The 57,671-nt window shown below is 31.3% G+C and carries 57 protein-coding genes, 2 tRNA genes and 1 pseudogene (1 of these 60 running past the window's edge); 46 read left to right on the top strand and 14 right to left on the bottom strand.

Features of this window, described 5'->3' with window-relative positions; all coding sequences use genetic code 11:
- The 32 genes from ACHRV0_RS19725 to ACHRV0_RS19570 all read left to right on the top strand — a co-directional run.
- Positions 1–685, top strand: partial view of a glycosyltransferase gene (locus ACHRV0_RS19725; RefSeq protein WP_395442183.1) — the 3' portion only. Its footprint begins 479 nt before the window's first position; only the last 685 of its 1,164 coding nucleotides appear in the window; the start codon falls outside the window, past its left edge; the stop codon is at positions 683–685.
- A 2-nt stretch (positions 686–687) separates the two neighbouring features.
- Positions 688–1,311: a CatB-related O-acetyltransferase gene (locus ACHRV0_RS19720; RefSeq protein WP_281922720.1), complete on the top strand. Its 624-nt coding sequence runs from the start codon at positions 688–690 to the stop codon at positions 1,309–1,311.
- 5 nt (positions 1,312–1,316) lie between these two features.
- Positions 1,317–2,462, top strand: a complete 1,146-nt coding sequence (locus tag ACHRV0_RS19715) for an N-acetyl sugar amidotransferase (protein WP_395442182.1) — start codon at positions 1,317–1,319, stop codon at positions 2,460–2,462.
- Positions 2,459–3,073 carry an imidazole glycerol phosphate synthase subunit HisH gene (hisH, locus tag ACHRV0_RS19710; protein ID WP_395442181.1) on the top strand — a complete coding sequence of 205 codons (615 nt, stop codon included), beginning with the start codon at positions 2,459–2,461 and terminating at the stop codon, positions 3,071–3,073. The genes ACHRV0_RS19715 and hisH overlap by 4 nt, the downstream gene beginning before the upstream one ends.
- A gap of 2 nt (positions 3,074–3,075) precedes the next feature.
- Positions 3,076–3,846, top strand: a complete 771-nt coding sequence (locus tag ACHRV0_RS19705) for an AglZ/HisF2 family acetamidino modification protein (RefSeq protein WP_281922716.1) — start codon at positions 3,076–3,078, stop codon at positions 3,844–3,846.
- Entirely contained in the window at positions 3,846–4,880 is a 1,035-nt protein-coding gene (locus ACHRV0_RS19700) for a polysaccharide biosynthesis protein (RefSeq protein ID WP_395442180.1), read from the top strand. The genes ACHRV0_RS19705 and ACHRV0_RS19700 overlap by 1 nt, the downstream gene beginning before the upstream one ends.
- 7 nt (positions 4,881–4,887) lie before the next feature.
- Positions 4,888–5,304 carry a WxcM-like domain-containing protein gene (locus ACHRV0_RS19695; protein ID WP_395442179.1) on the top strand — a complete coding sequence of 139 codons (417 nt, stop codon included), beginning with the start codon at positions 4,888–4,890 and terminating at the stop codon, positions 5,302–5,304.
- 9 nt (positions 5,305–5,313) lie between these two features.
- On the top strand, positions 5,314–6,432 hold the full coding sequence (locus ACHRV0_RS19690; RefSeq protein ID WP_395442178.1) for an NAD-dependent epimerase/dehydratase family protein: 1,119 nt from the start codon (positions 5,314–5,316) through the stop codon (positions 6,430–6,432).
- 32 nt (positions 6,433–6,464) lie between these two features.
- Positions 6,465–7,604, top strand: coding sequence for a non-hydrolyzing UDP-N-acetylglucosamine 2-epimerase (gene wecB / locus ACHRV0_RS19685; protein ID WP_395442177.1), 1,140 nt, complete (start codon positions 6,465–6,467; stop codon positions 7,602–7,604).
- 12 nt (positions 7,605–7,616) lie between these two features.
- A complete protein-coding gene (locus ACHRV0_RS19680; RefSeq protein WP_281922711.1) occupies positions 7,617–8,822 on the top strand; it encodes a glycosyltransferase family 4 protein in 1,206 nt (401 codons plus the stop codon).
- Positions 8,815–9,420, top strand: a complete 606-nt coding sequence (locus ACHRV0_RS19675) for a sugar transferase (protein ID WP_395442176.1) — start codon at positions 8,815–8,817, stop codon at positions 9,418–9,420. Before ACHRV0_RS19680 ends, ACHRV0_RS19675 begins: the two co-directional genes overlap by 8 nt.
- Entirely contained in the window at positions 9,374–10,027 is a 654-nt protein-coding gene (locus ACHRV0_RS19670; RefSeq protein WP_281922708.1) for an acetyltransferase, read from the top strand. The genes ACHRV0_RS19675 and ACHRV0_RS19670 overlap by 47 nt, the downstream gene beginning before the upstream one ends.
- On the top strand, positions 10,020–11,168 hold the full coding sequence (locus ACHRV0_RS19665; protein WP_395442175.1) for a DegT/DnrJ/EryC1/StrS family aminotransferase: 1,149 nt from the start codon (positions 10,020–10,022) through the stop codon (positions 11,166–11,168). Before ACHRV0_RS19670 ends, ACHRV0_RS19665 begins: the two co-directional genes overlap by 8 nt.
- 11 nt (positions 11,169–11,179) lie before the next feature.
- Positions 11,180–11,728: a dTDP-4-dehydrorhamnose 3,5-epimerase gene (gene rfbC / locus ACHRV0_RS19660; RefSeq protein ID WP_395442174.1), complete on the top strand. Its 549-nt coding sequence runs from the start codon at positions 11,180–11,182 to the stop codon at positions 11,726–11,728.
- Positions 11,728–12,573, top strand: coding sequence for a dTDP-4-dehydrorhamnose reductase (gene rfbD, locus ACHRV0_RS19655; protein WP_395442173.1), 846 nt, complete (start codon positions 11,728–11,730; stop codon positions 12,571–12,573). The genes rfbC and rfbD overlap by 1 nt, the downstream gene beginning before the upstream one ends.
- Before the next feature lie 62 nt (positions 12,574–12,635).
- Complete coding sequence (gene rfbA / locus ACHRV0_RS19650) at positions 12,636–13,520, top strand: glucose-1-phosphate thymidylyltransferase RfbA (protein WP_395442172.1); 885 nt, start codon at positions 12,636–12,638, stop codon at positions 13,518–13,520.
- An 83-nt stretch (positions 13,521–13,603) separates the two neighbouring features.
- Positions 13,604–15,571, top strand: a complete 1,968-nt coding sequence (locus ACHRV0_RS19645; RefSeq protein WP_395415346.1) for a polysaccharide biosynthesis protein — start codon at positions 13,604–13,606, stop codon at positions 15,569–15,571.
- A gap of 94 nt (positions 15,572–15,665) precedes the next feature.
- Complete coding sequence (locus ACHRV0_RS19640) at positions 15,666–16,532, top strand: ABC transporter permease (RefSeq protein WP_395442171.1); 867 nt, start codon at positions 15,666–15,668, stop codon at positions 16,530–16,532.
- 39 nt (positions 16,533–16,571) lie between these two features.
- On the top strand, positions 16,572–17,864 hold the full coding sequence (locus ACHRV0_RS19635) for an ABC transporter ATP-binding protein (protein WP_395442170.1): 1,293 nt from the start codon (positions 16,572–16,574) through the stop codon (positions 17,862–17,864).
- Positions 17,857–18,720 carry a hypothetical protein gene (locus ACHRV0_RS19630; RefSeq protein WP_395442169.1) on the top strand — a complete coding sequence of 288 codons (864 nt, stop codon included), beginning with the start codon at positions 17,857–17,859 and terminating at the stop codon, positions 18,718–18,720. The genes ACHRV0_RS19635 and ACHRV0_RS19630 overlap by 8 nt, the downstream gene beginning before the upstream one ends.
- Positions 18,721–19,641, top strand: a complete 921-nt coding sequence (locus ACHRV0_RS19625; protein ID WP_395442168.1) for a glycosyltransferase family 2 protein — start codon at positions 18,721–18,723, stop codon at positions 19,639–19,641.
- The gene (locus tag ACHRV0_RS19620; RefSeq protein WP_395442167.1) at positions 19,631–20,632 is read left to right on the top strand and encodes a glycosyltransferase family 2 protein; all 1,002 of its coding nucleotides are present in this window, start codon (positions 19,631–19,633) and stop codon (positions 20,630–20,632) included. Before ACHRV0_RS19625 ends, ACHRV0_RS19620 begins: the two co-directional genes overlap by 11 nt.
- A gap of 53 nt (positions 20,633–20,685) precedes the next feature.
- Positions 20,686–21,777 carry a glycosyltransferase family 4 protein gene (locus tag ACHRV0_RS19615; protein ID WP_395442165.1) on the top strand — a complete coding sequence of 364 codons (1,092 nt, stop codon included), beginning with the start codon at positions 20,686–20,688 and terminating at the stop codon, positions 21,775–21,777.
- A gap of 1 nt (position 21,778) precedes the next feature.
- The gene (locus ACHRV0_RS19610; protein ID WP_395442164.1) at positions 21,779–22,438 is read left to right on the top strand and encodes a cytidylyltransferase domain-containing protein; all 660 of its coding nucleotides are present in this window, start codon (positions 21,779–21,781) and stop codon (positions 22,436–22,438) included.
- A gap of 153 nt (positions 22,439–22,591) precedes the next feature.
- Positions 22,592–24,025 carry an MBOAT family O-acyltransferase gene (locus tag ACHRV0_RS19605; RefSeq protein ID WP_395442163.1) on the top strand — a complete coding sequence of 478 codons (1,434 nt, stop codon included), beginning with the start codon at positions 22,592–22,594 and terminating at the stop codon, positions 24,023–24,025.
- Positions 24,025–24,906: a hypothetical protein gene (locus ACHRV0_RS19600; RefSeq protein ID WP_395442162.1), complete on the top strand. Its 882-nt coding sequence runs from the start codon at positions 24,025–24,027 to the stop codon at positions 24,904–24,906. Before ACHRV0_RS19605 ends, ACHRV0_RS19600 begins: the two co-directional genes overlap by 1 nt.
- A gap of 8 nt (positions 24,907–24,914) precedes the next feature.
- Positions 24,915–26,294: a CDP-glycerol glycerophosphotransferase family protein gene (locus ACHRV0_RS19595; RefSeq protein ID WP_395442161.1), complete on the top strand. Its 1,380-nt coding sequence runs from the start codon at positions 24,915–24,917 to the stop codon at positions 26,292–26,294.
- Between the two features lies 1 nt (position 26,295).
- Entirely contained in the window at positions 26,296–27,441 is a 1,146-nt protein-coding gene (locus ACHRV0_RS19590; RefSeq protein WP_395442160.1) for a glycosyltransferase family 4 protein, read from the top strand.
- A 45-nt stretch (positions 27,442–27,486) separates the two neighbouring features.
- Positions 27,487–28,602: a glycosyltransferase gene (locus tag ACHRV0_RS19585; protein ID WP_395442159.1), complete on the top strand. Its 1,116-nt coding sequence runs from the start codon at positions 27,487–27,489 to the stop codon at positions 28,600–28,602.
- Positions 28,599–29,669, top strand: coding sequence for a glycosyltransferase (locus ACHRV0_RS19580; RefSeq protein WP_395442158.1), 1,071 nt, complete (start codon positions 28,599–28,601; stop codon positions 29,667–29,669). The genes ACHRV0_RS19585 and ACHRV0_RS19580 overlap by 4 nt, the downstream gene beginning before the upstream one ends.
- A gap of 4 nt (positions 29,670–29,673) precedes the next feature.
- Positions 29,674–31,011, top strand: a complete 1,338-nt coding sequence (locus ACHRV0_RS19575; RefSeq protein ID WP_395442156.1) for an O-antigen ligase family protein — start codon at positions 29,674–29,676, stop codon at positions 31,009–31,011.
- A 65-nt stretch (positions 31,012–31,076) separates the two neighbouring features.
- Entirely contained in the window at positions 31,077–32,471 is a 1,395-nt protein-coding gene (locus ACHRV0_RS19570; RefSeq protein WP_395442155.1) for an exopolysaccharide biosynthesis polyprenyl glycosylphosphotransferase, read from the top strand.
- Here the strand turns inward: ACHRV0_RS19570 and ACHRV0_RS19565 are convergent, their stop codons facing one another.
- Together ACHRV0_RS19565 and ACHRV0_RS19560 are read right to left on the bottom strand one after the other, a co-directional pair.
- On the bottom strand, positions 32,472–33,608 hold the full coding sequence (locus ACHRV0_RS19565) for a DUF4105 domain-containing protein (RefSeq protein ID WP_395442154.1): 1,137 nt from the start codon (positions 33,606–33,608) through the stop codon (positions 32,472–32,474).
- Positions 33,609–33,644: 36 nt separating this feature from the next.
- Positions 33,645–34,628 (bottom strand): PorV/PorQ family protein, encoded by a 984-nt coding sequence (locus ACHRV0_RS19560; protein ID WP_395442262.1) that lies wholly within the window; start codon positions 34,626–34,628, stop codon positions 33,645–33,647.
- Positions 34,629–34,903: 275 nt separating this feature from the next.
- Between ACHRV0_RS19560 and ACHRV0_RS19555 the strand changes: the two genes are divergently transcribed.
- Both ACHRV0_RS19555 and ACHRV0_RS19550 read left to right on the top strand, forming a co-directional pair.
- Positions 34,904–35,620, top strand: coding sequence for a CDP-alcohol phosphatidyltransferase family protein (locus ACHRV0_RS19555; RefSeq protein ID WP_395442153.1), 717 nt, complete (start codon positions 34,904–34,906; stop codon positions 35,618–35,620).
- A 10-nt stretch (positions 35,621–35,630) separates the two neighbouring features.
- Entirely contained in the window at positions 35,631–36,488 is an 858-nt protein-coding gene (locus tag ACHRV0_RS19550; RefSeq protein WP_129024670.1) for a glycoside hydrolase family 25 protein, read from the top strand.
- A gap of 146 nt (positions 36,489–36,634) precedes the next feature.
- Here the strand turns inward: ACHRV0_RS19550 and lptB are convergent, their stop codons facing one another.
- From lptB to ACHRV0_RS19530, 4 genes are all read right to left on the bottom strand, one after another.
- Positions 36,635–37,375, bottom strand: coding sequence for an LPS export ABC transporter ATP-binding protein (gene lptB, locus ACHRV0_RS19545; RefSeq protein WP_129024669.1), 741 nt, complete (start codon positions 37,373–37,375; stop codon positions 36,635–36,637).
- A gap of 87 nt (positions 37,376–37,462) precedes the next feature.
- The gene (locus ACHRV0_RS19540) at positions 37,463–37,816 is read right to left on the bottom strand and encodes a carboxymuconolactone decarboxylase family protein (protein ID WP_089055264.1); all 354 of its coding nucleotides are present in this window, start codon (positions 37,814–37,816) and stop codon (positions 37,463–37,465) included.
- Positions 37,809–38,624: a twin-arginine translocase subunit TatC gene (tatC, locus tag ACHRV0_RS19535; protein WP_129024668.1), complete on the bottom strand. Its 816-nt coding sequence runs from the start codon at positions 38,622–38,624 to the stop codon at positions 37,809–37,811. The genes ACHRV0_RS19540 and tatC overlap by 8 nt, the downstream gene beginning before the upstream one ends.
- Positions 38,624–39,589, bottom strand: coding sequence for an SIS domain-containing protein (locus ACHRV0_RS19530; RefSeq protein ID WP_395442152.1), 966 nt, complete (start codon positions 39,587–39,589; stop codon positions 38,624–38,626). Before ACHRV0_RS19530 ends, tatC begins: the two co-directional genes overlap by 1 nt.
- An 88-nt stretch (positions 39,590–39,677) precedes the next feature.
- Between ACHRV0_RS19530 and recQ the strand changes: the two genes are divergently transcribed.
- The gene (recQ, locus tag ACHRV0_RS19525) at positions 39,678–41,873 is read left to right on the top strand and encodes a DNA helicase RecQ (protein ID WP_129024667.1); all 2,196 of its coding nucleotides are present in this window, start codon (positions 39,678–39,680) and stop codon (positions 41,871–41,873) included.
- Positions 41,874–41,957: 84 nt separating this feature from the next.
- On the opposite strand, the gene gwsS is transcribed toward recQ, so the two are convergent.
- The 5 genes from gwsS to ACHRV0_RS19500 all read right to left on the bottom strand — a co-directional run bounded on the left by gwsS (position 41,958) and on the right by ACHRV0_RS19500 (position 46,861).
- A complete protein-coding gene (gwsS, locus tag ACHRV0_RS19520; protein ID WP_395442151.1) occupies positions 41,958–43,037 on the bottom strand; it encodes a grasp-with-spasm system SPASM domain peptide maturase in 1,080 nt (359 codons plus the stop codon).
- Between the two features lie 158 nt (positions 43,038–43,195).
- On the bottom strand, positions 43,196–44,125 hold the full coding sequence (locus tag ACHRV0_RS19515) for a hypothetical protein (RefSeq protein ID WP_395442150.1): 930 nt from the start codon (positions 44,123–44,125) through the stop codon (positions 43,196–43,198).
- Between the two features lie 9 nt (positions 44,126–44,134).
- Complete coding sequence (locus ACHRV0_RS19510) at positions 44,135–45,832, bottom strand: hypothetical protein (RefSeq protein WP_395442149.1); 1,698 nt, start codon at positions 45,830–45,832, stop codon at positions 44,135–44,137.
- Positions 45,833–46,009: 177 nt separating this feature from the next.
- Positions 46,010–46,243, bottom strand: coding sequence for a hypothetical protein (locus ACHRV0_RS19505; protein ID WP_395442148.1), 234 nt, complete (start codon positions 46,241–46,243; stop codon positions 46,010–46,012).
- A gap of 378 nt (positions 46,244–46,621) precedes the next feature.
- The gene (locus tag ACHRV0_RS19500) at positions 46,622–46,861 is read right to left on the bottom strand and encodes a hypothetical protein (protein WP_395442147.1); all 240 of its coding nucleotides are present in this window, start codon (positions 46,859–46,861) and stop codon (positions 46,622–46,624) included.
- Positions 46,862–47,174: 313 nt separating this feature from the next.
- Here ACHRV0_RS19500 and ACHRV0_RS19495 point away from each other — a divergent pair, with 313 nt between their 5' ends.
- Both ACHRV0_RS19495 and ACHRV0_RS19490 read left to right on the top strand, forming a co-directional pair.
- On the top strand, positions 47,175–48,734 hold the full coding sequence (locus tag ACHRV0_RS19495) for an NAD(P)/FAD-dependent oxidoreductase (protein ID WP_129024665.1): 1,560 nt from the start codon (positions 47,175–47,177) through the stop codon (positions 48,732–48,734).
- Between the two features lie 162 nt (positions 48,735–48,896).
- The gene (locus ACHRV0_RS19490; protein WP_395442146.1) at positions 48,897–49,976 is read left to right on the top strand and encodes a hypothetical protein; all 1,080 of its coding nucleotides are present in this window, start codon (positions 48,897–48,899) and stop codon (positions 49,974–49,976) included.
- A 65-nt stretch (positions 49,977–50,041) separates the two neighbouring features.
- Here ACHRV0_RS19490 and ACHRV0_RS19485 read toward each other — a convergent pair whose 3' ends face one another.
- Positions 50,042–50,998 carry a quinone oxidoreductase family protein gene (locus ACHRV0_RS19485; protein ID WP_395442145.1) on the bottom strand — a complete coding sequence of 319 codons (957 nt, stop codon included), beginning with the start codon at positions 50,996–50,998 and terminating at the stop codon, positions 50,042–50,044.
- A gap of 487 nt (positions 50,999–51,485) precedes the next feature.
- Here ACHRV0_RS19485 and ACHRV0_RS19480 point away from each other — a divergent pair, with 487 nt between their 5' ends.
- Positions 51,486–51,923 (top strand): META domain-containing protein, encoded by a 438-nt coding sequence (locus ACHRV0_RS19480; RefSeq protein WP_395442144.1) that lies wholly within the window; start codon positions 51,486–51,488, stop codon positions 51,921–51,923.
- A 48-nt stretch (positions 51,924–51,971) separates the two neighbouring features.
- Here the strand turns inward: ACHRV0_RS19480 and msrA are convergent, their stop codons facing one another.
- Together msrA and msrB are read right to left on the bottom strand one after the other, a co-directional pair.
- Entirely contained in the window at positions 51,972–52,580 is a 609-nt protein-coding gene (msrA, locus tag ACHRV0_RS19475; RefSeq protein WP_395442143.1) for a peptide-methionine (S)-S-oxide reductase MsrA, read from the bottom strand.
- A gap of 8 nt (positions 52,581–52,588) precedes the next feature.
- Positions 52,589–53,146, bottom strand: a complete 558-nt coding sequence (gene msrB / locus ACHRV0_RS19470; RefSeq protein WP_395442141.1) for a peptide-methionine (R)-S-oxide reductase MsrB — start codon at positions 53,144–53,146, stop codon at positions 52,589–52,591.
- A gap of 300 nt (positions 53,147–53,446) precedes the next feature.
- Here msrB and idi point away from each other — a divergent pair, with 300 nt between their 5' ends.
- The 8 genes and pseudogenes from idi to ACHRV0_RS19430 form a co-directional block, all read left to right on the top strand.
- Entirely contained in the window at positions 53,447–53,974 is a 528-nt protein-coding gene (gene idi, locus ACHRV0_RS19465) for an isopentenyl-diphosphate Delta-isomerase (protein WP_089055254.1), read from the top strand.
- Between the two features lie 20 nt (positions 53,975–53,994).
- Entirely contained in the window at positions 53,995–54,405 is a 411-nt protein-coding gene (locus ACHRV0_RS19460) for a 6-carboxytetrahydropterin synthase (RefSeq protein ID WP_129026224.1), read from the top strand.
- A gap of 3 nt (positions 54,406–54,408) precedes the next feature.
- On the top strand, positions 54,409–54,867 hold the full coding sequence (locus tag ACHRV0_RS19455; RefSeq protein WP_395442140.1) for a peroxiredoxin: 459 nt from the start codon (positions 54,409–54,411) through the stop codon (positions 54,865–54,867).
- 54 nt (positions 54,868–54,921) lie between these two features.
- Entirely contained in the window at positions 54,922–55,890 is a 969-nt protein-coding gene (locus ACHRV0_RS19450) for a type I phosphomannose isomerase catalytic subunit (protein ID WP_395442139.1), read from the top strand.
- A 57-nt stretch (positions 55,891–55,947) separates the two neighbouring features.
- Entirely contained in the window at positions 55,948–56,214 is a 267-nt protein-coding gene (locus ACHRV0_RS19445) for a hypothetical protein (protein WP_068843886.1), read from the top strand.
- 76 nt (positions 56,215–56,290) lie between these two features.
- A tRNA-Thr gene (locus tag ACHRV0_RS19440) sits at positions 56,291–56,364 on the top strand.
- A 107-nt stretch (positions 56,365–56,471) separates the two neighbouring features.
- A tRNA-Thr gene (locus ACHRV0_RS19435) sits at positions 56,472–56,548 on the top strand.
- 125 nt (positions 56,549–56,673) lie between these two features.
- Positions 56,674–57,090, top strand: a pseudogene (locus ACHRV0_RS19430) (DUF4294 domain-containing protein); the annotation flags it as partial.
- Between the last annotated feature and the right edge of the window lie 581 nt (positions 57,091–57,671).

The raw sequence follows: 57,671 nt of genomic DNA, 5'->3' as shown, positions 1-57,671 counted from the left end.
TTATGTACAGAAATTCTATGGTACAACCCCTTTGAGATCTGATTTTTTGAGAGATGTCTATAATATTAACTCAAAAAAAATAGAACTTTTAGTGATGGGGATTGATGATGATTTGATTAAAAATAAGGATAGAGTTTTATTGAAAAAAAACTATGCTGAAAAGCTTAATTTTAAAGAATCTGATTTTGTGATAGTAACGGGAGGTAAGATAGACTTAAAAAAAAATGTTCACTTATTGATGAAAGCAGTTAGTAATTTAAATAAAGTAAATGTAAAACTTGTAATTTTTGGGATAGTAACGACAGAAATGAAAAATGACTTTGATAGTTTATTTAACTCAGATTGCATGATTTATTCTGGATGGCAAAATTCAAATGGAATTGTTGATCATTTAATGTTTGCAGACTTGGTAGTTTTCCCAGGGACACATTCTGTTTTGTGGGAACAAGCCGTTGGGGTTGGAACACCATCAGTGTTTAAATATTGGCAAGGAATGACACATGTTGATGTTGGTGGCAATTGTGAGTTTTTGTATAAAGATGATGTAAATGAAATTGAAAATGTTTTAGATAATATTTTAGAAAGCTACGATAAATATAATGTAATGGCAAAACAGGCATTAGAAAAAGGATTGAGATATTTTTCTTACAGTGATATTTCCAAAAGAGCAATTAAAAGTTATTAGAAATGTTTAGAAAACTAGAATATATATTGTCAAAAGTTATTAAAAAACTTCATCTTAGAGCAATAACTAATAGTAATTTACATAAAACGTCAATAGTTTATGCTGGAAGTCAATTAGTAAATGTTGACATTGGTAAATATTGTGATATTGGATATGATAATACACTCATAAATGTTAAAATAGGATCATTTTGTGCTTTTGGAAAGAATATAGTGATAGGAGGAGCAAGTCATAGTATGGATTGGGTTTCAATTTCTACTGTTTTTAATTCAAATAAAGATGATCTAAAAAAAAAATTTTCAAGACATAGTTTTCCTCTTGACTCAATGACCAAGGTAGGAAATGATGTTTGGATTGGAGATAATGTAATGATAAAAGCAGGTGTTACAATTAATAATGGGGTGGTTATCGGAATGGGTAGTATAGTAACAAAAGATATTCCACCTTATGAAATTTGGGCAGGAAACCCTGCTAAATTTATCAAAAAAAGATTTAATGAAAATGAAATTAATGAATTAGAAAAAATGCAATGGTGGGATTGGGATGATAAAAAAATAGAAGAACATGCGTCATTTTTTAATAACCTTTCGGCACTAATAAACAAAGTCAAATTAGATACTATTTAAATTAAATGAAAAACAATAGAACTTATCAAATCTGTACCAAAACTATAATGGATACAACAGATCCAAATATTATATTTAATGAAAAAGGAGAAAGTGACTACTATGTAAATTTTATTAACAAAATTCTTCCCAGCTGGAAGACTGGAGATGAAGGCATGGCAGAATTACTAAAAACTGCTGAAAAAATTAAAAAAGATGGAAAAAATCGTGATTTTGATTGTATAATAGGACTAAGTGGAGGGTTAGATAGCTCTTATGTAGCCTATGTAGCTAAAGAAATTATGGGTTTGCGACCTCTGTTGTTTCATGTCGATGCAGGCTGGAATACTGATAAAGCAGTTGGTAACATCGAAAAACTATGTAATGGTCTTGGTTTAGATTTATATACTGATGTTATCAACTGGGAAGAAATGAAAGATCTTCAGGTTGCGTTTCTTAAATCACAAATTGCAGATCAGGATTTACCTCAGGATTATGCCTTTTTTTCTGGGCTTTATAAATTTGCTAAGAAAAATAAAATTAAATATGTTTTGACAGGTGGAAATTTTTCGACAGAATGTTGTAGAGAACCTGAAGAATGGGGGGGATTTCCAGGGATTGACACTATGTTAGTGAAAGATATTCATTCAAAATTTGGTAAGCGTCCACTTAAAACTTTTCCGCTTGTAGATATTTTAAGTTATAAACTCTATTACCGTTATGTTTTAGGAATGCAAGTTTTTAAACCCTTAAATTTAGTTCCATATATTAAGAGTGATGTTGAAAAACTATTGATTGAAAAATTTGGATGGGAACCATTTCAACATAAACATCACGAATCAAGATTTACTCGTTTTTATGAAGATTATTGGTTGCCAAGAAAATTTGGTTTTCAAAAAAGAAGAGCTCATTTCTCAAGTTTAATTCTTACAGGACAAATGACAAGAGAAGAAGCTTTAGATCGAGTTTCAAGACCCGAGTTAAGTGAAGACTTTTTACAAAAAGAGTTTGAATATGTTGCAGATAAATTAGATTTGACTACTCAACAGTTAAAAGAAATTTTTGAAGGAGAGAATAAAACTTTTCATGATTATAAAAATAAAATAAAATTAATTGGTTTTGGAGCAAAAATGATGCAGAAACTTGGATTAGAAAAGAGATTATTCAGATGATAACAATTGTTGATTATGGTGTGGGAAATATTAATGCTTTTGTAAATGTTTATAAAAGAGTTAATGTACCAACTAAGATTGCCAAAGTAGCTGCAGATTTAGAAAATGTTCAAAAAATAATTCTACCAGGAGTTGGTCATTTTGATCATGCTATGTCAGAATTGATAAAATCTGGTATGCGTGAAAAATTAGATGAATTGGTAATGGGAAAAAAAATACCGGTTATTGGTATTTGTGTGGGAATGCAAATGATGGGTAATTCAAGTGATGAAGGTAAATTGGCAGGGCTAGGATGGATTGATGCCTCGATTAGAAAATTTGATGAGACAAAAATTAAGCAAGTTACAAGATTACCACATATGGGATGGAATGATGTGAGTCCAATAATTTCGAATCCATTATTTGACGGATTAGAAAAAGATGCTTTGTTTTATTTTTTACATTCTTATTATTTTGAGTGTAATAATAAGAATGATGTCTTGGCAACCTCAGATTATGGTGGAGAATTTGCTTGTGCAGCGCATCATGAAAATGTTTATGGAATTCAATTTCACCCAGAAAAAAGCCATCATTATGGTGAAACCTTACTACATAATTTTGCAAAACTCTAAACATGCTTAGACCTAGAATAATTCCAAGCCTTTTGGTTCATGAAAATGGATTAGTGAAAACTATAAATTTTAAGAATCCTAAATATGTTGGAGATCCGATTAATGCAGTCAAAATTTTTAATGAAAAAGCAGTTGATGAGCTAGCTGTTTTTGATATTGATGCAACAGTATTGGGCAAAGAACCTAATTATAGTCTTATTGAGAGATTAGCTAGTCAATCTATGATGCCTTTATGTTATGGAGGCGGTGTAAAAACAGTAGAACAAGCGCAACGAATATTTAGCCTTGGCATCGAAAAAATAGCATTAAGTTCGGCAGTATTGCAAAATCCAAATTTAATTACTGAGATATCTGATCGTGTAGGGGCACAAAGCGTCATTGTAGTGTTAGATGTTAAAAAGAAGTTATTAGGTGGTTATGAAGTATACACGCATAACGGGAAAAAAAGTACAGGAATTAATCCTGTTAAATTTGCAGAAGAGGCTCAGAAATTGGGAGCAGGCGAAATCGTAATCAATTCTATTGATAGAGATGGACAAATGAAAGGATATGATCTAGATTTAATAGATAAAGTAAGAGAAAAAATAACACTGCCTATGACAGTTTTAGGTGGTGCAGGTTCTTTGAATGACATTGAAAAAATTATTGATAAACATGGTGTTATTGGAGTAGCTGCAGGAAGTTTATTCGTTTTTAAAGGACCTTATAAAGCTGTCTTGATTAATTATCCAACTCAAATCGAAAAAAATAAGATTTTCAAAATAAATCAATAATGAAAATACAAAATAAAATTCTTCTTATAACAGGAGGAACAGGCTCTTTTGGGCATGCAGTATTAAATCGTTTTTTACATACGGATCATTTTAAAGAAATCAGGATTTTTTCTCGTGATGAGAAAAAACAAGATGATATGCGTAATCAATTGAAAAATGATAAGTTAAAATTTTATATTGGCGATGTTCGTGACTATAGTAGTGTAGAACGTGCAATGAGAGGTGTAGATTATGTATTTCACGCTGCAGCATTAAAGCAGGTTCCGTCTTGTGAGTTTTTTCCGTTAGAAGCAACAAAAACAAATGTTTTTGGAACGCAAAATGTTATCGATGCAGCAGGGGTCAACAAAGTGAAAAAAGTAATTTGCTTAAGTACTGATAAAGCGGCATATCCAATAAATGCTATGGGGATTTCCAAAGCACTGATGGAGAAAGTAGCGGTAGCGGCTTCTAGAAATTTAACGGATACTACAGTTTGCTTAACAAGATATGGAAATGTAATGGCTTCAAGAGGGTCAGTAATTCCTTTGTTTTTAAAACAAATAAAAGAGAATAATCCAATTACTATTACAGACCCAAATATGACACGTTTTTTGATGTCATTAGATGAAGCTGTAGAATTAGTTTTGTTTGCTTTTGAAAATGGTAATCCAGGGGATTTATTCGTAAATAAAGCACCAGCAGGGACGATTGGAGATCTAGCTCAAGCATTAAAGGAGCTCTGTAATGCGGATAATGAGGTGAAAACTATAGGAACACGTCACGGCGAAAAATTGTATGAAACTTTATGTACTCGTGAAGAGATGGTAAAAGCGGAAGATATGGGAGATTTTTATCGTATTCCAGCGGATAATCGTGATCTAAATTATGCACAGTATTTTTCTGAAGGGGAAGAAGATATTTCTTTAATTGAGGATTACCATTCGCATAATACCGAACAACAGGGAGTTGAAGGAATGAAAAAACTGCTGTCAACTTTGCCATTAATCAGAAAAGAAGTTTTCGGAGAAGATGTTGCTCAAATGCCAGGGTAAATAAAAAATGGAACTAAAATTAATTAATGGAAATTGTCATTCTGACCCACGAGGAACATTATTATATAATAATGATTTTGATGCTTCTATGGTCAAAAGGATTTATATTATAGAAAATGAGAGCCCAGAATTTATTAGAGGTTGGCAAGGACATCAGATAGAACAAAGATGGTTTTCTGTTGTCAGTGGAAAATTTAAAATCCAACTAATTAAAATCAACAACTGGGAAAAGCCATCGCTAAATTTGGAGGTTTTTACATATTTAATTGATTCTGAAAAATTAAATGTACTTCATATTCCGCAAGGATATGTAAGCAGTATTCAATCTTTAGAATTAAATTCTAAATTACTCGTAATGGCGGATTATTTACTAGGAGAAATTAAAGACGAATATCGATACGATATTGATTATTTTAAAATTTAAAATCAAATAATGTTAAAAGTTGGTATTACTGGGCAGGCAGGATTTGTTGGAACACATTTATATAATACAATTGGTCTTTTCCCAGAAGAGTTTACACGAATTGAGTTTCAAAAGGAATATTTTGATGATAACAATAAATTGAACGCATTTGTTGCAGAATGTGATGCTATAATACATTTGGCAGCAATGAATCGTCATAGTGATCCTCAAGTGATTTATGACACTAATCTAGGATTAGTTCAGAAACTAGTTCAATCACTTAAAGCAACAAATAGTAAATCTCATGTACTTTTTTCTTCATCAACACAAGAGGAAAGGGATAATCTTTACGGTAAATCTAAAAAAGAAGGCAGAGAATTAATGATCGATTGGTCAAATAACTCAGAAGGACAATTTACAGGAATGATTATTCCAAATGTTTTTGGACCTTTTGGTCAGCCAAATTACAACTCTGTGGTTGCTACTTTTTGCTATAAACTTTCGCACAATGATAAACCAGTTATTGATATCGATGGCGATCTAAAATTGATCTATGTTGGAGAATTAGTAAATGCAATTATTTCAGAAATCCGAAGCAAGAAAGGGAAGGCGGAAATTTTAGTACAGCATACCTCAGAATGTAAGGTATCACAAATTTTAGCTCTGTTAGAAAAATACAAATCAGAATATCAAGATAAAGGGATTATTCCAAGTATAGAAACTTTATTTGAGTTGAATCTATTCAATACATTTCGTTGCTACATGGATATTAAAAACCATTTCCCTGTAAAATTTGTTGAGCATACAGATCCTAGAGGGTCATTCGTAGAAATTATTCGATTAGGAGTTGGCGGACAAGTTTCATTTTCAACTACGGTGCCCGGTATTACTCGAGGGAATCATTATCATACCAGAAAAATTGAAAGGTTCGCTGTTATTAAAGGAAAAGCACTAATTCAATTACGTAGAATTGGTACAGATGAAGTTTTAGATTTTTATCTCGACGGGAATGAACCATCATATGTAGATATGCCAATTTGGTATACTCATAATATTAAAAATATAGGAGAAGAAGTATTATATACCAATTTTTGGATTAATGAATTTTATGATCCAAATGATCCTGATACTTATTTTGAAAACGTATAATTAAAAGAAATAATATCCTAGATATATAGATAATGAAATCAAGATTAAAAGTGATGACTGTGGTCGGTACGAGACCAGAAATTATTAGGCTTTCAAGAGTTATGGCAGCTTTAGATAGTTCAGATGCAATTGAACATATAATTGTTCACACAGGTCAAAATTATGATTACGAACTAAATCAAATATTTTTTGATGATTTAGGAATACGTAAACCTGATTTTTTTCTTAATGCTGCAGGAGCAACAGCAACAGAGACTGTAGGCCAAATACTTATAAAAATTGATCCTTTATTAGAAACAGAAAACCCTGATGCTTTTTTAGTTTTAGGAGATACAAATAGCTGTCTTTGTGCAATTCCAGCAAAAAAAAGACATATTCCGATTTTTCACATGGAAGCTGGAAATCGTTGTTTTGATCAGCGAGTTCCCGAAGAAACAAATAGAAAAATTGTTGACCATGTTTCTGATGTTAACTTGACTTATAGTGATATCGCTAGAGAATATTTATTGAGAGAAGGTTTGCCTGCAGATCGCATTATCAAAACAGGTTCTCCAATGTTTGAAGTCTTAAACCACTATTTGCCATCAATAGAATCTTCTGATGTTCTAGAAAGATTAGGCCTGAAAAATGGAGAGTTTTTTGTTGTCTCGTCACATAGGGAAGAAAATATCAATAGTGAGAAAAATTTTCAAGGCTTAATGGATAGTCTGAATCTTATTGCTGAAAAATACAATTTTCCAATTATTGTAAGTACACATCCTCGTACTAGAAATATGATTGAGAAAAAAAATATTCAAATGCATAAAAACGTACAATTTTTAAAGCCATTAGGCTTTAATGATTATAACGCTTTGCAAATGAAATCTTTTGCTGTCTTATCAGATTCAGGAACTATTTCAGAAGAGTCTTCAGTGTTAAATTTTAGAGCTCTTAATATTAGGGATGCTCACGAAAGACCTGAAGCAATGGAAGAAACTTCTGTAATGATGGTTGGTCTAAGTCCGGAAAGAATCATGCAAGGATTAGTACAATTGCAATATCAGAAAACTGGAAAAGAAAGAAATTTCAGGCCAGTTGCTGATTATTCAATGCCGAATGTTTCTGAAAAAATGGTTCGTATAATTTTAAGTTATACTGACTATGTGAAGCGAGTTGTTTGGAGTGAAATATAGCAAACAATTCATATGAAAGTACTTTTTTTAACGATGGTAAAAATTAATTCCTTTTCAGATAGAGGAATTTATAACGACCTTCTTCGTAAATTTTATCAAGAAGGCCACGAGATTTTTGCTGTATGTCCTGTTGAACGAAGAGAAAGAAGAAAAACATTTGTAAAAAAAGAAGTTGAAGGAACGATTTTAAATGTGCAAACATTTAATCTTCAAAAAACAAATATTGTAGAAAAAGGGATGGGTGTTTTAGCAATTGAATACCAATTTCTTAAAGCAATAAAAAAATATTTTTTCGATATAAAGTTTGATTTAATCATTTATTCTACTCCTCCCATTACTTTTTCAAAAGTTATTAATTTTATAAAGCAACGTGATAAAGCTTATTCCTATTTATTGTTGAAGGATATTTTTCCTCAGAATGCAGTTGACATGAAAATGCTTAAAGAGAACGGAGTCTTACATAATATTTTTTTGAAAAAAGAAAAAAAACTATATAAGCTTTCAGACATGATAGGATGCATGTCCGAAGCTAATAGAGAATATATTTTGGATCATAATCCAAGTGTTGGATTTGAAAAAGTAGAAGTTAACCCGAACTCTATAGAACCTTTTGTCTTTTTTCAAAATGAAGCTGACAAAACAAAAATAAAGATTAAGTATAATTTACCTATTGGGAAAAAAATATTTGTTTATGGTGGTAATCTCGGAAAGCCACAAGGAATAGATTTTTTACTGAAGACAATTCAATCTAACACAAATCAAGATGCTTTTTTTTTAATTGTTGGTACAGGTACAGAATACAATAGAATTAAAGATTGGTTTTTGAGATTAAATCCAGATAATGCATTGTTATTAAATGGCTTACCTAAAGCGGATTATGATTTGTTATTGAATGCCTGTGATGTTGGAATGATTTTTTTACATAAAGATTTCACTATTCCTAATTTTCCTTCAAGGTTACTTTCGTATTTAGAGATGAAGATGCCTATTATTTCAGCTACTGATGAAAGTACAGATATTGGTACAGTTATAGAAAAAAACAACTGCGGTTTTTCAGTTATTTCTGGAGATATTTTAGCCATGAATCAGGCTATTGAAAAAATGCTAATAGATGAAAAGCATTTCAATAATATGAAGGAAAACGCATGGAATTTGCTGAAAAATGAATATACAGTTGATAAGTCATATCATTTAATAAAACAAAAAATAGATGTATAGTTTTTTTTTTAAACGTATTATTGATATTGTAATATCATTTTTTGTTTTACTTGCTATTTTTTCCTTGATCTTAATTATTACATTATTTCTGACCATTGCAAATAATGGAAAGCCTTTTTTTGTTCAAAAGCGACCAGGTAAAAATGGAAAAATATTTAAAATAATCAAATTTAAAACCATGAATGATAAAAAGGATGTTCATGGGGAGCTATTACCAGATGCTGAAAGATTAACTAAGGTAGGCAAATTTGTACGAACAACTTCATTAGATGAAATTCCTCAATTATTAAATGTTTTAAAAGGTGATATGAGTCTTATAGGACCACGTCCGTTATTACCGGAATATCTACCTTTATATAATGAATTTCAAAAGCAACGACATAATGTTAAGCCCGGAATTACTGGATGGGCACAGGTGAATGGGAGAAATGCAATTTCATGGCCTCAAAAATTTGAATATGATGTTTGGTACGTCAACAATATTTCATGTATTTTAGATTTTAAAATACTGATAAAAACATTTCAAAAAGTAATTAAAAGCGAAGGAATTAATGCAGCAAATGTTGCCACAACAGAAAAATTTAATGGAGAATGCTAAATATTTATATGGAGCGAGTGGTCATTGTAAGGTGATTATTGAAGCATTAAAAAGTAATAACATAACTGTTAATGCTGTTTTTGATGATCAGCCAAAAACGGAAATAATAAATAATATTCCGATTCTTAATTCATTGCAATTATTAAAATTGAAGGCAGGTAAAATAGTTGTTTCAATAGGTAATAATCAGATTCGTAAAGTTATAGTTTCAAAAATAGAAAACTCTTTTTTTACAGTATTACATTCTAAAGCCATAATCTCGGAAAATTCAAAAATTGGAGAGGGAACAGTTATTATGGCAGGTGTAATAGTCAATTCAGATGCACAAATAGGTAAACATTGCATAATTAACACAGCGGCTATAGTAGAACATGATTGTAAAGTTGATGATTTTGTTCATATTTCTCCTAATTCAACATTAGCAGGGAATGTTTTTGTTGGAGAAGGAACTCATATTGGTATTGGGGCATGTGTAATTCAAGGTGTTAAAATTGGTAAATGGGTAACTGTGGGTGCCGGAGCAGTAATACTTAAAGATATTCCTGATTATGCAGTAGTTGTCGGAAACCCGGGAAAAATTATTAAATACAATAAAGTAAATGAATAAATCAAAAATATGGTTGTCATCTCCACATATGGGAGGTACGGAACAAAAGTATGTGCAAGAAGCTTTTGATACAAATTGGGTAGCTCCATTAGGGCCTAATGTAAATGGTTTTGAGAAAGATTTAGAACAGTATTTAAATGAAGAAATATATGTTGGCGCTTTAAGCTCTGGCACAGCCGCTATTCATTTAGGATTAATTTTGTTAGGAGTTAAATCTGGCGATGAGGTACTTTGTCAAAGTATGACATTTTCGGCTTCAGCAAATCCGATAATGTATCAAGGCGCTACACCAGTTTTTATAGATAGCGAGCTAGATACATGGAATTTGTGTCCGATAGCTTTAGAAAAAGCTATTGTTGATAGAATTTCTAAAGGTAAAAAACCAAAAGTAATTATTGCTGTAGATCTATATGGAATGCCATATAAAATTGAGGAAGTGCAGGCTATTTCAGAAAAATATGAAATCCCTATTTTAGAAGATAGTGCAGAAGCATTAGGAAGTCATTATAAAAATAAAAAATGTGGAACTTTTGGTGAAATTGGTGTCCTTTCTTTTAATGGAAATAAAATTATCACAACTTCTGGAGGAGGTGCTATTGTAACAAGAAATAAAAACACTAAAGAAAAAGCAGTTTTCCTTTCTACTCAAGCAAGAGATAATGCTCCACACTATCAACATAGTGAAGTTGGTTACAATTATAGAATGAGTAATATTTGCGCAGGAATTGGCAGAGGGCAAATGGAAGTTTTAGATGATCATGTTAAGTTTAGAAGAAACATGCATGATTTTTATGTAGATTATTTTAGAAATGTTGATAGTATAACAGTTTTAACAGAACCAAATGATAACTATTTTTCAAATCATTGGTTATCCGCAATTATTATTGATTCTAAGAAAAACGGAGGTAAGACCAGAGAAAATTTAAGATTAGCTTTTGAAGTAGAAAATATAGAAAGCAGACCACTTTGGAAACCAATGCATTTGCAGCCAGTTTTTAATGAATATCCGTATTATGGTTCTAAAGTAGCTGAAGAGTTATTTGAAAATGGATTATGTTTGCCATCAGGATCAAATTTGACCAACGAAGATCAAGATAGAATTAAAAATGTATTAGATGTCTTTTTTAAGGCAAATAGTTAATAAGGAAAAGTGTGAAAATTGAAAAAACATCTATAAAAGATTTATTAATTATTGAGCCAATTGTTTTTGGAGATGATAGAGGTTATTTTTTTGAATCTTATAGCAAAACAAAATTTGCAGATTTGGGAATTGATATTGAATTTGTACAAGACAACCAATCATTTTCAAAAAAAGGAACTTTAAGAGGTTTACATTATCAGAATCCTCCTTTTGCACAGACAAAATTAATCCGCGTTTTAGAAGGTGAAATTATTGATGTTGTGGTTGATTTAAGAAAAGATTCTTCAACTTACGGAAAATCATTTAACGTTTTACTATCGGCAGAGAATAAAAAACAGCTCTTAGTTCCTCAAGGTTTTGCACATGGATTTTCAGTTATCAGCGAAACAGCATCAATAATGTATAAATGTGATCAGTTTTATAATAAAGATGCCGAAGGCGGAATTAAATATGATGATCCATCATTAAATATTGATTGGGGTATCAGTTTAGATGAAGCGATAGTTTCCGAAAAAGATCAAATTCTTCCTTTTATTGAAAATTGTAGTAGCTTATTTTAATGAAAAAAATTCTTGTAACTGGAGCAACAGGACAATTAGGGTCTGAACTTTTGGTTTTATCTCCATCGTATTCTCAATATGAATGGATGTTTGCTGATCGTATAAAAGCGACATTGGATGATTTAGATTTATTGGAATCACAATTAGCAGCAATTAAACCAGATATAATATTTAATTGCGGGGCTTATACTGCTGTTGATAAAGCTGAATCAGAAAAGGAATTAGCATTTAAGGTCAATCATTTAGCGGTAGAATTAATTGCTAAATATACTGCGAAAAATAATATTAAATTAATTTATATTTCGACAGATTACGTTTTTGATGGTTTGTCTTCAATTGCTTTAGATGAAGAGGCGGCAACAAATCCCATAAATGTTTATGGAGAAAGCAAACTGGCAGGTGAGAAGGCCTGCTTAAAAGAAAATCCCGAATCGATTATTATTAGAACTTCTTGGGTTTACAGTAAATTTGGAAACAATTTTGTAAAAACGATGCAACGATTAATGCAAGAAAAAGAGGAGATTAATGTTGTAAATGATCAGATTGGTTCTCCAACATATGCGGCAGATTTAGCAAAAGTAATGATTGATATAATTGAATCTACCGAGTGGATTCCTGGAATCTATAATTACTCTAATGAAGGCGAAATTAGCTGGTACGAATTCGCATTAAGTATTAAAGAGCTTGGGGGTTACAAATGCAAAATTGAGGGGATTCCTTCTTCATCTTACCTTACTCCAGCAAAACGCCCGAGTTTTTCATTATTAAATAAGACAAAAATAAAGGCAGTCTATAATTTAGAAGTCCCAAATTACAAAGATAGTCTAAAGAAAATGTTTGTTTAAAAAGGATATTATATTTTGTATTCGATTTTGAACCAAGATTTTGAAATCTAAAATCAAATTTTATGAAAGGAATTATATTGGCTGGAGGTTCTGGAACAAGATTGCACCCATTGACATTAGCAGTTAGTAAACAGCTAATGCCAGTTTACGATAAGCCAATGATATATTATCCATTGTCAACTTTGATGATGGCTGGAATAAATGAAATTTTAATTATATCAACACCCCATGATCTTCCTCATTTTAAAAAACTTTTAGGAGACGGAAGTTCAATTGGTTGCAAATTTAGTTATGCGGATCAGCCAGATCCAAATGGATTAGCTCAAGCTTTTGTAATTGGAGAAGAATTTATTGGTCATGATGATGTAGCGTTGATATTGGGAGATAATATTTTTTTCGGATCAAATATGCAAGAACTTTTAAAGTCAAATACAAAACCAAATGGAGGAGTTGTTTTTGCTTACCATGTTTCAGATCCTGAAAGATATGGAGTGATTGAATTTGATCAAAGCTTTAACGCAATTTCGATAGAAGAAAAACCTAAAGAACCAAAATCAAATTATGCCGTACCAGGATTGTATTTTTATGATAACTCAGTTGTAGAAATTGCTAAAAATATTAAGCCTAGCGCTCGTGGAGAATACGAAATTACCGACGTAAATAAAGTTTATCTTGAAAAAGGAAAGCTAAAAGTTGGTATCTTGAGCAGAGGTACAGCTTGGCTAGATACAGGAACATTTAATAGTTTAATGCAGGCTGGACAATTTGTTCAGGTTCTTGAAGAAAGACAAGGTTTAAAAGTGGGGTGCATTGAGGAAATTGCTTGGCGACAGGGGTTTATTGATGATGCTCAGCTTGAGGAATTAGCATTACCGTTATTAAAATCTGGGTATGGGGCCTATTTAATAGAATTTTTAAAACAAAAGAAAAAAGGAGTTAAAGTTTAATTTATTATAGAAATAAATTTTTAAACCCTTTAATTTGTATTTTTGTAAGATATACAAAGTTTACAGAACGAAATCAGACCAAATTGGAGACAGATCAACCAACCAAAATAGCCTCTATATTGTACAATTCTTTTTCACCAAGGAATTTAAGAGCAAATATTAATAGCCTTAGTTATTTGCCGCGCTGGATTATTATTGCCATTGATATAATGGTACTAATTTTTTCTTTCACCTTTACCTATATGCTTTTTGAGGGAACGGGATTAGGGTATATTATTACATCACATCAATCATATTTTGTTGCTAGTTTACTAGTCGTAAATATATTTTTCTTTTGGTTGTTCAGAACCTATTCGGGGATTATTAGGCATTCCTCTTTTATTGATGCGATAAAACTGTTGTTTTCTCAAATGTCAGTTTTAGTATTCTTTTTATTTTTCAATTTAGTTTTTGAATTGTATACAGGACATAAGGCCTTTTTGAATACTGCTCTTTTTATCAATTTGGTTTTATCATTTTGCAGTTTGTTTTTGTACCGAGTAATTGTAAAACAAACTTTTGAAATGTACTTTTCAGAAAAGACAAATTCTAAACTTATTCGAACAGTAATTTATGGTACAGATGCAAATGCCATCTCTGTTGCCAATGCTTTGAAGTTTGAAACTCCTTCTAGATTTAAAATAGTAGGTTTCGTTGATAAAAATAATCAGAATGCATCTAAACGAATGTTAGATCTTCCGATTTTAATATTACGTAAAAAATTACCTGCATTAATGCGTTCTGTAGCTGCAGAAGGTGTAATTATTGCAGATAAAAGTTTGTCTAAAGAAGAGCAGTTAATAATTGTTGATCAATGTTTGGAGTTTAATTATCGAGTATATACTGTACCCTTAATTTCGGATTGGGAAAATCAAAAAGAGATTTCTCAAAAAGTAAAAAATATTCAGATTGAAGATTTGCTGGAACGAAAACCAATTGTTCTCGATAGTAAATCAATTTCTAAGCAATTAAAAGACAAAACGATTCTTATTACAGGAGCTGCTGGTTCAATAGGTAGTGAGATTGTGAGACAAGTTCTAGGTTTTAATCCAAAGGCTGTAATTGTTTTGGATCATGCTGAAACGCCGCTTCATAACTTATGCTTGGAGACATTAGCAATGAATTCTGAGACAAAAATAATTGCCGTAATTGCCGATGTAAAAAGTAAAAAAGCATTAGAGAAGGTATTTAAAAATCATAATCCACATGTTGTTTTTCATGCGGCAGCATACAAACATGTGCCGTTAATGGAAGATAATCCTTCGCAAGCTATTTTAACTAACATAAAAGGGACTAAGAATCTTGCTGATTTATCATGTAAATATCATGTCAAAAAATTTGTCATGGTATCAACTGATAAGGCGGTTAATCCTAGTAACGTTATGGGAGCAAGTAAACGTATTGCAGAGAAATACGTACAGTCTTTATTCTTAAAAAATCAAAGTGAAAATATTCCAGGAGTAACAAAGTTTATTACTACGCGTTTTGGTAATGTTTTAGGTTCTAATGGATCTGTAGTGCCGCTGTTTACCAAACAAATTGCTGAAGGTGGTCCGGTTACAATTACACATCAAGATATTATTAGATATTTCATGACCATTCCAGAGGCTTGTCAGTTAGTATTAGAAGCTGGAGCGATGGGGAACGGCGGAGAAATTTATATTTTTGATATGGGAAAACCTGTCAAAATTATTGATTTAGCTAGAAAAATGATCAAGCTTGCAGGTTTTATCCCTGATAAAGAAATTAAAATTAAAATAGTTGGTTTAAGACCAGGCGAAAAATTATACGAAGAGTTATTGAATGATACTTCTAAAACGCTGCCAACTTATCATAATAAAATTATGATAGCTCAAGAAATACAAGATGAGTATGAAAACTTACATATTGATATCGATGAGTTAATTGGAATTGCTGATTTTTATGACAATGACGATATTGTCGCTAAGATGAAAAAGATTGTTCCTGAATTTAAGAGTATGAATTCAACTTTTGAAGTTTTGGATAAATAATATGGATAAACTATAGGATGTTATCTACAAATATAATTTGTAAGAAAAAAGGTGCTTTTTTAGCGCCTTTTTCCATTGTTAAATATTTCTGAAAATGGACAGCAAAAATGGGGAAGAGGATTGGTTGTTTGTTATAAAACCAAAGAGCAAATTTCTATCGTTAAATCTTAAAGAAATATACCAATATAGAGATCTATTATTTTTGTTTGTAAAAAGAGATCTAATAACAACTTATAAACAAACCGTTTTGGGGCCGCTGTGGTATTTGATACAACCATTATTTACTTCAATTATTTTTACTATTATTTTTAACAATGTCGTAGGAATCAACACGGGTTCTTTACCGCCTTTTTTATTTAATTTGGCAGGAATTACGGTTTGGAATTATTTTACAGCTTGCTTGAATGGAACTTCTGATACTTTTAAAGTGAATGCCAATGTTTTTGGAAAAGTTTATTTTCCAAGAATTATTACTCCATTATCAATTGTGATTTCGAACTTAATTAAATTCGGGATCCAATTTTTAATTTTTATTGTATTTTATATATTCTATTATTTAAAAGGCGCGAATCTAATTTTAAATGGTTTTGCCCTATTTTTTCCTTTTTTAATTATCACTATGGGGATTTTAGGGCTCGGATTAGGGATGCTTATTTCTTCAATGGTTACTAAGTATCGAGATCTTAGTTATTTGGTAAGTTTCGCAATCCAATTATTAATGTTCCTATCGGCTGTAATGTACCCAATGGCATTAGTAAAAAACAAACTGCCAGAATATGGATGGATTGTTGAATATAATCCGTTGGCTTATATAATCGAAACTTCAAGATACATTCTTTTAAATGTGGGTGAAGTTTCTGCTTTAGGATTAGTTTATACCGTTTCTGTTTCGATCATTATTTTTTTTATTGGTCTTTTAACTTTTAATAAAACCGAGAAAAGTTTTATAGATACAGTTTAAAAAGAATTTGATCATTTATATATCTAGTTTATTCTAAAGTTGAAAGACATTATTTTAAAGGTCGAGAATATTTCTAAACAATATCGTTTAGGGCAAGTTGGTACCGGAACCATAAGCCATGATTTAAATCGTTGGTGGCACAAGATAAGAGGCAAGGAGGATCCTTATTTAAAAATAGGAGAGACAAATGATCGTTCTATTAAAGGAACTTCAGATTATGTGTGGCCCTTACAAAATATAAATTTTGAAGTTAAGCGCGGTGAAGTTTTAGCAATTATTGGTAAAAATGGCGCAGGAAAATCTACACTTCTTAAAATATTATCAAAAGTTACAGCTCCAACTACCGGCAGTATAAAATCTCGAGGACGTATTGCTTCATTACTAGAAGTTGGTACCGGATTTAATGGAGAATTGACGGGAAGGGAAAACATTTTTTTAAATGGAGCAATTCTTGGAATGACCAAAAAAGAGATCATTTCAAAACTTGACGAGATTATTGAGTTCTCAGGCTGCGAACGTTATATTGATACTCCCGTAAAAAGATATAGTTCAGGAATGAATGTTCGTTTGGCATTTGCTGTTGCAGCCTTTTTAGAGCCTGAAATTTTGGTTATTGATGAGGTATTAGCAGTTGGTGATGCAGAATTTCAAAAGAAAGCAATCGGTAAGATGAAAGATATTGCAAAAGGTGAAGGAAGAACAGTCTTATTTGTTAGTCACAATATGGCTGCTGTAAAGAGTTTATGTACGAGAGGAATTGTTTTGGAACACGGAAAGGTTATTTTTGAAGGTGAAATTAGCGAAAGCATAGATTTTTATTCTAAAATAACAACAGAAGAACTCTTGTCAGAGCGTATTCATAAATCTCATTTGAATAGAATAGAATTTAATTATTTTAAAATCACAAATAATAGTATTCCTGTCTTGCAAGGTCAGATTATTGAATTGGGGGATAAATTAGAATTTGAAATTAACTTTAAGGTTTTAGATCGTGTTACAGATTTATCTATTGCGATGGATGTTTTAAATGCAAATCAAGAGTTAGTAGCTCATATTACAAATGAAGATGATGGTTTGCTGTTTCAGAAGTTAGAAAAAGGGCAGGAAATTACAATTTGCGTTAATACAGATCACTTGTTATTTATTCCTGGTTTTTATACTATTAATCTCTGGATTGGAACTGGCCAAGTTGATACTTTTTATACGATCAAAAACTTAGCGGGATTTTATTTAGAACAAAGCAATTTCACAAAAAGGACAAAACCGTTGCCTAAACATTCGAAAATGTATTTACCCACAAAGTGGAACTCAAAAGTTACAGGGAATGATTAGTGTGAGTTATTTGGTATCTTATGATTATGATCTATTGCTTATCTCTATTAAACAATTGTATGATGATGTCGATAAAATTGTTTTAGCAATAGACAGTGAAAGTAAAACATGGAGTGGAAATACATTTAAAATACCCGATTCTTTTTTTGATGAAGTTAAAATTTTGGATAAGAAGGATAAAATTCAATTCTATTTTGATCAATTTTACTTGCCAGATTTGACTCCGACGGAATGCGAATCAAGAGAACGAAATATGGTATTGAAGAAATTAGGGAAAGGTTGGAAAATTCAGTTGGATGTTGATGAGTACATTTATGATTTTAAAAAGATTACAAAATATTTAAAAAAGTATTGGTATCTGAATTTGTTTCCTAAACTTACACCAATTTGTTTTCAAGGAAAGCTAATTACTTTATTTCGAGAATTGCCAAATGGTTATTTGTATATTGATAATAAAGAGAAATTTCCGTTTATAACAAATCAGACCGTAAATACGCATACAAGAAGTAATAACAAAATCAAAAATCATTTTTCGAACATTAAAATAATTCATCAATCTTGGGCTAGAAGTGAAGAACAAATTTATTTTAAGATTAAAAATTGGGGACATAGAGATGATTTTGATACAGAAAAATATTTTCAGTTTTGGAAACATTTAGATAGTTCGAACTACAAAGAATTTCAAAATATTCACCCTATAGTACCAGAAGTATGGAATGTGTTAGAATTTATGCCGTCAAATTCGATTGATGATTTTATAGCAAAATTTGAAATTAATAATGTTCAAGTTCCACAATCATTATCAAATAAAATGATTTTTAAAGCTGGCGTAAAACGACTAATAAGGCTTAAGTAAATGCTGGCTATTATAATTCCTTTTTACAAATTAGCTTATTTTGAAGAAATAATTCAATCACTAGCTAATCAATCAGATCAACGATTTAAGGTTTATATTGGAGACGACGCAAGTCCTGAGTGTCCAAAAAAAATAATAGAAAAATATCAGGATAAGTTTGATGTTAACTATTATCGGTTTAATGAAAATTTGGGAAGTAAGTCATTAGCAAAACAGTGGCAGCGTTGTATTGATTTGTCGAAGAGCGAAAAATGGATTATGATTTTGGGCGATGACGATGTTCTGGGAAGTAATGTTGTTGCGGAGTTTTATAAAACAATACCAATAATTGATAAAGAGGAAATAAAGGTAGTTAGGTATTCTTCACAATTAATCAATGATAAAAACGAAAACATATCCACTGCCTATACTCATCCTAGAATAGAAAAATCGACAACTTTTTTAATAAAGAAAGTTAGAAGTCAAACTCGAAGTTCATTAAGCGAGTACATTTTCAATAAAGAAAAGGTATTACAAGTTGGTTTTAAAGATTACCCATTGGGCTGGTACAGTGATGATATGGCAGTCTTAGAATTTTCAGATTTTAATACTATTTACACCATCAACGAAGCTATAGTTTTTGTGAGATTTTCTCTTTTAAGTATTTCAGGTGATTTAACGGTGTCAAGAGAAAAAAATAAAGCAAAGTTTTTATTTTATTATTCTCTATTGTCAGGTAATTTTTTTTCAAAAGATCAAGTACAGATTTTATTTCCCAAACTATTTCAGACTTATTTAAGCGATAAAAAACAAGTTATGTATTTTCTAAGAATAACATGGTTGTGCATAAAATCAAGCGAAATTCTAGGTTACATTGGTTTTCTAAAATCAATTTTACACACTTTTAGTAAAAGAACTAAAGAGAGTTTTAATGTCAAATAAATTAGTCTCAATAATTATTCCCACTTATAATAGAGCCGATCTACTAGGAGAGACATTAAATAGTGTAGCAAAACAAATTTATACAAACTGGGAATGCCTTATTATTGATGATGGAAGTACTGATGAAACAGCTAGTTTGATTGCTGGCTACATAGATAAAGATAAGCGTTTTCAATATCATCAAAGACCAATAGATCGAATAAAAGGCGCAAATGCTTGTAGGAACTTTGGTTTCGAGTTATCTAAGGGGGTATACATAAAATGGTTTGACAGCGATGATATTATGAGTTCTGATTTTCTCGAAAAACAAGTTGCTGTTTTAGAAAAAAATAAGGAATTAGGATTTTGTGCAGCGTTTTCGAAAATATTTACAAAATCAATCCACGATGCAAGTGAGGATTTTATCCCTCAAATGATTTACGACACAAATGCCTTGTTTCATTTTATACTAGGAGAACTTTATTTTTTGACTCCATCTTCACTTTGGAGAAGAGAAGTACTAAATAATAAAGAACTCTATGATGAGACTTTGTCAAATGCTCAGGAAACTGATTTTAACTTTAGAAGATTGACCGAAAATGTGAGGTTTTGCTATATTGAAGACGTATTGTTTTTTGTGCGAAGAGGACATAAAAGTATCGACTCCGAAGCATCAACTAATCCAATCAGTTTACAATCACAATTTTATTATTTTCAAAAAGTTTATAAAGTTTTAAATTCCAATGAATGTAATATAGAAGAAGATAAAATCAAAAAGCTTAAGAAATATATAATATACAGGAAATTGCATTTTTTCTACGAGATAAGATTGCTGTTAAAATGTAATAAAAGTATAAGAAATTTTAAATCCATTTTAGAAAACTTAAAGGATGTAAATCTTAACTATTATGATGCAGTAAGACTTTATGTTGGAATTACGACAATTATTTTAACCAAAAAAGGTTTTCGTTTAATACATCTGAAAAGATTTGATATTAGAATTAAAGACTAAATAATTATATAATGTAGTGCAAAAATGTTGAAACGATTAATGAGAAAAGTTTAATGGCAAAAGTGATTTTACTTTCACAAGTTCCGCTGCCTTTTTCAAAGATTGGAAGTTGGACAACCCTATATAATAATTACTTGGAGAAAAACAATGAAATAGATTATATAGTTTGCCCTAAGCCAGAAGATTTGTTTAAGGGAGTAAAATATAGTTTTGTACAAGCAACATTTTGGAGCAGTATTCAAAACAAAGTTTTCAAGAAGAAAAAAAATGAATGCTTAAAAGCGCTAAACAAGATAATAGTTCCAAATGAAAATTACATAATTCAAATTGTTGATAATTACGGAATGGCTAAACCTCTTAAAGAGTATCTTGTTTCAAAAGGAGTTTCAAAGAATTGTTGCATTCAGTTCTTTTATCATGGTTTCTCCCCGTATGCTCAGCCAAATTCACAATCAAATTTTTATGAATTGATAAATGAATTGGTTGTATTAACACATGATAGTTATAAACTGCATAAAGAAACAATTACTACTCTTCCTAGTCATTTCTCGATACTTTATAACGGCATCGATACTAATAAATTTAAAAGAGTTTCAGTTTCAAGAAAACAAGAGTTAAAGAAAATACTTGAATTTGATGATAAAAAAGTCTTTGTATGGTGTTCTCAAGATAGACCAAAAAAAGGATTACATATTATTTTAGAAGCATGGAAAAAGATATATAATTTAGAAAAGAATATTGTATTAATAGTTATTGGATGCGAATCTGAAAACGACATGGATGGAGTGAAATTCTTGGGTAAAATTCCAAATCATGATCTTCCAGAATATTATCAAGCGTCAGATTGTTATCTTTTTCCAACGTTATGCCAAGAAGGTTTTGGGTTAAGTTTAATTGAGGCTTTGCACTGTGGCAATTATTGTATTGCCTCTGCAATGGGAGGTGTTCCAGAAGTTTTGCAATATGGAAAGCTGGGAAGACTTATCCAAAATCCTGATTTTGTTTTAGAATGGGTTGATGCCATAAATGATTTTTTAAATGGAAAATTTGAGTTTCCTGAATTTTCTTCAGAATTGTATTCTTCAGAAAAATGGAATGTTAGTATGAATGAACTTATAGCAAATGCTAGAAAAAGAATGCAATAAAATGAAAACAATTGCTATAATTCCAGCACGAGGAGGTTCTAAAAGGCTGTATCAAAAAAATATAAAATTAATTGACGGTATTCCTTTACTGGTGCATAGTATTTTGTACGCACAAGCCAACAGTGAAATAATTGATGAAATTTATGTTTCGACTAATGATGCTGAAACAAAAAAGATTGCATTACAATTTGGAGCAAAAGTTATAGACAGACCAGAATCATTATCGGGAGATTTAGAACCAACCATAACTGCATTGAAACATGTTTTGCAGACAATAAATATTGAGGTTGAAAATGTTATTCTACTGCAGCCTACTAATCCTTTAAGACCAGAAAATTTATTGAAAGATGCTTTTAGTATATATGAAAGAGAGAGACATGATAGTTTATTTACGGTTACAGAGAATGACAAAAAGTTTGGAAAAATAGTAGATAATAAATTTATTCCGTTTAATTACAAAATCGGACAAAGGAGCCAAGATTTGGAGCCTCTTTTTTTTGAAAATGGATTGCTGTATATCATAAAAGCAAAATTAATTTTTGAAGATATAATTATTTCAAAAGATGCATTGCCATTCGAAGTAAACCATACGTTTGCAATTGTTGATATTGATACACAAGAGGATTTTGATTATGCTGAATATTTATTTAAAAAGATATAATTAATTTAAGGCTCTGAGAATCCTTATATAGAAATAGTGCTGAATTATTTCTTAGTTGTCGGCAGAAATCGGATATTTGTCCGCTCAATCATCAAAAACAATTTAGAGATATTTAAATTATGTTTCTTAACTAATTTCCACTTTTAAGCAATTATGTTTTTCAACTCCATAGCTTTTGCTGTTTTTTTACCAATAGTATTTTTATTGTATTGGTTTGTTTTTAACAAAAACAAAAGCACTCAAAATTTTGTATTAATTGTATCTAGTTATTATTTCTATTCCTGTTGGGATTGGAGATTTTTATTCTTATTAGTTTTTTCAACCTTCTTAGATTATTATACAGGAATTCAAATTGAGAAAGGGAAATCTGAAAAAAGCAGAAAATTTTGGTTTTGGTTAAGTATTATTGTTAATCTTGGATTTCTCGGAATCTTTAAATACTATAACTTTTTTGCCTCTTCTTTTGCAGATTTGTTAAGCACAGCAGGATTTAAAGCAAGCCCTATTTTATTAAACGTGATACTTCCAGTCGGGATTTCGTTTTACACTTTTCATGGACTGTCTTATGTGATAGATATTTATTATAAACGAATTAAAGCCGAATACAATTTTGTAGATTATTCCTTGTTTGTCAGTTACTTTCCTTTGCTGGTTGCCGGTCCAATTGAGAGAGCTACACATTTGCTTCCGCAAGTAAAAGTAAAACGCGAATTTAATTTTCAAACTGCAAAAGATGGAGTTTGTCAAATTATTTGGGGATTAGTCAAAAAAGTAGTTATTGCCGATACTTGCGCAACTTATGCTAATGCCATTTTTGATAATTATTCAACGATGAACTCTTTTTCATTGATATTGGGAGCCGTCTATTTTGCATTTCAAATTTACGGAGATTTCTCAGGTTACTCAGATATAGCTTTAGGGGTTTCAAAATTGTTTGGAATCGATTTGTTGCGAAACTTCAATTACCCTTATTTTTCTAGAGATATTGCCGAGTTTTGGAGAAGATGGCACATATCGCTTTCATCATGGTTTCGAGATTATTTATATATCCCATTAGGAGGAAGTAAAGGTGGACTTTGGATGAAAATTAGAAATACGTTTATAATTTTTATTGTCAGCGGTTTTTGGCATGGAGCAAATTGGACTTATATAGCTTGGGGATTCATAAATGCTGTTTATTTTTTACCGCTGCTTCTGGCAAAAAGTAACAGAAACAACATAGATACAATAGTTTTAAAAAGAGATTTAGACTCCGTAAAAGTAATTCTAAGTATTTTATCTACATTTATAATTACATGTGTTGCTTGGGTATTTTTTAGAGCAAGAACAATATCAGATGCTTTGCTGTATCTGAAAAGATTAGTTTTAAATCAAGATTTTAGTTTTCAATATTTAGATAACGAAAGATACAATTACGAATTAATACTCTTAGTAGTATTGTTTGTTGCAGTAGAATGGAATAGCCGTGCTAAGATCGAACCGCTTTCAGGACGAAATAGTATGCTTAAAATTGCATTGGCTATTACAGCAATACTTGCTTTTGGGACTTTCTCTGACTATAAAGAATTTATATATTTTCAATTTTAATGAAACGTTTTTTAACCTATACCGCTAAAATTATTCTAATAACAACTCTAATTGCAGTTGTTTTGGATGGACTTTATACAGCAGTTTTTTTTCAATCAAAAAATCGCGGAAAAATTGAAACAGTTGTCAATTCTAAACCTCAAAACTATGATGTAGTTATTCTAGGTTCTTCAAGAGCAAACAATCATTTTGTTTCGAAAATGTTTGAAGACAAAGGACTGAAAACGTTTAACTATGGTATGAGTGGCGGACATTTATTTGAAGCTTCATTAATGCTGAAATTAATGATTGAAAGGAAATACAAAATTAAAAATATTATTCTCGAAGCCGATTTAAACTTGTCGAACGACAAAGAATCGGATGGTGTTTCGGCAAAGTTTTTACCTTACATTCATAATTCAGAAGTAATAAAAGAGCAATTTAAATCTCAAGAAAATTTTAATGAACTCTATTATATTCCATTTTATAGATTCATAAAGTTTGATAGCAAAATTGGTTTTAGAGAAGTTTGCAAAATCATGAAAAATGAAAAAACAAATGCATTAGACAACCTAGGATACTATCCATTAGAAAAACATAAAAACGGCAATATGAAAAATAATATTGTCAATTTAAATCCGCTTCCTCATAATAAATATTATGAAGAAATTAAAAATCTCTGCAAAGCAAACAATATCAATTTTATTGCTGTAATGACGCCAATGTGCGAAAACGTGGTGGGAATGAATTATTTTGAAAAAGTTAAAAAAGCTTATCCCGAAATTCATAATTACGAGAACATAGTGATCGAAAACAAGTATTTCTCGTCTTGCGGACATATGACAGATGGTGGGGCTAAAATTTTTACGGCTAAAATTTTAAAAGACTTTTTTAATAAGTAGGTTTTTTAATGAAAAGGAATAAAATTTTACTATTCTTTCCCGATGGAGTTGGAATTAGAAATTACCTTTATTCAGACACATTTACTAACACAAACGAAGAATTGATTCTGTTTCATAATTTTGATCCAGAGACCATAATAGCAATTAAGAAGAATGTTGTCATAGAAAGCGAAATTGTAATTCCAGATTATAAAGAGTCAGTAAAAGAAAAATTTCTGAGGGAATTAATTTGTTTGTCTAGATTGCATTACAATCAGAAACAGGTGAAGAATCCAACTTTGTTAAGCAACTGGAATTGGAATCAAAATAGAATTTTAAAAAAGATCTTCTACAAAACAATTGAGTGTATTGCTCCTTTTTTTAAGCGATATTCCAGCATTCTAAAATTAGAAAGAAAATATCAGAAAGCGCTACGTCAAAATCCTTTTTATGATGAGGTAAAAGCAATTCTAAAAAAAGAGCATCCAAGTACTGTTTTTTGTTCTCACCAAAGAGCCTTAAAAGTGGCAGCAATATTTGCAGCAGCATCAGATTTAGGAATTTCGACAACAACAGTAATTTATTCTTGGGATAATCTGCCGAAAGCCCGTTTATCTTTAAGAGCCGATAATTACTTAGTTTGGTCAGATTATATGAAAAATGAACTGCAAATATATTATCCTGAAATTTCTGCAGATAAAATTTTTATCACAGGAACACCTCAGTTTGAGTTTTATGGAAAAGCGGAGAATATAATCGAAAAAGAAATTTTTTATAAAAGATATAATTTAGACCCAAATAAGAAAATAATATGTTTTTCAGGAGATGATCTAAAAACATCTCCAGATGATCCGAGTTATTTAAAAGATCTTGCTCAAGAAATTATTAAAGCAAATTTACAACACCAGTATCAAATACTATTTAGAAGATGTCCAGTCGATTTTTCAGGGCGATTTGATGACGTTGTAAATGAATTTAAAGATGTAATAAAAGAAGCTTCACCGTTGTGGTATTTTAGTAAATCAAAAGAATGGAATGCCGTTTATCCATCTCTCGAAGATGTAAAGCTGCTTGTTAGTACAGCTTTTTATTCTGACATAGTTGTCAATGTAGGCTCAACAATGGCATTTGATTTTTGGATGTTTAATAAACCTTGCATTTTCATTAATTACGATCAACAAAATAAAAAAGAAGAAAATTGGTCCGTAAATACAATCTATCAGTTTCAACATTTTAAGAGTATGCCAAATAAAAAAGCGGTTATTTGGTTGAACAGCAAAGAAGAAATTTCAAAAAAAATAGTTTTAGAAACAAGTCAAAATATTGCCATGGAAGAATGGAAAGTGAAAATACTTGGAGATTATAAAAATGCATCAAACAACATAAGGCAAAAACTGATTATTGTTTAAGATGCATATTTGTTTCATTACAAACGAATTTCCGAAACAAGGTTTTCCACATGGAGGAATAGGCAGTTTTGTTAAAACATTGGCACCAGCACTAGTCAAACAAGGAATGAAAGTATCAGTTGTCGGGATAAACTATATAGAAATAGAAGAAACTGAAATTGTTGAAGGTGTAGAAATTTATAGAGTGAAGAAGAATACAGTAAAAGCCTTTACATGGTATTTAAACTCTAAATTGATTAATACTAAAATCAAAGAAATCCATCAAAGAACTCCAATACAAATTATTGAATCATCTGAGCTTGGTCTTGCTTTTATAAGTAAGCTGGCAGATGTAAAATATGTGATACGTTTGCACGGCGGGCATCATTTTTTTGCAGAAAGCGAAAAAAGAAAAATTGAGAAATGGAAGGGATTTCAGGAAAAAAGATCTTTCAAAAAGAGCGATGCATTTATTGCCGTTTCACATTACGTAAAAAATCATACGGAAAAGTATTTGAGTTACCGTAACAAACCAGTAGCATATATAAGTAATCCTGTCGATACAGATTTTTTTAAACCGACTGATGAAGATAAACCCGAAAATAAAATTGTTTTTGCAGGAACTATTTGCGAGAAAAAAGGAATCCGCCAGTTGATTCAAGCTTTTCCTTTAGTACATAAAGAGTATCCTAATGTTTCATTAGAAATTTATGGAAGAGATTGGTTCTTTCCTGATGGAAGTTCGTATATGCAGATGCTTAAAGAAAAGGAATTACCTCAATTAGGAGAAGCTGCAAATCATATCCATTTTCACGGAGCGATTTCTTATGCAGATGTTCCCAAAGCATACTCAAAAGCTGCGGTTTGTGTTTTTCCATCCCATATAGAATCCCAAGGTCTTGTCGCTCCTGAAGCAATGGCTATGGAAAAATCGGTAGTTTTTACAAAATATGGCTCAGGCCCTGAAACTATTGAAGATTATAAAACAGGCTTGTTGTGTGATCCCTATAATCCGGAAGATATTGCTGAAAAAATTATATGGTTTCTTTCGAATGTATCAACAGCAAATGAAATAGGAAAAAAGGCTAGAGCGTTTGTACTTTGCAAGTATAAAGTTGAAGATGTAGTAAATCGTACTATTAGTTTTTTTAAAGAGTTACAGAATTAACTACGAAAGGCTTTCTTCGAAAATAAGGATAAAAGCAGATCTAAAATGAAGTTCTTAATAATTACAAATGTTAGCCATGTTCAAAAAGGGAATAAATATTTGGGTTATGCACCTTATGTGAGAGAAATGAATATTTGGACGAAACATGTTGATGAGGTTATTATTTTGGCTCCATTAAAAAAAAACAGGATAACAAAAATTGACAGCGCTTATCAACATAGCAAGATTGATTTTAGGAGAGTTTCCAACTTTAGCTTTACTAGTTTTAAAAACAGTTTTTTATCGATCTTCAAAATTCCATTTATCCTTTGGCAGTTGTTTTACGCAATGAAAGATGTAGATCATATCCATTTACGATGTCCTGGAAATATGGGATTATTGGGTTGTTTTGTTCAAGTGTTTTTTCCAAATAAAACAAAATCGGCAAAATATGCAGGAAACTGGGATCCTCAAAGTAAACAGCCTTGGACATACCATTTACAGAAATATATTTTAGCTAATACTTTTTTGAGTAGGAATATGCAGGTTTTGGTTTACGGAGACTGGGAAAATCAATCTAAAAATTTAAAATCATTTTTTACCGCAACTTATTCAGAAACTGAAAAAGAATTGATCACAAAAAAGAATTTAAATCAAACAATTGAGTTTGCATTTGCAGGTAGTTTAGTAGAAGGTAAAAATCCTATATATGCTGTAAGGTTAATTGAGCAACTTGTGAAAAAGGGAAATAAAGCGGTTTTAAATATATATGGCGAAGGAATTGAAAGAGATTCTTTAGAAAATTACATTGCCGCAAATCAACTCCAAAACATTGTTTTTTTGCATGGCAACCAAGATAAAGAAACATTAAAGAAAGCTTATCAAAAAAGCCATTTTGTTATTTTACCTTCTAAGAGTGAAGGATGGCCAAAAGTTATTGCCGAGGGAATGTTTTGGGGCTGTATACCTATTGCGACAAAAGTTTCATGTGTTCCATTTATGCTAGATTATGGAAAAAGAGGAATAGTATTGAATATGAATTTAGAGAAAGATCGGGATCAAATAATTGATTTTTTAGATGAAAAACTTTTTCTAGAAACGAGTAAGAGAGTCGCAGATTGGTCACAATATTATACAATGGAAATATTCGAAGCAGAACTTAAAAAAGTACTTGAGAAATGAGAGTGGTGCAAATCGTAGATTCATTGCAAATGGGAGGTGCCGAAAGAATGGCGGTGAATTATGCCAATGCTTTATCAAAAGAAATGACTTTTTCGGGGTTAGTTGTAACTCGAAAAGAAGGACAATTGTCTGATCAGATAGATGAAAAAGTTTCGTATTTGTTTTTAAACAAAAAGAGCAAAGTCGATTTTAAAGCTGTTTTTAGATTAAGAAAGTATATTTTAAAAAACAGAATTGATATTGTTCATGCGCACAGTACCTCTTTTTTTACAGCAGTTTTAGTAAAATTGACATTACCACAAATTAAGATTTTCTGGCACGATCATTTTGGAAATAGAGCAGCTGAATCGAAAAGTAAGAATAAAATGTTGATTTTTTGTTCTCTTTTTTTTACTTCGATTTTTGTGGTAAGCCTGCAATTAGAAGCTTGGAGCAAGAAAAATATGTTTTGTAAAAACGTCTTTTTTATTCCAAATTTCATTTTAGATCGAAAAGAAAATTTAGAAACAACAAGATTAAAAGGAATTCTAGGCAGGCGAATAGTTTTTCTTGCAAATTTAAAAGAACCCAAAAATCATATGCTGATGCTTAAAGCTTTTCAAGATTTAAGATTACAGGAATCAGGATGGACTTTACATTTAATTGGGAAAGATTATTTCGACTCTTATTCAGCTTATTTAAAAGAGTTTATAAAGTTTAATTCATTAGAAAGCTATATACATTTGTACGGAGAAAAGAACGATATCAAATATATATTATCACAATCTTCAATTGGAGTTTTGACTTCGACAAACGAAGGATTCCCGATAACTTTATTAGAGTACGCATCAGAAAAATTGGCAGTTCTTTCTTCCAATGTTGGATATTGTTCAGAAATTATTGAAAATGGTTTTAACGGATTGTTATTTGACCCGTTAAACTATTTAGAATTAAAGGATCAGTTAAAATTACTAACTTATGATGAAGCATTGAGAACTACTTTAGCAGAAAATTTTTCAAAATCAACTGTAAAGGAATATTCAAAAGAGGCTGTAATCAAAAAAGTAATACAGCTTTATAAGAATTAAATTAATGAAAAGATTTTCATTTTCTTATCTTATTTTAGTCCATGTTATAATTGCATTGATGGTTTTTGTATTGCCTTTTTTGTCAATGCTTTATGCGCTTTTAATTCCAGTTGTTGGTCTCTTTGTTATTTTTCGAAGTAAGAATAAGAATAACGAAGTTCTTTATGTAAGTGCTTACTTAATAGGAGTTGAAGTTTTTTTGCGAATGACAGGTGGTAATTTCAGTAATGAGTATGTGAAAACACTAGTTATCTTTTTCATGCTTACAGGAATGTTTTATAGCACTGTTTCAACTAAATCGTTTGTTTATTTCTTTTACTTATTATTGTTAATACCTGGGATTTTCGTTTCTATAAATACGATTGATTTTACTATAGATATTAAAAAAGCTTTAGTATTTAATTTGTCAGGACCAGTGTGTTTAGCAGTTTCTTCAATATATATGTTTAAAAGAAAAATTCTGTTTACAGATCTTCAAAATATTATTCAAGTAATGGGATTTCCTATTATTTCAACAGTAGTTTATCTTTTCTTGTATAATCCGAGTGTAAAAGATGTTGTTACAGGGACACAGTCTAATTTTGAAACTTCAGGAGGCTTTGGCCCTAATCAAGTTTCTACTATTTTGGGGCTTGGAATGTTTGTCTTTTTTTCGCAATTTGTTTTGTTTTCAAAATCAAAAAAGAGGGTTATTTTAAATGGAATTCTTTTGATTTTGGTAAGCTACCGAGCAATTGTTACTTTTTCAAGAGGTGGTGTCGTTACTGGAATTGCCATGATTGTCTGTCTTATGGTTGTAATTTATTCCTTTTCGAATTCTCTTGGAAAAGCTAAGGTCGGTTTAGTTATAATTTTGTCGTGCCTTTTAGGAATTGGTATTTGGGGATATACTATTTCGCAAACCAGCGGACTAATCGAAAAAAGATATGCTAATCAAGATGCTAAAGGAAGACAGAAAACAGATCGATTGGGTGGGAGAGAAGCAGCAATGGAAGTAGATCTTAAAATGTTTTTTGATAACCCCATTACCGGAGTAGGAGCAGGAATGGGAAAAGAATTGCGAAAAGATTCATTAGGACAAGAAGTTGCTTCTCATAACGAAATAACAAGAATGTTAAGCGAACATGGTGTATTAGGCATATGTGGGCTTTTAATACTACTTATTACTCCGTTTGTATTATATATCAACAATCGACAGCATTTGTATTTTTTATCTTTTTTCATTTTTTGGTTTCTTACGATAAATCATGCGGCCATGCGAACGGCAGCTCCTGCATTTATATATGCTTTGACACTTTTATTTGTGCAAATAAAACTTCCTGAAAAAGCGAAAACTTTGTAAGATAAAATTTATATTTTTCAGTACATTTGCTTCTAAGCAAAGCTTTTAAATCTCTTAAAAAGTAAATGTTCTCAAATAAAAAAATGCACTTCGAAATCTCAGAACGAAAAGTATTACTTTTTGTTTTTGATGTCTTTTTTGTTTTGACAGTTTTGTATTTATTAAACAGCATTTTTGATTATAATTATTTTGCTTTTCAAAAAAAGTCCTTCTATCGTCCCTTAATTCTTATCGTTTATCTCTCTGTTTTTGGAGTAGTCTTTGAGATTTATAATTTACAGGTGGCGAGTAATCCGTTTCAAATATTTAAAAATGTTATTTGCGCTGTCTCAATTACTGTTTTAACTTATATTCTTACGCCGACATTATCCCCTGAACTTCCAAAACAGCGACTGGTTATCCTAATCTTTTATTTCACAATATTAATTACCATATTGCTGTGGCGGTTTTTTTATGCCTTCTTTTTAGCCTCTCATCGCTTTTCACAAAACGTCGTATTAATATGCGGTCAAAATCAAGTTGAAGAATTGGTTTTAGGACTCGAAAATGTCGATCCGCATTATAAAATTATAGGATTTGTTAATTCCGATTCTATCTCTGACGAGAATGCAGATTTTCAGTATGTAAAAGAAATCAAGAAAAATGAACTAGAAGATTTTGTAGCAAATCACGGTATTTCTGAAATTGTTATAGCCTCTCAAAACACAGATGGAATTACCTCCGATTTGTATCAACAGTTACTTTGTTTACTTGAATCAGGAAAAAGTATTAGAGAGTATACTCAGGTTTATGAAAGTAAAACCCAGAGAATTCCAGTGCATTATATTGCAAGAGACTTTTATCGTTTTTTCCCGTTTAGCCGCAGTAATAGCAATAAATTGTACTTGTCTTTAATTCGCCTGTTAGAATTTGTTTTTTCATTTGCAGGTTTAATAATCTGCATTGTTTTTATACCGCTTATTTTCTTAGCTAATTTTTTTGCAAATAAAGGAAGCCTGTTTTATACGCAAGAACGCGTAGGTAAAAATGGAATAGTTTTTAAAATTTATAAATTTAGAACTATGATTGAGATCTCGGAAACGAAAGGTGAAGTTTTTTCGGTTTTAAATCGTAAGCGAATAACTCCATTTGGTAAATTTATGCGTAAATCAAGGATTGATGAATTACCACAGTTGATCAATATTATAAAAGGCGATATGGCAGTAATTGGTCCAAGGCCAGAAAGACCTTTTTTTGTTAAGGAAATTGCTCAAATAATGCCTTTTTATGAAACGCGTCATGTTATAAAACCAGGTCTTACAGGTTGGGCACAAGTCAATTATTCTTATGGAGAGTCAATCGATGAGAGTTTGATAAAACTGCAGTATGATTTATACTATATTAAACACCGAAGTATTTTTCTCGATTTAAGCATCACTTTCAAAACCATAACTACCGTTTTGTTTTATCGCGGACAGTAATCAGATTATTATCGGAATACGTTTTTTGTTTCTTATTGCAACTCTTACCAGTACAAAACCACTTGTAATTATCATTGGTAAAACGATTAAAAAGTGTGCTTTATTGATTAGGAAAATAGCATAAAAAATCAAGAAGATCAGATGTAAAACCGCAAATCTATAAGTCCATCTTTTGTTTTTTGCAATTGAAAAAAGAATTAAAATCAGTAAAAGTGGGCTAAACAGCAATACATTATAATTCATTGCCAGTTCTTGGTGAAATGAATAAAATCCCATTATCACAAAAAATACTCCTATTAAAGACAAAATGAATAAGTAGATTTTATCGACAATTTTATTATGTACTAAAACAACAAAACCTAAAATAATCAGATAAGTATAAATGTTATTCCACCATGAGGATGGCGTTTCTTTTTCAAAACTCAAAAGAGTTTGGCTTGCTTGAGCCAAAGGATGATTTTGAAAAGTAGTTTTCGCTAAACTGTTTTTCAATTCAAAAGGCAGAAAAATTTTGGTTCCCAATTGATCAACTTTGGTTCCAAAAATAATACTAGTTCCCAATTGATCATAAAAATGTCCATTAAAATAAGGAAATAAGATAGAACGATATGTTTTGTCAGTGTCTTCTTTCTTAACAATAACATTTCCATTTAAAGTTGAATTGATGATGTCAACCACCATCGAAGTACAATTTTTGTCAATGAACTTGTAGGTGTAATAACGCTCTTCAGATAATAGAACAGAATTTAGTTTATCAAAAAGTTTTTGTTTTAAATCTAGCGAAATAAGAAGCTCTTGCTCAAAAACACTTCGTTTGTCCTCGTTATATTCATTTAGAAATTCTGAAAAAGAATGTGTAATTACAAAATACTGTAAATCACCTTTCGCAAATTTTGCTACAAAGTTTGGAGTTCTAAAATCAAAAGCACCAAAATTGTAAACAACATCAATATTGTTGGCAGGATCAGATATTCTAATCGCAGTATGTCCAAAATAAGAATAGGTTTCATTACCTAAACCACAAGTAATCACACTTGCTTTAGCATCTTTCGATAAAGGAATATTTTGGCTGTAACCAATAAAACTTAGTAATAATAGTAAACTAAAAAGTGTTTTTTTGAAAAGGACATTTTTCATGATTTAAAATTTTAAAAGTTGAACGGTTTGGAAAAATTATCTAAAGATACCTAAATCTACTTTTAGTGAAAAAATATTTGAGTATAAAGCTGCGCTTTGATTTCCTAAATCAGTCAAGGCATAATCTACTTGGATGCCTTTGTATTTGAAACCCAGCCCAATATTAGGCTGAAAATTTAATTTTTCAGTATTATCTAATTGCATTACGTTTTGAAAGTTTCCAGCTCCAGCTCTTAGAAAAACTAAATCAGTGTAGCCAAATTCAAAACCAACAGCAGGATCAATACTCACTATTTTTGATGAAATAATATCATTTGTCTGCTCAAAGCGCATATTTAAATTGGCCGCTGCCATAAGACTGTAATCATTATGGAATTCAAATTTTTTAGAAACTCCTAATTGCGCTTTTGGCAGAGTAATTTCTGTACTTTCTGGCAGTTCATTGTTTTTGCCAGGAATTGCATTTGCGATTTTGGCATATTCATCTTCGTTAATATTCCAGACATTATAAGTAGTAGTAATATCACGAAGCATTAAGCCAAATTTCCAATTATTGTGTTCGAATTGCAATCCCACATCAAAACCAAATCCCCAAGAATTGGCAAATTTCCCAATAATTCGTCTAATTATTTTTGCATTAACACCATATTGAAATCCGTCTACAGGCAGTTTTCTAGCATAAGAAAAAGTAAAACCATAATCAGCCGTAGAAAATAAACGAATTCGATTGTAATCAATATTTCCTTGATTGTCGATTAACTGTGTTGTGTCAAGAATATCATCAACACCAAAACGAATCATCGAAATTCCCCAAGCACTTTGATCATCAATTGGGCTTGCATATCCTATGAAATCATACTGTGCAATATTGGCAAAATAACTGGCATGCATCAATGAAATTTGATGATCTTCGAGATGCGTTAAACCAGCAGGATTCCAATAAACCGCATTAACATCATTTGTAGATGCAGTAACAGCACTCGACATTCCTAACGCCGCCGCATCGACACCAATATTCATAAACTCATTCGAGTATTTTCGAACAGTTTGTGCATACTGAGAAGTAAAACTCCAAAATAGTAAAAACGTTAAAAGTTTCTTCAACTGATATTTTTTTGCAGACGAGAGCCTGTTTTTATTTTTTTCAAAAATATAATAATTTATGCATCTAATTTCTTCGTTTCGAGAAATATTGATAAAGCTTTAATTTGTATTAAAAAACAATTGTAAAAACACGTTTTTCATGGACATATTATGCTAAATTTGTTGACCAAGATTATCAAAATTTATAAAACATGAATATTAAAAAGCACATTCCAAATCTAATTACATTAATTAATCTTTTTTGTGGTTGTATAGCTGTTGTCTTTATTTCTAAAGCTAATTATGAAATGGCTTTTTATATGGTTTGTTTAGGAATCTTTTTTGACTTTTTTGATGGTTTTTTTGCCAGATTATTTAAAGTTTCAAGCCCGCTTGGACTTCAATTAGATTCACTTGCAGATATGGTTACCAGCGGTGTTGCTCCAGGATATGTAATGTATTCTTTATTTGTAAAAAGTGCACATCCGCATGATATAATTGGATCCGAGTTTATTCCTTTTTTAGGATTTATAGTAACATTAGGTTCTTGCTACCGTTTGGCAAATTTTAATATTGATACACGACAAACCGATTCGTTTATTGGACTTCCAACACCGGCGAATGCTCTTTTTATTTTGAGTCTGCCTTTGGTTCTGAAATTTTCAGACTCATTAATACTATTGGAAATTCTGAGTAATCAATGGATTTTACTTGCAATTACTTTATGCAGTGCCTATATTTTGAATGCCGAAATTCCGTTATTTTCTTTAAAATTTAAGAAATTCAATCTTAAAGATAATGCATTGCAAGTTGGATTTTTAGTTATTTCTTTAGTATTGCTTTTATTGTTTCAATTTGGAGCAGTTCCTTTAATCATTATTTTTTATGTATTATTATCGATCATAAATAATATGTTTTTGAAAAAGTAGTTTTATTCGAATGGCAAGAAAAACGACACGACGAACTTCTTACACACGAAAAACGAAACCTGCCAGATCTGTTTTTAGTAAATTAATCCGTTTCATTATATTTAGTTTTTTAGGATTAATTTTCATTGGAACAATTTATCATTATCGTTCTGGATTGGCTTATTATTTGGGTTTCAAATCAGATAAAGTTTTAGAAGAAGATGAGGTAGACAAACATCTTTCAGACGTTAGAAATATTCAAGTTCTTGAAAATCATAAAGGAAAAGTAATTGGAATTGATGTTTCTGAATTTCAAGGAACTGTCGATTGGGATGAGGTTGAGGTTCTTGAAGAAAAATATCCTGTACAATTTGTTTTTATTCGTGCAACAGCAGGAAATGATAGAGTTGACAGACAGTTTAAATACAATTGGGAAGAGGCCAAAAAAAATAAAATCATACGAGGCGCCTATCACTATTATCGCCCGAATGAAAATTCTATCGAGCAAGCAGATCTTTTTATAAAAACAGTAAAGTTAAAAAAAGGCGATTTACCGCCGGTTCTTGATATAGAAAAGCTTCCAAAAAATCAATCTATAGATAGTTTAAAAAAAGGATTAAAGCGCTGGCTTAATAAAGTAGAAGCACATTATCAAGTACGTCCTATAATTTATTCAGGAGAACGTTATTATTCAGATTTTTTGAAAGAAGAATTTGGAGAATATTTGTTTTGGATAGCAAACTACAACTTCTATAGAGAAAAAATAGATGAAGACTGGCTGTTTTGGCAGTTTACAGAAAAAGCCTCTCTGCCGGGAATAAAACATCGCGTAGATGTGAATATTTATAATGGTGATTTACAACAATTGCAGTTTATTACAGTAGAGTAGTGATCAGTGTTCAGTTTTTTAGTATTCAGCCTTTTTCAAAAAAAACAGTTTTTTAGTCTCAGCCCGAAACTGAATACTAAAAAACTGATTATTTATTGCTTTTTATGAACTGATCACTAGAAGAAACTGACCACTGATCACTCTTTTTAAAATTCCAATTTCTTCTTACGAAGCTCGAAGTTCTGTCCAAGATAAACACGGCGAACCATTTCGTCTTCAACCAGCTCTTCTGGGATTCCTGCTTTAAGAATTCCTCCTTCAAACATTAGATATGTTTTATCGGTAATCGCTAAGGTTTCCTGAACGTTGTGATCGGTAATTAAGATTCCGATGTTTTTGTTCTTTAATTGTGCCACAATTCTCTGGATATCTTCAACCGCAACAGGGTCAACTCCAGCGAAAGGTTCATCAAGCAAAATAAATTTTGGATCAGTTGCTAATGCGCGAGCAATTTCGGTACGACGACGCTCACCACCAGAAAGTAAATCACCTCTATTCGTGCGAATATGTTCTAAACTGAACTCTTCAATTAAGCTTTCCATTTTGGCATATTGTTCTTCCTTAGTAAGTTTAGTAAGCTGTAAAACACTCAAGATGTTGTCTTCAATACTTAATTTTCTAAAAACAGATGCTTCTTGTGCCAAATAGCCAATTCCTTGTTGCGCACGTTTGTACATCGGGTAATCAGTAATGTTCAAATCGTCAAGATAAATATTTCCCGAGTTTGGTTTTACCAATCCTACGATCATATAAAAAGAAGTTGTTTTTCCAGCACCATTTGGTCCTAGAAGTCCAACGATTTCTCCTTGATTTACTTCGACAGAAATTCCTTTTACAACACTTCGGCCTTTATAGGTTTTGATTAAATTATCGGCTCTTAATTTCATTTTTTTAGTTTAATCGTTTAAACGTTCAAATCGTTTATTCGTCACAAATTAACGAATAAACGATTCAACAAATAAACCTATTAACAATTATTTAGTTTCAGCTTCTTCAAGAGCTTCCCAAAATTCGTAAGCTCTTCTTAAATGCGGTATTACAATTGTTCCACCAACAAGGGTTGCAATTCCCATCGCTTCCATCATTTCTTCTTTAGTAACGCCCTCTTTATGACTTGTTTCAAGATGATATTTTACGCAATCATCACAACGCAAAACGGCAGATGCTACTAAACCTAAAAGTTCTTTGGTTTTTACATCAAGAGCTCCTGGTGCATAAGCATTAGTGTCAAGATTAAAAATTCGCTTTACAATTTTATTGTTATCAGCAAGCAATTTTTCGTTCATTTTAGAACGGTAGTCGTTGAATTCTTGAATAATATCAGACATTTTCTTTTAATTTATTTTTATAAACAATTCTAGATATTAGAATACTTACTTCGTAGATGAGTAGCATTGGTATTGCTACAATGGTTTGGCTCACTACATCTGGCGGAGTAACAATTGCAGCTACGATTAAGATGATGACAACAGCATATTTCCAATATTTTCTTAAAAAATCAGGAGTTACTAAACCTAATTTAGTTAAGAAATAAATGATAATTGGAAGTTCAAAAAACAATCCGCTCGCCAGAATACTCGTTTTCACCATTCCCATATAAGATTCTATTGTAAATTGATTTACAACCATTTTACTTATAGAGAAAGTAGCGACGAAATTTACTGACATTGGTATTACAACATAATAACCAAATATTACTCCTAAGAAGAAAAGTAACGAAGAAGTAAATATAAAAACCTTCGCATTTTTTCTTTCTTTTTCATACAATGCAGGACTTATGAATTTCCAAACTTCCCATAAAATATAAGGAAAACTTAAAATAAAACCAGCCAAAAGACACATCCATACAAAAATATTAACCTGTCCTTCCATTTCTGTATTCTGAATAATGAAATTCAATTCAGTAATACAAATACTGTCAGCAAATCCTAATTGATGAGATAAGTCGCAGAACCATTGATAAGTGAAAAAAGTAGGCCTTGTTGGACCTAAAATAATTTCATCAAATAAATAATCACTAATAAAATAAGTAACAAATGCCATAATACATATAGCAAAAGTACTTCTAACCAATAACCATCTTAGTTCTTCAAGATGATCTAAAAATGACATTTCGCCAAGATTTTTCTTTGCCATTATACGATTCCTTCTTTTAAAATGTCATGTAAATGCAGTACTCCTTTGTATTCGCCGTTGTCTGCAACGATAAGCTGTGTTATAGAAAAATCTTCAAGAATATTTAAGGCGTCAACAGCCATAGTTTCTGAAGATACTAATTTTGGGTTTTTAGACATAATATCTTGAGCAGTCAAATCTGCAATAGAATCTCTGTCATTCAGCATTCTTCTTATGTCTCCATCAGTAATAATGCCTACAATTTTATCATTTTCGATAACTGCCGTAACACCAAGTCTTTTTTCAGAGATTTCAAAAATTACCTTTTTAACAGATGTTTCAGGAGTTACCATTGGTTTTAACGAATGCTCAATCATGTCTTTTACGCGAAGCAGTAATTTTTTGCCCAAAGCACCTCCCGGATGATAAACCGCAAAATCTTCTGGTTTAAAATCACGCATTTCCATAAGGCATACAGCAAGCGCGTCTCCCATTACAAGTTGTGCAGTCGTGCTGTTTGTTGGAGCCAGATTAATAGGGCAGGCCTCAGTATCTACGGTAGTATTTAAAACATAGTCAGAACCTTTGGCCAAAGCCGAAGTTATATTTCCAGTAATAGCAATTAAAGTATTTCCAAAGCGTTTTAATAACGGTACTAATACTTTAATTTCAGGGCTGTTGCCACTTTTTGAAATGCAAATAATGATGTCTTCATTTTGTATCATTCCTAAATCGCCATGAATTGCCTCTGAAGCATGCAGGAACATAGAAGGCGTTCCGGTAGAGTTGAAAGTAGCAACCATTTTTTGAGCAATAATGGCGCTTTTTCCTATGCCGGTAACGATCAAACGACCTTTAGTTTCATATATGCGCTGGGTTGCTTCGAAGAAATTTTCATCAAGAAAATCGATTAACTTTGTAATTGCTTCACTTTCAGAGAGTATGGTTTTTTTGGCAATCGCCAATATATTTTCTTTTGTGATCAAAACAGAATATTTAAAATTTGTATGTATAAAAGAAAGTTGTATCTTTATGTGTTGCAAATTTATACAAAAATATCCATTTAAATAAAGAATGAATTCAAACGAAATTGAAATACATAAGGAATTAAAGAAGTATTTCGGCTTTAGCCAATTTAAAGGCTTGCAAGAGCAAGTCATTACGAGTATTTTAGATAAAAAGAATACTTTTGTAATTATGCCTACTGGCGGAGGAAAGTCTCTTTGTTATCAATTACCCGCTTTAATTCAGGAAGGAACAGCCATTGTTGTATCTCCTTTAATTGCTCTAATGAAAAATCAGGTAGATGCAATTCGAAGCCTTTCTTCAGAAAACGGAATTGCACATGTACTGAATTCCTCACTTACTAAAACAGAAATTGCACAAGTTAAAAAAGACATATCATCTGGATTGACTAAACTCTTATATGTAGCTCCAGAATCTTTAACAAAAGAAGAATATGTTACTTTTCTGCAAAGTGTACCCATTTCATTTGTTGCTATCGACGAAGCGCATTGTATTTCAGAATGGGGTCATGATTTTAGACCAGAATACAGAAATCTTAGAAACATAATTAAACAATTAGGTAAAGTGCCAATTATTGGGCTTACTGCTACTGCTACGCCAAAGGTACAAGAAGATATCTTGAAGAACTTGGATATGGTAGATGCAAATACCTTTAAAGCTTCGTTTAACAGGCCTAATTTATATTACGAAGTACGTACAAAAACTAAAAATATTGAGTCGGATATTATTCGATTTATCAAACAACATAAAGGCAAATCAGGAATTATTTACTGTTTAAGCCGTAAAAAAGTAGAATCGATTGCTGAGGTTTTACAAGTAAACGGAATTAGCGCTGTTCCTTACCACGCTGGTTTAGATGCAAAAACAAGAGCAAAACATCAGGATATGTTTTTAATGGAGGACGTTGATGTAGTTGTTGCAACAATTGCTTTCGGAATGGGTATTGATAAACCCGATGTTCGTTTTGTAATTCACCACGATATTCCAAAATCATTAGAAAGTTATTACCAAGAAACAGGCCGCGCAGGTCGTGACGGCGGCGAAGGACATTGTTTGGCATATTACTCTTATAAAGATGTAGAGAAATTAGAAAAATTTATGTCTGGTAAGCCAGTTGCTGAACAAGAAATTGGTTTTGCCCTTTTACAGGAAGTAGTTGCTTATGCAGAAACCTCAATGTCACGCCGTAAATTTTTACTCCATTACTTTGGTGAAGAATTTGACAGCGAAACTGGTGAAGGTGCAGATATGGATGACAATGTTCGAAATCCTAAGAATAAAGTTGAAGCCAAAGATCAAGTCGTTAAGCTGCTTGAAATTGTTCGCGATACCAAACATATATATAAGTCAAAAGAAATTGTCTTTACCTTAATAGGTCGCGTCAATGCGGTTATAAAAGCGCATAAAACAGATACGCAGTCTTTCTTTGGTTCAGGTTCAGATCATGACGAGAAATATTGGATGGCTTTGCTTAGACAAGTTTTAGTAAGCGGCTATTTATCAAAAGATATCGAAACTTATGGCGTAATAAAAATTACCAAACAAGGTTTAGATTTTATCAAAAAACCAGTTTCATTCCTGATGTCAGAAGATCACGAATACAGTGAAGCTGATGATGAAGCTATTGTTGCATCATCAAAATCATCAGGTACAGCCGATGAAGTTTTGATGGGAATGCTGCGTGAACTGCGTAAAAAAGTAGCTAAAAAATTAGGTGTTCCACCATTTGTTGTTTTTCAAGATCCTTCGCTTGAAGATATGGCTTTAAAATATCCAATTTCATTAACTGAATTGTACAACATTCACGGAGTTGGAGAAGGAAAAGCTAAAAAATACGGAAGCGAATTCGTTACCTTAATCAGCAGATATGTTGAAGATAATGATATTATTCGTCCAGACGATTTAGTGGTAAAATCTACCGGCGTAAATTCTGCCAATAAATTGTATATCATTCAGAATATAGATCGAAAATTGCCTTTAAGCGATATCGCTTCTGCAAAAGGACTTTCGATGGATGCTTTAATTAAAGAAATGGAGCAAATTGTATATTCAGGAACGAAACTGAATATCAAATATTGGGTTGATGATATGCTTGATGATGATCAGCAAGAAGAAATTCACGATTATTTCATGGAATCAGAATCAGACAAAATCGAGGATGCATTAAAAGAATTCGACGGTGATTACGATATTGATGAATTACGTTTAATGCGTATTAAGTTTATCAGCGAAGTCGCTAATTAAAGAAAGTAAATTCCAAAAAAAAAACTTAAAATATAAATTCCAAATTCCAAAACTATTGATGTAATTGGAATTTGGAATTTTTAGTTAAATTAGTTGTTGCATTTCATAGAATTCAATTCCTTTTTGTTTTAAAGGATTTTTAGGCCATTCCGACCATTCGTTATTGTATGGATTATAGCCGCATTTTAAAGGTTTTGAATAGAGATTATTCGGTTCTTCAGTATAAGCACGACAATCTGTGCAAATATGTCGAAACTCGCAATCTTTACAAGTTGCTATTTGGTCTTTAGTAATATTCCAATATTTTTTAAAATCATCTTTCATTAAAGCTTCTGCTAACGAAGTGTCTTTAATATTGCCAAAACTTTCAGCCATTGAAGGGCAGTTTTTTATATTACCTTCCTTATCAATAGATAGTTTCTTATTTAAACAGGTGTTATGATGTTGTGACTCACTAAAAAGTTTAATATTTGAATAAAAATACTCTTCATTTATAATTCCACAATGTCTTTCATCAATTACATTTCGTTTTACCAACATAACATAACCCATCTTTTGATTTAAAGGTTTGTGACTTTTATCGTAAGGTGAATTGTAGATGATAATAGAATGAATTCTGCTATTTTCTTCTATTATTTCATTTAGTTCTTCTAAATTAAAATTCTCATAAAATGGTAGAATAAAATCAACAGAAACAATTCTGGATTTTTCCCTTTTCAATGTATTAAGAATGCTTTTAATATAATTAAGATCAATTGCCCTATAAAATCGTAACTGAATGTAAGAGCATTTTAATGTTTCAAATTGAGATGTTAAAGCGACAAAATCATGAATAGTTTTGTCATAATCTATAATAATGTTAGTTATCAAGGAAGGTGAGTTCCATTGTGTACTCATTTTAGGAAATAAATCTGGATTCGGGTTAAAAAAAATGAGTTTATTGTCAATTAAAAAGTCAAAATATTCATCAATTGTTTCGTCATAACGATGTTCAAAATCAACTTTTACATTATCAATAGTTTTGCCATTGTATTTTTCTAAAATATCATATAATCCATTAGGAATAAAGTAATAAGTGTTATTCTTGGTATCACAGATAATGCTTCTGCTGAACCCTTTGACAGGGATGCAATCAGCAAAAAGAATAAAGTTAGTCTGTTTCAAATCAAATTATTTTAGAAATCGGTTTAACAAAAGGTTTTGATATATTTTGCGAATTTTGGTAAACACGAATTGCAATAAGACCATTGATGGGTTTAGTTTGATTTTGAGGTTCTCCAGTGACCTTAGATTTTAAACCATTGAATACGTTGATAGGATTCTTACTCTTCATTTTTCAAAATTTTAGCTACTTTACTTTCTATATTATAATTACAGACGTTGTTAATAAAACTTATTTGACCTGTAGGATTTATTTCAAGAAAATAATAATCACCATTGCTATACATCAAATCAGCAGAGCCATAATTGAGATTAAATTTCTTGTAAACTTTTTCAAGTTTTTCTTCAATTACTGCCGGCAGCTTAAATGGCACCATTCTTATATTGCTCATGTCTCTAAACGCCGTTCTGTAATCAACTCTATCATCAAAAAGGTACATGGCAGTAGAATAAAAAGTGGTATTAATATAAATGACCCTTATTTCAAAATCGGCAATAATTCTTTCCTGAAAGAATGAAAGGGCAAATTCATCAGGTGTTTTGTCCAGGATTTCAGAAGTGATCTGAAAGGTTAAATTAAAATTATAACGGTATTCATTATCCTGATAATAAAGAGTGTCTAGTATTCTTTTGGATATGATACCATTTTTAGTAACAAAAGTATCATAGAATGTTTTTAGTTTTTCTTTGTTGCCAGTAATTAAAGTATGTGGGATCTTTAATCCCTGTTCTTTTGCCTCGAGCATCATATCGAGACGATTGGTTTCAAAATCTGCAATTCTTTTACCTATTTTTTTAATTGATTTTTGAATAAGAAAAGCATCATTGAGAACTTCGTAACATTTATTCTCATATGATGTGCCTGAAGAATTGATGCATCCGCCATTAAACCAGATACTCTGAGTTTTTTCTAAGTCTATATTTTTTTCATAACCAGTTTTTAATATATAAGAACTTCTTTCGTTACTAATATCCATTGCTTCGATGGTCACTTGATCACATTCTCCTATACGTACTACAAAATCCTCTTCCAGATAATCCATAACATTATTTGTAAAATCATCTACATCTTTGCTGTATATCAAAATCATAAGCTGCTTTTATTTTTCATAAAACTCCCAATCATCGGTAAGTTTCATAATTAAATTGTAGTTGTTTTTATAATCTTCATCCACCTTTTCTGGGTTTCTGGAATCGTGTGCCTCAATGACAAAATTTCCATAATCTATAATAAAGCCATTAGGATTGCTAAATTTGAAAGTTATTTTTCTAACCTCTAGACTGTTGTTTTGCGAACATGCCTTAGAATTGTATAGATTGCCTTTATAAATACGAAAACAAGAATTATATCCCAGTGAATTATTAAAATGTCTTTTTTGGTCATATTCTAAAGTGTTACCGCTTTTATCGAGAAATTCATTTAAAACAGTTAGATTTTTAGGTACTTGTTGTTTCGCATGAAGTATTAAAACATTATAATCAGGAAATGATATCAAAACGGTATCTTTAATTACAAGACTGCCTATCTTTTCTTCAGTAGGGTAACCTTCCCGTTTTAATAAATTTATCAGTTTGTCCGTTACTCTTTCTGTTGTTTCATACAATGCTTTCGAGTTTTTTCGGTTTGCTAATCCATAATCAGCCTGATCTTCAATGAGTAAATTATTTAACCCTTTTTTTAAATTGAGGTTCCATTTGTTTTGGCTTATTTTGCAAACAGAATCATATTTGATGCTAAAATTTTTCCAATCGGGATTTTTACGCATTCCGTTAAAAATCTTAGAATTAAAATACGAGAGTTCAATACCTTTTAACGCTAGTTTCTCACTCCATTCAAAAGCGGTTTTTAAATCTCTGGATAAAATGGCACAGCGAACAGCATTATGAATATCTCTCGCAAAAAGAATTGGATAATTTTGAGTCAGAAGATTGTATTGTTCTTTAGCTTTTCCATACTGTCGGGTTAAAATATAATTTTCGGCGTTTTGTGTATAGGTGTAATAGCTGATTTCTTTTTTTTGTGTTTCTTCTTTTCTAATATCAGTTACCAGCTTATTTGAAGTAATTATGGGGATGCAGTCATAATTTTCCCTACGTATTATTTTGTTCTGTTTATTTTTCTGCGGATCATAAATCATCGCTCCAATATCAAATATTTCAGAATAAGTTGTCCATGAACCAAATGCCAACAGCGTATTTTTTGTGACTTTTCCATTGATTTTAAAAGCGAATTTTGCTGTATTAGGATTTGTTTTAAAATGTGAGTATCTTTTAAAATAGAAGGCAGGAAATGTGTCCAAAACTGTAAATGGAGTAGTCTCTCGGTTATTTAGTTTAACGTCGACAGAATCTCTGTTAACTGTTCTTCCTAAATAACAGGCTCGTATGGTATCGCTTTTTTCTCCGAGAAATATATCGATTGTGTTTTTTTCGATTTTTCCTTTAGTTAGCTGATTATTACCCCAATCGCCATTGCGGTTAATAAAACCTTCAATCGCTACAATACTGTCTTTTGGATTAAAAGTGCATTTGCTGATCTCTACTCTTAAAAAGCACATGGATAAATGCTCGACAAAATTAAAATTTTTAAAGGTCTTACTGCGAAATGTTATTCCGTAATTAAGAAGACCTTTATAGTTTCTGTCATCTATAAAATAAGATATACTGTCATTATCTTTTGAGATTGAAAACCAATTAGTTCTATTTTTCCAAAAATTATAAATCCCATCAAATATTTTGTTTTTTTCAAAATTATTTTGATTGTAGGTGGTTATTTTTTTAACCTGGTTTTGTCCCAAGGATACATTTGTAAAAATAATGTTAATTAGGATAATTATAATAATTGTATGTTTTTTTCTCAAAATAATGAAGTGTTAAAATAGAAGCGAATCGTAAAGGACTTTAGTTTTGTAATAACAAGTCTGAATTGCTAAAGTACAATTCAGACTTGAAAAAGAACAATCTGCTTATTCTCATCATGATGGCTGTTCACAAATATCTTCCACATTCGATCGGTTATGATATGTCAACTCCCCATTTCTTAAAGAATCATAACCATAACTGAAATGCATTACTCTGCCTTCTTGTCCATGGGGACCACAAGTTTCTCCTGGATCTGATTTAACTCCGCCTCCACTCAATTTAAACATCTGCTCTCTTTTTAAAGTGCAACCTTTAAATTTCTCTAATTTTAAGCTTTCTAATTTCATAATTGAATTTTTAAATTAATAAATAGTTTGCCAAATTATCAACATTAATTTATCCTTTTGCAACATGAACTTGGCTTTGAATAAAAAAAGTAAGAATAATTTGCTTTTTCAATAATACGTATAATTATCTTACATTTCAAATTTTTCACAAGTTTTTTTTTTGTTAAATTACTGATGGTTTTGATATGAAATTAGTGATTTAGCTTTTTTTATGTGCTTGAGTGGCAAATATCTGAGTATTTTGGATTCGTAAAGTCAAAAATAAAAACTAGGAGTATTAAATTTTGGGTTTTATAATTGTAAAAAAAATCCAAATTACAAGAAGTAGTTTGGAATTTGGAATTTTTTTATTTAAAGTTTCTCAAAGAGGTTGGAATTTTAACCCTCGTATAATTCCCCACGATGCGGTTTCAAAGCATCCCTAACTTGAAGCATATTTTCATCAGTTACTACCATAAAAGCTATGGCGTACATATCGTCGATGATTTTAAATCCCGTAATATTTAAAGGAAGTTTTTCGATTGTGATATATTCTTTTAAATGAATTTCATGATGTTCGGCTGTTTTTGCAGAAGCTGGGCCACGAAAATCCCAGATTAGTTTTATTTTTCTTGACATTTTTTAAGGTACAAAGGTTCAGAGCGGCAAAGGTACAAAGTCTTTTTTTAAGGTTCTAAGATTCTGAGATGCTAAGGTTCTAAGTTTTTTTGTGTAGAGATGCACTGCAGCATCTAACCTGTTCTTAAAGAAATCTTTTTAATCAAAAAATCTGAGGCTAAAATAAAAATTTGTAAAAAATAGTTTAAGGATAAAATCTGCTTTGATCAGTATTAATCTGCGTGCAATTTTTTTGGGAAACATAAAATCTCATTTTAAAATGTTATTTTTGCATCTTCTTTTCATAGAAAGAAAAGCTAATAAATAAGATACAATGCCAAGAGAACTTTTACTTCAGGTAACTCCAGAAACTGCAGCAAACGAATTGTTGCTTAAAGATTATTTATCAAAACAAATAAAGGTTTCTCCCAACGAAATTCAGCATATTACAATTTTAAAACGTTCGATTGATGCTCGTCAAAAAGCGATAAAAATCAATTTGAAAGTTATAATATATTTAAAAGGCGAACCTTTTCAGGAAACCAAAATTGAACTACCTATATATAAGGACGTTTCTTCTGCACAAGAAGTGATTGTTGTTGGTGCAGGTCCAGCTGGGCTTTTTGCCGCTTTGCAATTAATTGAATTAGGTTTGAAACCAATTGTACTAGAACGAGGAAAAGATGTTCGCGGACGCCGACGCGATCTAAAAGCAATAAATGTAGAACATATCGTAAACGAGGATTCAAATTATTGTTTTGGTGAAGGCGGTGCAGGAACCTACTCTGATGGAAAATTGTATACACGTTCTAAAAAACGTGGTGATGTTACTAGAATTTTAGAACTTTTGGTTGCTTTTGGCGCTTCAGAAGATATTTTGATTGAAGCACATCCACATATCGGGACTAATAAACTGCCGAAAATTATTGAGGATATTCGAAATAAAATCATTGAGTTTGGCGGTCAAGTTTTGTTTGATACTCGAGTAACTGATATTTTAGTGAAAAACAATGAAGTTGAAGGAATTGTAACTCAAAATGGAGATAAAATTCTCGCTAATAAATTAATATTAGCAACTGGACATTCAGCACGAGATATTTTTGAATTATTAGATAAAAAGAAAATTTTAATAGAAGCAAAACCTTTTGCTTTAGGAGTTCGTGCAGAACATTCGCAGGAATTAATCGACAGTATTCAATACAGTTGTGATTATAGAGGTGAGCATTTGCCGCCGGCTCCGTATTCGATTGTAAAACAAGTAAACGGTCGTGGAATGTATTCGTTCTGTATGTGTCCGGGTGGAGTAATTGCACCTTGTGCTACAAGTCCAGGTGAAGTAGTTACAAACGGCTGGTCGCCATCGAAACGAGATCAAGCAACAGCAAATTCAGGAATTGTAATCGAGTTGAAGCTAGAAGATTTTAAACCTTTTGCAAAATTTGGTGCTCTTGCTGGAATGGAATTTCAAAAAAGCATTGAACAAAAAGCATGGCATTTAGCTGGACAAACTCAAAAAGTTCCAGCTCAGAGAATGGTTGATTTTACACAAAACAAAGTTTCTGCGGATATTCCGAAAACATCATATGTTCCTGGAACAACTTCTGTTGAAATGGGACAAGTTTTTCCTGGATTTTTATCGCAGATTTTACGCGAAGGTTTTAAAGAGTTTGGTAAATCAATGCGAGGTTACTTGACCAATGAAGCAATTTTACACGCACCAGAAAGCAGAACTTCATCGCCAGTCAGAATTCCGCGAGATGCTCAAACTTTAGAGCACTTACAGATAAAAGGATTGTATCCTTGTGGAGAAGGAGCCGGATATGCGGGAGGAATTATTTCTGCCGCAATTGACGGAGAGAAATGTGCTTTGATGATTGCAGAAACATTGAAATAAGAGCTTGTTTTTTGTTACAACGTTTTTATACTTATTTAAAAGCCGCATAGTATGATGTGTTGAGTATAAAAAACATATTGGTTTGTTCTTTTTGTAGTAAATAAACCATAGTTTTGAATACTTAACTTTACTATTATTTCGATTTTTTAAATACCAATTTCAATGAGCAGTTTTTTTTCTAATTTGTTTAATAGAAATAATGACCCAAAGTCGATTGTTTCTTTTGATGTTTTATACGAAGTTTATTCTCATTTATACCACGAATCAAGCAGATTGAATTTCAAAATGAAGGGAATTCATGATACTGTTTCTGTAACCTTATATTCAATTCCAGATTCATTTGATCATGATGAAGGAAAAGCAGAAATTAAAAAAGCAGGTTTTAATAATGCATACGAAATTTTAAATGAGGTATATAAAAAGGTAAATATAGGACCACTTTCAGATGAAGAGATAAAGGAAGGATTGAATTATTATTACATTCACATCGAATTTTTCTCGAAGCCTGCTCCAGAAATGAAAAAGCATTTGAAGCATGTTTTAAATAATTTCATTGTTTTCTTTTGTTGTACTGACAGTATGGAAACAAACGATTTTAAATTACTATATAATAATAGCTATTTTTATGATTATACACGCGGACTTTTAGAACTTAAAGCAGTCGATATAAAAGAACCAACTAATGAAATTCAGAAAATTGGTTTTAAGGATTTTGAAATTGTTTTGCAGGGTATTTGCGAATATTTAGGAGCCGAAATACCTGAAAAAGTTGTAAAACCTTCAGCAGAAAGTCTAATAGCTGAAAGTACTTCAGTTGAGCATTTTCAAGAGTTTTTGCGATTGATTTCAAGAGGAGAAATGAAAGATGAATTGTTAGAAAATCAGGCACAGATTCTTTTTGAAGCTTTTGAGGAAGGAATCGAGGACTATGATTACGATGATGAGTTTGATTTTTTTGAAGGTATAAACAGCTGGCACAGCGATTGGAAGTTTGATGCAGAAGAAGCAGAGGCTATTGTATCTGATTTGATTGATCAGGATTTTAAATTTGATTATCCTGAAGAAACCTACAGTCACGATTTGTTTCCGTACATACAAAAAGAACTAGCGAAACAAGAATTAGAATTGATGAGCTATGACACAAAAGGTGATAGTTACCTATTTTTTGTTGCTAATAAAAATGAAGTTGATAGAATTTTAGAATTGTCAGAATTGACTAAAATAGAAATTGATCAATTGTAAAGTATATTTTTCGCCACGAGTCACGTTTTATTTTAAATAATTCATGAATTTGTGGCGAAAAAAAATTAAGGGATCAAAATTATTTTCCCAGTGCTTTTTCTGCTTTCTAAAAAATCGTGTGCTGTTTTTCCTTCCGATAATTTGAATGAAGTTGGTTCTGAAAGTTTGATTTTTTTATCTAATATCCAATGAAATAGTTGATTGGCTCTTTTTATTCTTTCTTCCTTAGAATTTAAATAACTCCACAAATCACCTCCAGTTAAAGTTTTAGAACTGTCCATTAACATTCTAGGATTTACAAATTCAGGATCTCCGCCCGCCATTCCGAAGAAAACAACTTGACCACATTCTTTCGTAACTTCAAAGCTTTCCATTAAAGTACTTCCAATACTGTCGTAAACCACATCAACACCCTTTGGGATTATTTTAAAAAGATCTGATTTCCAATCCTCATTATATAGTAAAACATGATCAACACCATGTTCAATTGCTGTTTTTGCTTTTTCTGCAGATGAGGTTAAACCGATAACATTCGCCCCCAGCAATTTACTGATTTGTGTTAAAAGCTGACCAACGCCTCCGGCAGCAGCATGAATAAGAACAGTTTCGCCTTTTGTGGTTTTATGGCTGTTGGTTGCTAAATAATGCGCAGTCAAGCCTTGTAGTAAAACAGAAGCAGCAGTTTCAAAAGAAATATCGTCTGGCAAGGGAATAACATGATTTGTATTAACAGCGACTAATTCAGCATTAGCAAAAGGAACATCGGCAAAAGCCACACGATCTCCTATTTTATAATCTGAATTATTAGAATCAACAACAATTCCTGCACCTTCATAACCAGCAATAAAAGGTGGGTTTCCTTTTAAATGATAATTTCCCTTTCGTCTGTAAACATCCGCAAAATTTAATCCGATAGCTTTCATTTCAACTAGAATCTCATCATTTTTTAACTGCGGATTTGTGATTTCGATATATTCTAAAACATCTGATTCTCCAAAAGTAGAGAAGGTAAGTGCTTTCATTTTTAATTTATTTAAGGATGTAAAGTTCGGAAAAAATCAAAAGGAAAAGTCTCAGAATATTTGAGGCTTAGATTTATTTTCTCTCAGTCGTTCCCAATAGTTATCTGTATAAAAGGATTATTAAGATTTTTTGGAGAATGAATAATAGTTAAGACGAATAAGAATAAAAAAAATGTTTTGTTAGCTTTTGATTTTAGTTTTTTGATTATTGCAGATTACGAAAAAAACACAATCGGATATTTTATTTTAAATATTTGATTTGTAGTATTTTGAATAAAAATATGTAATTTAGATATCAGAAAAGTGTGATTTATATTGAAATGGAATTTGTTGCTGGAGTGCATTTTTCATGCTTAAATTAAATTTTTAAAGATTTAGAATTTTTAGCAATCTGTGTAAACAGGCATGAATATTGAGAAAGTACTGTTTATAGAAGAATTTTGATTTTCGAGAACAAAAAAATATTAATCTAAAAAAAAACATCTTTATGAAAAAACTTACACTTGCAGTCGTTTCAGTTTTAACCTTATTACTTACTTCATGTATGGCATCAAAAGAGAGTAAAAGCACAGCAAATATTTATGATACAACTTGGGAATTAGAATATATTTCGGGTCCTAGAATTGCTTTTGAAGGTTTGTATCCAAATAAAAAACCACAAATTACTTTTGATCAGAAAGAAACAAAAGTTTTTGGTAATAATGGATGTAATGGTTATAGTGCACCATATACTTTAAATGGGAAATCGTTGACTTTTGGAGAACCGGGACCAACTACAATGATGTTTTGTGAAGGCGGCGGTGAACAGCAATTTTTAAAACAAATGAGAAAAATTACAAGTTACTCTGTTGATAAAGATGGAAAATTAAATTTAATTCAAGGCGATGTGCCAATGATGAGATTTAAAAAAGTAGCTAAACAATAATTTTAAAAGAAATAAAAAAGGGGAAATGATTTTTCATTTTCCCTTTTTTTATTTCTTCTTTAGTTTGTCTTTAAAAACTTTTTCAAATTTTTCCAGTTTAGGCTGAATGACCATTTTACAATAAGGTTGATTCTTGTTGTTTGAATAATAATTTTGATGATAATCTTCAGCTTTATAAAACGCTTTGAAAGGTTTAACTTTAGTTACTATAGGATTACTGTAAACTTTTGCTTTGTTTAATTCGGCAATAATAGATTCAGCAGCTTTTTTCTGTTCAGCATTTTTATAAAAAATCACAGACCTATATTGTGTTCCAACATCAGCACCTTGTCTGTTTAGTGTAGTTGGATCGTGAACAGTAAAAAATACTTTGAAGATTTCGTTTATATCTGTTACATTTTTGTCGAATGTAATTTGAACTACTTCAGCATGACCAGTTGTGCCTGTGCAGACTTCTTCATAAGTAGGATTTGCATTTTTTCCGCCAGAGAATCCAGAAACAACAGATTTTACCCCATCCAGATTCTCGTAAACAGCTTCAACACACCAATAACATCCTCCGCCAAGTGTAATAGTATCTAGATTTGAAGCTTTTTTAGTTTGCGAAAATCCGTTTAAGGCTAGAGCAAAAAGAGAGATTAAAATTGTATTTTTCATTTTTCAGTTTATTTGTTGTCTGGAACAAAATCCAGAGCAATCGAATTCATGCAATAACGTTTTCCAGTAGGTGCGGGACCATCATCAAATAAATGACCTAGGTGTCCTCCGCAGCGGCCGCAAAGCGCTTCGATTCTTTCCATTCCAAGAGAATTATCATTTTTGTAAACTACACTTTTTTTATTGTCTTGCTCAAAAAAGCTTGGCCAGCCGCAGCTGCTTGCGAATTTTGCACCAGATCTGAAAAGTTTATTTCCGCACGAAGCGCAGTAATAAGTTCCTTTTTCATCAGTATTCCAGTATTTTCCAGTAAAAGGCCTTTCAGTGTCAGCTTCACGCATAACCGCATAAACATCTTCAGGAAGTACTTTTTTCCATGCTGCATTACTCACATTTAATTTAGTCGTGTCAGTATTTGAATAATATGGATTTCCGGGTTTGCTGATTTTGTTTTCCATAGCAGTAACAGTATTTGCAGTTTGTTTTTTAGTATTTTGCCCGCATGCCTGTAAAATAAAAAGTGGAATTAAAAAGCAAAGACTAAGAATTTGTTTTTTTGTTTTCATTTTTTTTAAAGCTTTAATTCTGTTTCTTTTTCAAAGATACGACTACATTTTTCCTTCAAATGTCGTGTATTTTACAATTCAGATATATTTAAGTATGTTTTAACTTTTTATTATCTACGTAAAACTCAGCAATATAGTTTTTAAATCTTATTTTTAAAGGATTTTAAAAGAAAAGGAAATGTACAGTGTATTGTAATTCAGTGTTTTGTGAGGATTGAAGACAAGTTAAACTTTTCACAATGTCTGCTGAGATTTTTAAGCCATTTCTTTTTTCGTATTTTTGTTTGATTAATGCGCCATATGACAGAAGAAAACGTAATATTAGTTAACCAAAATGATGAGCAGATTGGTTTGATGCCAAAATTAGAAGCTCATGAAAAAGCTGTTTTACATCGTGCTTTTTCAGTTTTTATTTTAAATAATAAAAATGAAATGATGCTGCAGCAGCGTGCACATCATAAATACCATTCTCCATTACTCTGGACTAATACATGCTGCAGTCACCAGCGTGAAGGTGAAACCAATATAGAAGCCGGAAGTCGACGACTGTTTGAAGAAATGGGTTTTAAAGCGGAGCTGAAAGAATTATTTCACTTTATATATAAAGCACCTTTTGATAACGGTTTGACAGAGCACGAACTTGATCATGTAATGATTGGGTATTATAATGAAGAGCCTTTAATAAATCCAGATGAAGTAGAAGACTGGAAATGGATGAAAATAGAAGATGTTAAAGCTGATATTGAAAAACAGCCTGAACTTTATACCGTGTGGTTTAAGATAATTTTTGATGAATTTGATCATTATCTCGAAGATCACAAATTATAACCAAAGCTAACCAAACCTAAATGAGAGTAACCATATCAAGAAAAGCACATTTTAATGCTGCACATCGATTGCATAGAAAAGATTGGACATTAGAAAAGAACACTGCTGTTTTTGGAAAATGTAATAATCCCAATTTTCATGGTCATAATTATGGTTTAACAGTAAGTGTTACAGGTAAAATTGATCCAGAAACTGGTTTTGTTTTAGATGTGAAAGTATTAGCGGACATTATACTTGAAGAAGTAGAAGTGCCGTTTGATCACAAAAATCTGAATCTGGATGTTCCGGAATTTCAAGATTTGAATCCAACCGCAGAAAATATTGCTGTTGTGATATGGAATAAAATTAGAAAAAGAATTCAGCCTGATTTTGATTTAGAAATCGTGCTTTATGAAACAGATCGCAATTTTGTAACTTATAAAGGAGAATAATAAATGTCATTAAAAATAGGAGATATAGTTCCGAATTTTACTGCAAAAGATAATCACGGGGATATTTTTGAAAGCCAGAGTATTTTAGGCCGCAAGCCGTTAGTGATTTATTTTTATCCAAAGGATAATACACCTGGTTGTACAACTGAAGCCTGTAGTTTTAGAGATCAATATGAAGATTTTGCAGCTTTAGGTGCAGAAGTAATTGGTATTAGCAGTGACAGTGTAAAATCGCACCATAAATTTGCAGATAAACACCAGCTGCCTTTTATCTTACTTTCAGATCAAGATAAAAAATTGCGTCACCTTTTTGGTGTTCGTAACAATTTGTTTGGTCTTCTGCCAGGACGCGTTACCTATATTATTGATAGAAATGGTGTTGTCATTTACATTTTTGATAGTGTAAATGCGGCAAAGCACATTCCAAAAGCATTAGAAATAATTAAAGAGTTAGTACTATAAATGAAATAAAGGCTTTTAGCTTATTATTTGAGCTATTAGTCTCAAAATAAAAATATGAAATCAAGTTTATACCCTTTGCAATTTGAACCAATTCTGAAAGAGAGAATCTGGGGAGGCGAAAAATTAAAAACAATATTAAATAAACCAATTACGTCTAAAATAACTGGTGAAAGTTGGGAATTGTCTACAGTAGAAGGTGATGTTAGTATTGTGTCTAACGGAGAATTAAAAGGGAAAACATTAATGGAACTTATTGCTGAAGCTCCAAATGAGCTTTTAGGAACCAAAGTTCATGAGCGTTTCGGTAAACAATTTCCATTGCTTTTTAAATATTTAGATGCAAGAGAAGATCTTTCAATTCAAGTTCATCCAAATGATGAATTAGCAAAAGAGCGTCATAATTCATTTGGTAAAACCGAAATGTGGTATGTAATGCAGGCCGATGCTGATTCTAGAATCATTGTTGGTTTTAAAGAGAACTCAAGTAAAGAGGAATATTTAAAACATTTAAAAGATAATACTTTAGTTTCTATTCTAGACAATGTAAAAACAAAAGCTGGAGATGTTTTCTTTTTAGAAACAGGAACTGTTCATGCAATTGGTGCAGGTTTGGTAGTTGCAGAGATTCAGCAGACATCTGATATTACGTATCGTTTATATGATTTTGATCGTGTAGATGCACAAGGAAATAAAAGAGAACTTCATGTAGATTTAGCGCTTGATGCAATTAACTACAATAAAGTTAATACGAAGAAAAAATACGATTCAAAAGCAAACACTTCAAATGTCGTAGTTGATTGTCCCTATTTTACCACGAATTTTATTCCATTAGAAAGTAATACTGAAATTTCTAAGTCTGGTGAAACATTTACCGTTTATATGTGTATTGATGGAAGTTTTGAAATTGAATATGATGACTTCAAGCATACTTATATAAAAGGAGATACAGTATTAATTCCTGCCGCTGTTAGATTGTTTGTTTTGAATGGAAAAGCTTCAATTTTAGAAATTTACATTTCATAGCGCGTAATATAAAGATTATGTGTATTTTTGCAGACGCAAATTAAAATTATAATAAAAATGGCAAACGTTAAAAATTTAAAGAAAGACATCAATTTTGTATTAGGAGATATTATTGAGGCAGTTTACTTGTTTGAAATGTCTACAACAGGAAATCCTACTCCAGAAACGAATGCTTTAGTTGATGAAGCAATCACAGCTTTTGATACTTTGATCACAAAAGTGAATGCAAAGAACGTTGAAAATAAAAAAGCGCACTTCAAACAAATAAATGTTGAATTGGAAGAAACTGCTAATCAATTGATTGCTAAAATCAACGAATTGTAATCAAAAAAAAGTATAAAAAAGGGCAAAATTATTTTGGTAAAACGAAAAACCGCTTTATATTTGCACCCGTAATGAGGCCGATGTAGCTCAGCTGGCTAGAGCAGCTGATTTGTAATCAGCAGGTCGTGGGTTCGAGTCCCTCTATCGGCTCAATAAAAACCATCACAGTAATGTGGTGGTTTTTTAATAATAAAGAGTGGTGTGAAATTTTTTTTGGAATATTAAAAAACAATTTTATCTTTGCACCCGGAAAATAGGCCGATGTAGCTCAGCTGGCTAGAGCAGCTGATTTGTAATCAGCAGGTCGTGGGTTCGAGTCCCTCTATCGGCTCCAAAAGAAAACCATCACATTTGTGATGGTTTTTTTATTTGTGCCTTCTGGTGATTGTGTTTGGAAGGATGAAGGGTGAGGTTTGTTTCTTGTTGGGGGAATTCTAATTTTTGGCTTTGAGGTTTTGAAGTAAAGGTATGGCTCGTTTAAATAGCAATCGCGAAAAGAAAAAGTATTTTAAGATTGTTGAGGACTATCTTAATAATGAATTTGAAGACAGGTTAAAGAAGTTATCCAGAAAGCAAGGTCAGATTCTTGTAAAATTGATTCATCGCCAAACGGGGATAACGACCTATGAGCTGATAAAGACATTAAAAAGTGGTTTCAAAGCATTTGTGTCAAATACAACTGCGAATTTATTTGATATAAGCTTGAAAACCGAGTATAAGCCTTATGAAGTAAATGAAGACTATCTAATAGAAACAATTCTGGTTCGTGCTTTTGAATCTGGACGTTTGCTGAATCAAACACCTGCTAATCCTGTAAATTATGATAATTTGATGGAGCATTGGGAAGCCAAAGCAAAAGCAGTCAATAAAAACTAATACTATAATATATAGTAATCACAGCCCGGCAGTTTTTTGAAACCTGCCGGGTTTGTTTTTTATACATATATACGTATAGAAATATACTATAATATATATACGAGTAAAAAAGGGATGAGATAGAATTGCTTTGAGATCTTGAAAAGGGGTTAATTGCGGCGAAGGCCAGAATCTTTTGTTTAGACAAACAGAGTGATTTTTGTTTCTATTTCAATTACGAAGTTCGTTTTGAGAAGAAAAGCCAAGCTAAAAGAGGAAACACGGTTTCTTTGTGTTGGGAGACGATTAAAAAATACCAAAAATCAGCTTTTGTGTCTAAGAGTTCATACTGTAAAACAAGAAAAACAGCGAAAATCGTTAAAAACTGGTCAAAACTGCACGCTGAAAAAGCGCGCAAAATAAAGAAAGTGCAGTGAAATGAAGAAAAGCCTCACAAGTATTGAAAAAAAAGTTAATCTGTAAATAATCTGTTATCAGTGAGTTAAGAAAAAGATTGAAAAAAGAGTAAAAAAAGGCGGCTAAAAAGCTTGTTTAACTGAATAAAGGTGGTACTTTTGCACCCGCAACAGCGATAAACGTTC

Origin of the sequence: Flavobacterium sp. FlaQc-30, assembly GCF_044005885.1 — a bacterium.
GTDB lineage: Bacteria > Bacteroidota > Bacteroidia > Flavobacteriales > Flavobacteriaceae > Flavobacterium.
Note: the sequence above shows the minus strand (reverse complement) of the source record. Positions and strands in the feature narration are given on the sequence as shown.

Coding starts and splice junctions, on each gene's coding strand:
- ACHRV0_RS19670 (WP_281922708.1), top strand. CDS start 9,374: ATGCAGCAAATGTTGCCACAACAGAAAAATTTAATGGAGAATGCTAAA.
- ACHRV0_RS19505 (WP_395442148.1), bottom strand. CDS start 46,243: ATGAAATTAGAAAGCTTAAAATTAGAGAAATTTAAAGGTTGCACTTTA.
- ACHRV0_RS19560 (WP_395442262.1), bottom strand. CDS start 34,628: ATGAATATTGGTGTCGATGCGGCGGCGTTAGGAATGTCGAGTGCTGTT.
- ACHRV0_RS19665 (WP_395442175.1), top strand. CDS start 10,020: ATGAATAAATCAAAAATATGGTTGTCATCTCCACATATGGGAGGTACG.
- ACHRV0_RS19715 (WP_395442182.1), top strand. CDS start 1,317: ATGAAAAACAATAGAACTTATCAAATCTGTACCAAAACTATAATGGAT.
- idi (WP_089055254.1), top strand. CDS start 53,447: ATGACAGAAGAAAACGTAATATTAGTTAACCAAAATGATGAGCAGATT.
- tatC (WP_129024668.1), bottom strand. CDS start 38,624: ATGGCAAAGAAAAATCTTGGCGAAATGTCATTTTTAGATCATCTTGAA.
- ACHRV0_RS19570 (WP_395442155.1), top strand. CDS start 31,077: ATGTTCTCAAATAAAAAAATGCACTTCGAAATCTCAGAACGAAAAGTA.
- ACHRV0_RS19565 (WP_395442154.1), bottom strand. CDS start 33,608: ATGAAAAATGTCCTTTTCAAAAAAACACTTTTTAGTTTACTATTATTA.
- ACHRV0_RS19585 (WP_395442159.1), top strand. CDS start 27,487: ATGAAGTTCTTAATAATTACAAATGTTAGCCATGTTCAAAAAGGGAAT.
- ACHRV0_RS19540 (WP_089055264.1), bottom strand. CDS start 37,816: ATGTCTGATATTATTCAAGAATTCAACGACTACCGTTCTAAAATGAAC.
- ACHRV0_RS19640 (WP_395442171.1), top strand. CDS start 15,666: ATGGACAGCAAAAATGGGGAAGAGGATTGGTTGTTTGTTATAAAACCA.
- ACHRV0_RS19625 (WP_395442168.1), top strand. CDS start 18,721: ATGCTGGCTATTATAATTCCTTTTTACAAATTAGCTTATTTTGAAGAA.
- rfbD (WP_395442173.1), top strand. CDS start 11,728: ATGAAAAAAATTCTTGTAACTGGAGCAACAGGACAATTAGGGTCTGAA.
- ACHRV0_RS19590 (WP_395442160.1), top strand. CDS start 26,296: ATGCATATTTGTTTCATTACAAACGAATTTCCGAAACAAGGTTTTCCA.
- ACHRV0_RS19445 (WP_068843886.1), top strand. CDS start 55,948: ATGGCAAACGTTAAAAATTTAAAGAAAGACATCAATTTTGTATTAGGA.
- ACHRV0_RS19515 (WP_395442150.1), bottom strand. CDS start 44,125: ATGATTTTGATATACAGCAAAGATGTAGATGATTTTACAAATAATGTT.
- recQ (WP_129024667.1), top strand. CDS start 39,678: ATGAATTCAAACGAAATTGAAATACATAAGGAATTAAAGAAGTATTTC.
- ACHRV0_RS19675 (WP_395442176.1), top strand. CDS start 8,815: ATGTATAGTTTTTTTTTTAAACGTATTATTGATATTGTAATATCATTT.
- rfbA (WP_395442172.1), top strand. CDS start 12,636: ATGAAAGGAATTATATTGGCTGGAGGTTCTGGAACAAGATTGCACCCA.
- ACHRV0_RS19615 (WP_395442165.1), top strand. CDS start 20,686: ATGGCAAAAGTGATTTTACTTTCACAAGTTCCGCTGCCTTTTTCAAAG.
- ACHRV0_RS19695 (WP_395442179.1), top strand. CDS start 4,888: ATGGAACTAAAATTAATTAATGGAAATTGTCATTCTGACCCACGAGGA.
- wecB (WP_395442177.1), top strand. CDS start 6,465: ATGAAATCAAGATTAAAAGTGATGACTGTGGTCGGTACGAGACCAGAA.
- ACHRV0_RS19575 (WP_395442156.1), top strand. CDS start 29,674: ATGAAAAGATTTTCATTTTCTTATCTTATTTTAGTCCATGTTATAATT.
- hisH (WP_395442181.1), top strand. CDS start 2,459: ATGATAACAATTGTTGATTATGGTGTGGGAAATATTAATGCTTTTGTA.
- ACHRV0_RS19620 (WP_395442167.1), top strand. CDS start 19,631: ATGTCAAATAAATTAGTCTCAATAATTATTCCCACTTATAATAGAGCC.
- ACHRV0_RS19720 (WP_281922720.1), top strand. CDS start 688: ATGTTTAGAAAACTAGAATATATATTGTCAAAAGTTATTAAAAAACTT.
- ACHRV0_RS19610 (WP_395442164.1), top strand. CDS start 21,779: ATGAAAACAATTGCTATAATTCCAGCACGAGGAGGTTCTAAAAGGCTG.
- ACHRV0_RS19450 (WP_395442139.1), top strand. CDS start 54,922: ATGAAATCAAGTTTATACCCTTTGCAATTTGAACCAATTCTGAAAGAG.
- ACHRV0_RS19680 (WP_281922711.1), top strand. CDS start 7,617: ATGAAAGTACTTTTTTTAACGATGGTAAAAATTAATTCCTTTTCAGAT.
- ACHRV0_RS19595 (WP_395442161.1), top strand. CDS start 24,915: ATGAAAAGGAATAAAATTTTACTATTCTTTCCCGATGGAGTTGGAATT.
- ACHRV0_RS19480 (WP_395442144.1), top strand. CDS start 51,486: ATGAAAAAACTTACACTTGCAGTCGTTTCAGTTTTAACCTTATTACTT.
- ACHRV0_RS19705 (WP_281922716.1), top strand. CDS start 3,076: ATGCTTAGACCTAGAATAATTCCAAGCCTTTTGGTTCATGAAAATGGA.
- ACHRV0_RS19700 (WP_395442180.1), top strand. CDS start 3,846: ATGAAAATACAAAATAAAATTCTTCTTATAACAGGAGGAACAGGCTCT.
- ACHRV0_RS19690 (WP_395442178.1), top strand. CDS start 5,314: ATGTTAAAAGTTGGTATTACTGGGCAGGCAGGATTTGTTGGAACACAT.
- ACHRV0_RS19500 (WP_395442147.1), bottom strand. CDS start 46,861: ATGTCAAGAAAAATAAAACTAATCTGGGATTTTCGTGGCCCAGCTTCT.
- ACHRV0_RS19490 (WP_395442146.1), top strand. CDS start 48,897: ATGAGCAGTTTTTTTTCTAATTTGTTTAATAGAAATAATGACCCAAAG.
- ACHRV0_RS19600 (WP_395442162.1), top strand. CDS start 24,025: ATGAAACGTTTTTTAACCTATACCGCTAAAATTATTCTAATAACAACT.
- ACHRV0_RS19455 (WP_395442140.1), top strand. CDS start 54,409: ATGTCATTAAAAATAGGAGATATAGTTCCGAATTTTACTGCAAAAGAT.
- ACHRV0_RS19630 (WP_395442169.1), top strand. CDS start 17,857: ATGATTAGTGTGAGTTATTTGGTATCTTATGATTATGATCTATTGCTT.
- ACHRV0_RS19555 (WP_395442153.1), top strand. CDS start 34,904: ATGAATATTAAAAAGCACATTCCAAATCTAATTACATTAATTAATCTT.
- ACHRV0_RS19550 (WP_129024670.1), top strand. CDS start 35,631: ATGGCAAGAAAAACGACACGACGAACTTCTTACACACGAAAAACGAAA.
- ACHRV0_RS19580 (WP_395442158.1), top strand. CDS start 28,599: ATGAGAGTGGTGCAAATCGTAGATTCATTGCAAATGGGAGGTGCCGAA.
- ACHRV0_RS19485 (WP_395442145.1), bottom strand. CDS start 50,998: ATGAAAGCACTTACCTTCTCTACTTTTGGAGAATCAGATGTTTTAGAA.
- ACHRV0_RS19495 (WP_129024665.1), top strand. CDS start 47,175: ATGCCAAGAGAACTTTTACTTCAGGTAACTCCAGAAACTGCAGCAAAC.
- msrB (WP_395442141.1), bottom strand. CDS start 53,146: ATGAAAACAAAAAAACAAATTCTTAGTCTTTGCTTTTTAATTCCACTT.
- ACHRV0_RS19605 (WP_395442163.1), top strand. CDS start 22,592: ATGTTTTTCAACTCCATAGCTTTTGCTGTTTTTTTACCAATAGTATTT.
- msrA (WP_395442143.1), bottom strand. CDS start 52,580: ATGAAAAATACAATTTTAATCTCTCTTTTTGCTCTAGCCTTAAACGGA.
- lptB (WP_129024669.1), bottom strand. CDS start 37,375: ATGAAATTAAGAGCCGATAATTTAATCAAAACCTATAAAGGCCGAAGT.
- ACHRV0_RS19460 (WP_129026224.1), top strand. CDS start 53,995: ATGAGAGTAACCATATCAAGAAAAGCACATTTTAATGCTGCACATCGA.